This window comes from Enterococcus sp. AZ101 (assembly GCF_050499005.1).
In the GTDB taxonomy this organism is placed as follows: Bacteria; Bacillota; Bacilli; order Lactobacillales; family Enterococcaceae; genus Enterococcus_L; species Enterococcus_L ureilyticus.
Genome location: NZ_JBMHEZ010000002.1, coordinates 749,728 through 807,398, shown reverse-complemented (window position 1 = coordinate 807,398; position 57,671 = coordinate 749,728). Strand labels below are relative to the sequence as shown.

Sequence of the window (57,671 nt, the reverse complement as noted above, 5' to 3'; positions counted from 1 at the left end):
TTCAATCTATTTATTTTATATATTTCTTTCATGTAACTCTTTACTATAATATAATCATGTGTACACTAATTTAGCAGATTACTCATTAAAAATAGTAGCTTAAATAGCGCACAGATGATAAATTATCGAGTAAATTACCCGTTAAAATAAGTTCCCCTCCCCACTGTCATATTCTGTGATGGAGATACATCAGAAAGAGTGTTATTATTCAAGACAAAATGATTTATTACAATCAATTTAGATAATGGCGTTATATTCCTTATTTAGTTATAAGAAATATTTCTCTTCTATCCATTTTTTAATTGGAGTATAATCACCCATGGATACAACACTTCGTATTAATAAGTCTTTAAACTTAGGAAAATAGTCTAACCCACTTAAATTTTCCAGTGGAGTTCTATCTGTTACACCGTTTTCTCCTACCGAGTTACCTAAACTTTCAGTCACGGATTGATCAAAAAAGCGAATCATTACTAACAAAATTCATTTTATAACGTACCAACTTTTTATGTCGATTCTCCTTATCATCAGGTTCAGATACCATGCCGGTCGCTTGAAAAAAATGTATTTATACCACTTAACAGCACCTATAATCAATCTTCCAAGCCTGCCAATTTGATCTAATTTCATTAAATGGTTTCTACAAAAAAATAGATAAAGTAGAAACTTAACCTGTTCCTACTTCATCTATTTAAACTTATTTTTCAACTGGCACCATGCTTAGATTTTGCATGTACTGATCCATTAAAATATACCCTTCTAAACGCCGTAGTAAATCAACGGAACAACGAACTTTCTTACCGAATAGAGAACGGCTATAAGCAATTTCTCGCATTTCCTGTAAAAATTCATCTAAAGACGAAACTAATCCACCACAACTTAAACGTCCACAAATCATGACATCTTCTTTGCGTTGTCTTAGAACTTGCCCCCACGAATAATTTAAATATTCTGCTTGATTGATTTGTGCAAGTAAGTCTGAGCGTAAAATACTTTTCTTCTGAGCGGCATTTTTCTTTGTTCCTAAACGCATTCGCTTGTTCATAAAACACAAGTAAATTTCATCTTCTAAATTCTCCATTTCACTTTTGGAAAAATTGGGAATTTTTGCTGGTGCTATTAGCCCTTTACTTGCTTTTAGTTGTTTCGAAAAACGCGGCCAATTACTTGGTGTTGCTTTTTGCGTCTTTTTCTTTTTAAAAACGAGCAAACTAAGATCTAACGGTTGATTTTTCACAACGTTTGCCGCAGAGGTCTTTGCTTCCGCTGATTGGATTACTTGTTCTTTTTCTAACTGTTCACGTTTCAACTTGATTGAATGACGTCCTTTTTTCATAGGAGAAGCTTGTTTGGTCTGTTTCTCATTTTCTGGTTCTTTGATTGGAAAAACTGTAGGATCTTCTTCGGCTTGGAAATCTTCTTGAACTGGTTTTTTCGCCAATTCGTTCTCCAACTTTTTTTCCGGTTCTTCTCCTACTACTTCCTTTGGCTCACCTGTTGTTTCTGTCACTGGTGTAATTGTAACAGATGTTTCATGAGTGTCTTTATCAACCAATTGCGCAGCTACATCTATCACTTCATCGACATCGGCTGTCACAACTTTAGCATCTTCCGTTTTACTTTCTTCAATTACTAACGGTTGTGCCCGTTTAAGATGGATCGTTTGAATACTTCGAGAGATGATGGGATCACTTTTACTTGCATGCAATTCGATTTTCCCCTGATTGATTGTATCAGTTAAATCAGTGATCATTTTGCGTAGACGGAAAATCTCATTTGAAGTCTCAAGCATTTGCTTCATCATACCTTGCACTTCTCCAGAATTTATCCCAGTTTCTCCTTTATAAATCAGAGAACGTTCTTGTTTTTCTAAGCTAATCTCTTCGAACCATTTTTTCAAGTTCATACGAAGTTCTCTTCGTGTTGGTTCAAAACTTCCCATATGCAAGGTATAGTACATCATTTCAGTTTCAACATACATATAGATTTTTTTAACGACTAACTCTTCAAATTCTTCTGTTTCGTCCCAGCTATCGCAAATTGCGTCAAAAAAAGCTTCACCTTCGGCTAAATTTTGATAGTCTTTCGCTAGGTTTAACTTTCGAACTAAATAAAATGAGTAGGGCGTATCTACATTATCGGCATAAATTTCACGACCTAAATAATCTGGATCAACTTCTTTACAAAGATAGGTTGTTTTTTCTTCTTTTTCTGTTTGACGTTGTCGCTTACTAATCGTTCTCACTTCCTCATATTTTTTCCTTTATAAATCGTATCATTTTTTTAGAAAAAAGAACAGACTTCCCTTCTATTATACCGATAAAAAGGGAAAAATGTTCTCATTTTTTTCTAAAAATGCGTAATTAAAAGAAAAACAGGATATTTAAATTCGAATTTAAACACCTTAATATAATTTTAGCAAATGATTTATTTAGCGATTTTAGTCTTTTTTCTCGTAAAACGAATTGATTATTTGTCGCACTAAAAAAAGAGAGAAGAAACTCCTATCGAGTCTTTTCTCTCTTTAAACTAGTTGATTTGAGCTTTCTTTTTATCACGACGAGCTAAAGCTGGCAGGATCATTCCTAATAAAATCAACACAACAGGTGTTATCACATTAGACGCTAATTGAAAGAACCACGCTTTAGGATCAGCCGCAAAATCAATTTTTGGTACCATACCTAAAATACAAGCAAACGCTGTAAATAAGAAACACCATAACCCAAAACCAAAGGCAATTTTCGGATTTTTAATAAACTTATATTCTGATGTGTAGTTTTTATATGCCTTATTCAACATCATATAAGCAAAGAATACCCATAAATAACGCATTGGCATCACAACAGAGTTTAAGTTCGTTAACCATTTGACTAACTCTTTAATATTATCAATCCCAAACATCGGCAAGACGATAATGATACTAACTAAAATACCCGTCAGTAAATATCCGTTTACCAATGTCCCTTTTTTGCTTCTCTTACGTAAAGAAGCTGGTACGAAGTCAGGATCTGCATCTGCTAAAAGAATTTGTAAAGGTGCATCGATTGAGAATGCTAAAGCAGAAATTTGACCAATACCATTGGTAATGGCGTAAATGATCATCAATAAATTCCCCACACCATAATATTCTCCCAATAATTGAAACGCTGTATAAGCACCGTTAGCCATTAAATCTTCTGGGATATTATTACTTGCAAACAACATGCCCATCGCAAACGAACCTAAAACAGCGGACACTCCAACCATGGCAGCTAGAAAAATCATTCCTTTAGGAAATTCTTTCGCTGGATTTCTCATGGAATTGACATAAGGTGAAATTTTTTCAGCTCCGCCAACCGCAAATACCAGCATGGAAACCGTGGTAAAATAACTAAAATCGAATTTTGGAATATACGTGCTGATCTTGTTCATATGAGGTGTTGCAAATTCAACAGTAGAATTCATCATTGGTGCTCCGACTGCTAGCAAAATAAACAGCATAGACATGACGAAAATCGCGGTTCCCGCCATCCCGCCAATTACTTTTAGTGTCATCAACCCTTTTGTCGATAGGAGTAAGAACACTAGAAAAATAGCTAATGAAATCAAGGTAATCCCCACAACAGAAAAATTATTGACAATATTACCATTTCCTTGGATCGCCCAACCAAATGCAATCAGAACTAATTGAGGTTTCTGTGCCAAATAGGGGATATGCACCACCCAATACGTCCACGCAGCATAATAGGCTAATCGTTTTGTACTTGTATTTTGAACCCAAGAACTAACTCCGCCGCTGCTATCTTTAAACGTTGAGCCCAGTTGACCTACGATCAATGCATAGGGAATAAAATATAAGACCAAAATCAAGACCCAAGATGTCACAACAGAAATCCCTTGTTGTGCATAGTTATTCACGACATTCCCTAAGCCCCAAACCATGTTGAAAGCGATCAGACCAACAGTGAACCATCTTAATTGCTTTTGTTCCATTAAACCACTCCTTATCATAATTAAGTATAAAATTTCTTTCTAATCATAATCATTTTTAAGGGTTTAAACAAGCATTCACATGTATAAATATCGATTTTATCAGTAATTTATTAGATAAAAAAAGAAACTTTCTATTTTCTCTAATAAAAAAATTTACACTCTTCAAAAAAAAAGAACTAAAACCTTGATTACACAAAGTTTCAGCCATTTTTTCACGATCTAATGAATAACCATATTCTCATTTAACATGAGAATATGGTTATTCAACGGGATAAACAATTAATTTAACGAAACATCTCTTTTCTTGAACAGCTGCTGCATTGCTAAATAAATAAGTACACTATACACGCAAATTCCGCCAGCCATCTGCCAAAAATTCAAGTATGCCGGAGAATTGATTTCCGATCCCATTTTTTCCATAATTGTGTTCTTGATACTGAGCATATTGAAGGGATTCCATCTCAGCCACTGGTATTTTGCCATCACAACATTTAAAAAAGAATTGATGATGCTACTGCCAAATAGAACACCTAACCCCACACCTACTGCTAAACTTTGAGAACGAATCGCCGCTGATATAAATAAAGTAATTGTAACATACAAAAGAATAAGCAAGAGATTTGCCCCTGCATAAGCACCTGCAACAGTCAACGCATTCCAACCATGATATCCCTTAACAACAGTAAAAGGAGACTGACTATTTAACAACAGGTTAGCGGATACTAAACTGGTCATATACAAAATCACAGTTCCGATCAGCGCATAAATCAAACAGACAACAAATTTTGAAAAAAGAATTTGACTTCTCGTGAAAGGACGGATTAGTAAAAATTTAATCGTTCCCCGACTAAATTCTTCCGCAACGATTGATGCGGCAACAACAACAATAAATAAATTCAGAAATGACGTCATTTCAGTCAAACTTGCAAATAAATCGTTGGCTTTCATCATCACTTCGCCACTTTCAGATTTCGCCGTTGTTCTCACTAAGAATGTGAGCGCAAACGTCATAGCAACTAATAGCAGCCACATGATCCAGGCTGATTTTTTTTTGATCAATTTTGTCCATTCATTTTTTATCAAGATGCTCATGTCATAATCCTCCATCTTCTGTCCAGCGTAAAAAGTTCTCTTCTAGAGAATCTACATGGACTTTTAACTCTTTGATGCCAATACCAGCGTCAACTAATTGTTTGACAAGCGTTGTTCTAGTATCTTCGTTCAATTCGATTTTAAGATAGCTACCTGCTACAGTTACATTATAATGGTCTGCTAGTAAGATCGTCTGTGCTTGCTCTTGTTTATCTGTCTCCAATAAGACAATGAGCTTACTTTCTTCTTCTGGATTGTCCATTGGCCCCACGTATGTGATTTCACCTTTTTGTACAATTACTAAATTATCGCATAATAACTCCATATCACTTAATTGATGACTTGAAATCAGAACGCCTACACCATGGTTTTTCAGATTTTGAATCATCTCACGAAACTCACGCATTCCCTTTGGGTCCAATCCATTCATCGGCTCATCCAAAAGCAGCAAATCCGGCTGATGTAATATAGCTTGTGCTACACCTAATCTTTGACGCATTCCTAAAGAATAGGTTTTCACTTTTTGATCTATATTGTTTTCCAAATGAACACTCCGAATCACCTGATTTAACTTGTCATCTGTGATTGTTTTTGGCGCCATCCTCGCATATTGTTTTAAATTCTCCATCCCTGTCATGTAATTATAAAACTCTGGATTTTCAACAATTGCCCCAACATGTGTCATCGCTTCTTTAAAGTTCGTTGATAAAACTTGACTATCAATCCTAATTGACCCTTCATCATGACTCATCAATCCGACCAACATACGAATAATAGTGGTTTTACCAGCGCCGTTAGGTCCTAACAAGCCAGTGACTTTTCCACGTTCAACTGTAAATGAAGCATCATTGATAATCATTTTTTTCCCTACGCGTTTTGAAATATTTTTCACTTCTAATACTTGTTGTTTTTCCATCATTTACCTTCTTTCCGCTTCAATATATTTTTTTAAGATAAAAATACTAAGCACAATACATATACCGACGAACACAAAATCAAACACTAAATCATCAAGATACAACGGAATATATCCTAACGTGATTTTAAACTGATGGCTCTTGATAAAGGCTAACTTCCTATAGCCGCTCAATAGTTGCTCACTAACCGTCATCTCTCCCCCTATCAACAGGACAAAGAGAACATACTTCGATCCTTTTTGTAATTTGTTTGGCGCATTCATACTGATCCCACTACTTAATAAATAAACCAGCTGAATATAAACCGATGCAGATAAGAAAAAATAACTAACAATTAAAAGGTGTTTCCAATACTCTTGAAAATGCGACATTTGTACTTGGTGATCTAAAAGAAACACCAAGCCAACTAAGCAGCAATAATAGCTAAACAGAAAAATCGTACTTGTAAGCCAGCTAAATAGGATATTACTGAAATAAAATTTGGTTTCACTAATGGGCAGTAAACGATACTGACTATTTTTCCAACTCTTGATTTGCCTATACATTTCCCAAATAAACTGTGCAAAAAAGAAGAAAAAAACGGCCACTAAAACAACTTGAGAGATGCCTTGTATATGGATTTGCTTGATTCCTAGTTTGTAAATCATATACCCACTTAAAAATAAGAAACCAGCCATACTAAAAAACCAAAATTGACGACTTTCTTTACTATATTCCTTCCACAACTGATACATTTAGCGATCACCTGCTTCCATATATCGATCGATCACCCAAATACTAAGGTTAAAGTAAATACACGCTGAAATCAGCTGAACAATCACTTTAGAATAGACATTATCTTTTAATCCGAAGTAATGCAACATGTTTCCTTCTAATAGATCAAACCCAAAACTTAAAAGCCACTCGAATAAAATCCAAAACACAATAAATAGGACAATTTCCAAAATCCACCGATATCTTTTTTGAACAAAATACTTAGCTGTTGATGATAGATAAACGAGAAATTGAACAATTAAAAACAACACGAAAATATCAATAGCAGCAACGATTATACCACTCCACGTGATCCCAATTTGAAACGGGATGTTTATAATTGTATAGTTCATAATCACACTTACCAAAAACGTTCCTATAAAAAAAACAATTCCGACGATCCCACTAAATAATAAATTGCAACGATACAACTTCCTGGTACTAATAGGTAGTAACCGAAAATCCGATGTTCGAAAAAACTGATAGATACGGTTTGATTCCAACACAAAAAATAGAATAAAATAAAGGATAATTGAAAATAGAAAGAGTGCGAAACTTAAATCAACGGACTGCTGTCTACCACTATAAACATTGGCCAAACCCATTAAAAAACTAATGAATAAAGACACTCCGTAAGCTAAGAACAGTGTCTTTGAATAAAATAATCGAAATAAATGGGTCATATTTCGTACACCTCACGATATAATGCTTCTAAATCCTTATGTTTGACTTCTTTCATCGTTTCTAAGGATTCATGAAGAATGATTTTGCCATCGCGCAAAAACAGGACTTCATCAATAATATTTTCGATTTCTCTTAACTGATGCGTGGTAATAATGATCGAACTGTCTTCTTCAAACCACTGCAATAAAGATTGAATAATTTTTTCTCTTGATAACAGATCAACACCACTTAACGGTTCATCCAGTAAATATAACTTTGCTCTTCTTGCTAAGGTCATACTTAAAGCAAACTTTTCCGCATTCCCTTTTGACAAATTGCCGATTTTTTCTGATTCACTTAGGTTCATAAAGCGCAATAATTCATAGGCTCTTCGCTTATCAAAGTCTGTATAAAAACGATCATAAAATGAAATAATTTCTTCTAACCGCTGATTAGGTTGATAATTATTTTTATCTTCTAAATAAGCCACAAAAGATTTTGTTTTTGTTCCAACAACACAGCCATCAATCAAAATCTGACCTTTCCAATTCAATGCTAAACCTGCTAGTAATCGCATGATTGTGGTTTTTCCAGAACCATTTTCACCAATCAAGGCGATAATTTTCCCTGATTGAATAGAAAAATCCAATGCATTAAAAATTTGCTTCATTCCTTTACGATAACTTAATTGCTCTACTTTCACTAAATCATTCATAAATCGTTCTCCCTTTCGACATACTCCTGTAGTAGATCTTTCGCTTGTTCTTGTGTCCAACCAAATTTTTTCATCTCAGCAAAAAAAGTTTCAATCACTTGTCCTACTGCCTGATCTTGTAAATGGCTGATTTTTTCAGTATCTTTTGTTACAAAACGCCCCAATCCGCGTTTAGAAAATAAAATACCCTCACGCTCTAATTCTTGTAAAGCTCGCTGGACAGTATTTGGATTTGTTGCTAATGCAACAGCTAGTTCTCTGACAGCTTTCACTTTTGCTCCAGGCTCTAATTTTCCTGAAATAATTTGCTGCGTGATAAAGTCCATTATCTGTAAATAAATCGGTCGGTCTGTAAGAAAATCCATGACTTTACCTCCAATTCCCTTCACTCTCCACTAGTGTTCTAGTTAGATAGTACACCAATACTTAAAAAAAAACAATCTTTTTTTTGATACGTAGAAAAAGATTGAGTAAAACCAACTGCTCTAATATTTATCTAAAGAACGCTATAACTTTTCTGATCCACAAAAAAAGGCACTAGACATTGCTTTAAAGCTCTTGTCCAATACCTTTTTCTCTTAGAGTAAACTCAAATTCATAGAACAGTCTAAATTTTGTCAAATTTGCTATTCTTCTAATGTTTTTTGTTTTTCCTCCCTAACTGCATGAAGGTCTGATTTTATATCTTTTCTTTTTTGAATCACGACGAAAACAAAACCAATCAGAAAAGGTAAGACAAAACTCCCAAAACGATACAAAAGTAAAGATGAGACTGCATCAACCGTTCCAACTAAAGGTTTGAATAACAAGAGATAGACAAATTCAAATGGTCCAATACCAGCAGGCGTTGGAAATACGCCCGATAAAATAACTGCAAAACTGGTAAAAGAGACGACTAATAGAAAATCGATCGTTGGATGATTCTCAACTAATACGACATAAGGAATCACATACCAAAAAATAAGCTTTGCAACATTCCAGCTAAAAATCCGAAGCATAGCAGAACGATCTTTCGTAATTGTCTGAACTGTTTCTCTCAAAGAGTAGATTTGCAGATTGCATTTGTCTACCCAATCGCGTAGTTTTTTTCGTTTAAAGTATTTGTTTGTCCATTTGATTAGAAAAACTTGGAGATTAATGCTGCTTGAAAGAACAAGCAATGAAAAAATGATGACAAAGGTCAAGACGACACCTATTAAAATAAAAGGGATCATTTTAGGTGCACGCTCATAAAATAAGGAAAACTGGAAAATCAAGCCAAGGACTGATAAGAAAATCACAGCAACCTTATACATAATCATATGCAAAGCGGTCACACCAACGCCTTGAGAAACAGCCAAGCCTTTTTTCTTATAGAAATAAATTTCTGAAAGAAGCGTTCCTGTTCCAAAGGAGATCACACGATAAAATGCAACATAACAAGATGTAAAAAAGCCATCTTTTGTTGTAAAATCCTTCTGAAAATAAGACGCGATTTCTTTGATCGAGCGGCCTTCGACAATTTGGTAGATGACGCCTAATAAAATGACTAAACCGACAACGATCCAGCTTGTTTTCATTAATTGAGCAAATATATCACTGAGGGAATTATCCATCACATAAATGATCACGCCGATCATAATCGCCAACAAGCCAATATTCAAGAAAATTTTTGCTTTAGAATTACTTTTCATGGTTTCTCCCCACTAAAAATGTATTCGCGGTTCTCTTTTATAACTAAAATAAATAATTGCAATAGTCACAAGTGTACCAAAAATAAAGATAAAATAAAAGCGAAATTTTCTCGTTTTATGATGAAAGAGCTGTTGCGCCAGCAAGCCACCAATTCCTCCTCCAATCAGTCCTATAAAAAGAAGATCGAATTCAGGTATACGCCATTTTTTTTGTTTCGCTCTTTGTTTATCAAAATACATTGCAAAAAATTCAAATCCATTTACGATGACTAAATAGATCCATGGTAAATGCTTCAACAACCCACTCATCCTTTTTCCTCCTGAATTAAACTCCTTATAGGATACCTTGAAAGAGTATGCAATGTAAAGTTAATTCAACAAAAAATCAATTGTTTTTAGAAGCTGGCACAAACACAGTCAACCCCTGTTTAATCATTTTCATCTGAATAGGTAAATTCTCACTAGGATCTCCATCTACACGTGTACCGACTTTCTTTTCAGAAATGCTTTTAATTGATATCTCTGATGCAGTTATATACTTTAACCCAGGAATTTCATAGATTTTACCTAAAATGATTTTTGGTAAATAAAAAGCCAACTTAAAAAAATTCAATTTGGGTAAAATTGTTAAATGAAACAAACCATCATCAGGCGATGCAGAAGCATCAAAATTTGTGTACCCTCCAACTGAATTGGTCATCGTGACGGTAACCAACTGCGTTTTCCCCTGCCACTGTTCGTTTTCCGTTTTGATATCTAAACGATAACGCTTCTTTTTGGCCAATAATTTAAAAAAATTCTTTACAAAAATAAGTTTGCCATATTTTTGTTTCTCTTTCTGACTGATGCGGGCAGCAGTATCAGCTAAAAGTCCGATTGTCATTGTACTAATAATGACTTTTTGGTTGATCATACCATAGTCGATTTTTCTAGTTGCCCCCTCTAAAATAACAGCAGCCGCCTCTTCAAATTTTACTGGTATTCCTAAAACCCTAGCCATATTATTCACTGTGCCACCAGGTAGTAACCCAACTTTTAGATGGGGTAATTCGTCTTTAAAATCTGCCACATTGTGATTGATTGTCCCATCGCCGCCGATGAATACCAATGTATCAATATTTTCAGACTTCGCTTTTTCAACTGTTTTGCGACTGTCACAATCCGGCCCCACTTGTTCTAATAGAAAATGAGTCTCCGCATGTCCATGATTTTTCGCATAATCGACAAACTGATTCGCTAATTCTTTCCCTTTATCTTTACCAGATGTTTCATTAAAAAGAATCATTACATTTTCCATCTAAGTTCCTCCTTATATAAATGGTAACAATGTTTCACTTTGTATTTCTCAACATCATTTTATTCACTATGCTGTATTTCAAAGCAAAAGTGAACTGGACTCGTTCAACCTCGACAGAAAAACAGGAAGTAAGTCACTACCTGTAACTTTACTCCCTCTTTTCAATTTTTACTATTATTATCACTAGTTACACTTTTTACTTAGCATTAGATTCTGCAATTTTAACGATGACATCCGTCGCTTTTTCCATCGCTTGTAATGAAACAAACTCAAAACGCCCATGCATATTTTCACCACCAGCAAAAACATTCGGTGTTGGAATCCCTAAATACGAAATCTTTGAGCCATCTGTTCCACCACGAACAGGTTCGATCAACGGTTCAATATTGAGTTCGATCATAGCATTTTTAGCTAATTCAATAATACTCATATCTTTTTCAATTACTTCGCCCATATTGTAATATTGATCAAAAAGATCGATTTGAACACGTTCTTGACCGAATGGTTGGTTGATGATCTCTTGAATTTTAAGAATCAAGGCTTTGCGTGCTTCAAATTTTTCACGATCATGATCACGAATAATGTATGTCATTTGTGCTTCTTCCGGAGTACCGCTCATTTGCGCTAAATGAAAGAATCCTTCATAGCCATCTGTTTTTTCTGGCACTTCATTTTGCGGTAATTGGTTATGGAAATCAATCGCTAATTGTAAGGCATTGATCATCGTATCTTTTGCCGTTCCAGGATGGACATTTTTTCCTTGAATCGTTACTTCTGCTTGCGCTGCGTTGAAGGTTTCATATTGTAATTCGCCCACTGGACCGCCATCCATCGTATAAGCAAAATCAACGTTAAATTGTTCTACGTCGAATTTATCCGCCCCAACACCAATTTCTTCGTCAGGACCAAATGCGACACGTATCGTCCCATGTTTGATAGATGGATTGTTGATCAAAATTTCCATTGCAGTCATGATTTCAGCGATCCCTGATTTATCATCAGCTCCTAAGAGCGTTGTACCATCTGTTGTAATCAAGGTTTGATTCGTATAATTTTTTAGATTAGGAAAGTCGGTAGTATTTAATGTAAATTTCCCTTCGCTATCTAGTTTGATCGTTGATTCACCGTCATAATTTTCAATAATTTGCGGATTGACATTAACAGCATTGAAATCAGCCGTATCCATATGAGCGATAAATCCGATTGAACGAACTTCTTTGTCTACATTACTGGGTAAAGTAGCGATCACAAAACCATTTTTTTCATTATATAAAACATCGCTCATCCCGATCTCTTCCAATTCTTTTTTCAACGTTTGTGCAAAAGCGACTTGCGTTTGCGTTGACGGGGTTGTTTGACTTTTTGGATTAGAACGTGTTTCTGTTTTTACATAGCGTAAAAAACGCGGTAATAAATTCTCATACATGAGTAGATTCCTTCTTTCCACATTATCTAAATTTAAACGGATTCGTATTGACCTCTGATTCGATAAAGGTTACATCCCAATTATAATCTTTTTTCCACTGATTGAATAGTTCGACCAACTTTGGTTTACATAATTGTTCGATATAATGTCCAGGATCGATCACAGATAAGCCTTCTGTCAACATATCATGTCCCGTATGATAATAGACATCGCCTGTGATATAAACATCTGCTTGTTTTTTGATGGCATCGCGGAAAAATTTTTCACCACTGCCCCCGCAAATTGCAACACGCTGAATCATTTTTGTCTCGTCTTTTGCTACAATTCGTAATCCCTCTAAGTCAAAAACTTCTTTGATCGTAGAGACAAACTCCTTTAATGGAACTGCCTTTTTTAATTGTCCCACTCGTCCTAAACCGTACTCTTTGGTAATATTTTCTATTTGATACACATCATAAGCTGGTTCTTCATAAGGATGTGCGGCTAACATGGCTTTGATGACCTGTGTTTCGATTGTTTCTGGAAAGATCACTTCAATTTTTGCTTCTTGTACAGCCTCTTCTTGACCGATCGTACCAAGTGTTGGATTAGCGCCCATAACCGGTGTAAATCTGCCTGTTCCGATCAATGAATAGCTTGTATTTGTATAATCCCCTTGAAGACCTGCCCCTGCTTGCCCTAACACTTTGCGCATCTTCGCTGCATCGTCTATAGGAACAAAAACAGCTAATTTTTTATAGCCAACAGTATGGGTTTTAGTTAAATAGGTCGTATCTTCAATCCCTAAAAGTTCACAAAACCAATCATTTAATCCATTGTCAATAATATCCATATTGGTATGTGCTGCAAAAACAGCGATATCATGCTTTAGTAAATCCGCATACATTTTCGTTTGTAAATCATCTGTATCTAAGCGTCTCACTGGTCTAAAGATAGGTGGGTGTTTTGCAATGATCAAGTCAACTTGCTTTTCGATAGCTTCTGCAACGACTTCTGGACGAACATCCAATGTTACTAAAACTCGATTTAGTTTTTTATTCAATGTACCGATGTGTAACCCTACAGGATCTCCTGCTTCAGCGAGCCACTGGGGACAATACGCTTCAAACCGTTCAATAAATACATTTCCATCAAGACTCATTTGATAAAACCTCCTTGATCTCAGTGATTTCTTTTTCTATTTGTTGGATTCTAGCTTGCTGATCACCAGAAGCTTTGGCTAGTTGCGCTAAAATAGTTTCACGTTGTTTTACTTCACCTTGCCATTTTCTTTGAAAAATAGAAGACCGTTTTTTTAGTAAAATGGGCCCGAAAAGGCGCTCTTTTTCAGAATAAGCAACTCTCACTTCTTGTCTACAAGCTACGATGATTTCATAGATTTTATTATTTTCTTCCAGAATATCTTCATCGATGATTGTATAGCCATGGACTGTCAACCAATCACGTAATGGCTTCTCCCCAATATTTGGTTGTAAAACTAGGCGCTCATTGCCTTGCAGCCGTTGATTCTTCCAACCTGCTTCTAAAATGTCACGAATCAACACACCACCCATGCCGCAAATCGTGACAGCCGTGATTTTATCTGTCTCTTCAACAGCATCTATACCATCTGCTAAGCGAACAGTGATTTGATCATTCAGACCATTTTTTTTCACTTGTTTTTTGGCTGCTTCAAAAGGACCCTTAACAACTTCCCCAGCTACCGCAAAATTAATTTTTTTTTGTAAAACTAATGCAACAGGTAAATACGCATGATCCGATCCAATATCTGCTAAACGGCTTTGTTCAGGGACTAATTCCCCCACGCGTGCCAAACGTTTTGATAATTGATTTTCATTCATTCGTCAATTTCCTCCGTCGCTATTATACCATTGTAAAATGAGGTTGAAAACTTTGAAAGCAGGTATTTTCGCTTTTATCAAAAGATGGAACGCTACTGTACTAAAATAGCTCCTACTCTGCTAGCCTCTCTTTATCAATAAGAAAAACTTATTCTTCCTTTTTTCCTTGTCTTTCCTGCATTTCTTTTCTTAATTGTTTATGCGCTTTTTTTGATCCACGTTCTAAGTCTCTGATTTTTTTGCGATCATGAAAGTCTTCAAACAACGTTTCCAAATCATAATTTGGCGGATAAAGATCTTTGGCACTTTGCTCTAGTTTTAGCTGACGTTTATGGACTCTGATTTTTTCATCTTCTATAAAAATGACTATCTCATCGCTCATCTCAATTGTTTCGTAGACTAAAGCACTTTTCTTTTTATCTGTCCAACATACGCGATCACCTTTTTCATATGTGGGAAATTTCGTTCGCTCTTTTGGTCTTCTGATTTTGTGATGGAACGGCTCTTTTTTTGTTGAATAATTGCGGTCATGTAAATAATTTTGTGCTTGTTTGACCACTTGTTTGTCTAAATTCATTTTATTCGCGATCCAAAAGGCATTACTTTCTCCTATTTGGCCTAAAATCAGTTGATATTTTGGTGTTAAATTTTCCGAATCGAATGCCATTGCAGCTGTTAGAAAGTCTTCATGTTGCTCGGAAAAGCGTTTGATTTCTCCATAATGAGTGGTTGTAATAATGATACTCCCTTTTTTATAGAAAGCTTCCATAATTGCGATTGCTAAGGCAGCTCCTTCATTTGGCTCTGTTCCACTCCCAATTTCGTCTAATAAAATCAAGCTATTTTGCTTTGCTTTCGCCAAGATTACAGAAATATTGTGCATATGGCCTGAGAATGTACTAAGTGCATTTTCAATACTCTGCTGATCCCCAATATCGACAAAAATTTGATCAAAAATCGCAATATTCGTTCCTGGTTCTGCAATAATTTGGACACCAATCATCGTTTGCAATGAGATCAAACCAATCGTTTTCAATACAACTGTTTTTCCGCCAGCGTTAGGTCCAGTAATTGTTAAACCGCGGTATTCTTTCCCTAGCGAAACATTCAGAGGGACTGCTGCTTCACCTAATAAAGTGTGTTTTACATTGACAAATTCGATAATTCCGTCTTGATTGACAGTAGGTTCGATACCATTTATTTCTCGACTGTATTTGGCTCTTGCAAAAATCATATCATATTGCGCAACGACTTCTAGATTTGACTGGATCGACGACATTTTTTCTGCAATCAACCCTGTGAGTCCAAATAAAATTTGATAGACTTCTGTTGCTTCCTCCATTTTCAACTGATACAATTTGTCGTTTAGCTTGGCTACTGATAAAGGTTCAATAAAGACTGTTGTACCTTTTGCTGAAGTATCTACCACATTCCCTGATATTTGGTTTTTATAACTTGCTTTGATTGGTACTGTGTACCGTTCATTTTTCCTTACAATCATTGCTTCTTGAATTTTTGGTTTATTTTGACTATTTCGAAGAAAGGCATGTAACTTTGACTCAATTTCCTTTTCACACTCCTGAATCGCTCTACGAATTTTACGCAGCGTACGACTCGCATCATTTTCCACTTGATTATTGCGGATAACCTGATAAATTTGATTTTCTATATCCGAAAATAACTGCAACGAACCGCTATATCTAGCTAAAAGCGGCGCAATAAATTGATTTTTTTGCATAAACGCTTGAATTAATCGACTGCTTCTAAGAAAGTCAGCGTAATTGACTAACTCGTTTGGCTCTAATATAAATCCTTTTTCGACTTGATTCGTCAAGTGTTCAATATTATTTAACCCCATAAATGGAACATGTAAATTCGCCATAAGCAACGCTTTCGCTTCAGCTGTTTCCTGCAGACGCTTTTTTACAACCTCTATGCGAGTGCTAGGTTGTAGCGCGCAGATTCGTTTTTTGCCATAGTAACTGATGGCATAAGTGATTAGCTTTTCTTTGATTTGATTAAATTGTGTTTTTGTATAAGTTTCTTGATTCACGTGTATCTCTCCTTCTTTAATTGATAGATACCCATCTTTTTGAATAAGACAAAGATTTTACTTGTTCACTGCATTGCTTTTATTAATTTAAAAAAATAAAAAAAGAGACGAAGTGTGCCCTTCATCCCTCAATAATCAATCAATAAAAGATAGCTATATTACAGTCTATCAAGCATTTTTTATGAGTTAAGATAGGTATCAACTTAGGTATACTAAAGAAGCCATCTAAAAATGGTTGTTTCTTCAGTTATTCATTTCCTTAAGTTAGATACTTACACTCACAAAAACACCTCATAATTTTCTTTGACTATTCATTTCTCGCTAAAAGTATACCTTGGTTTTACAGACTCGTCAATCATAAACTTCCATTATGCAATCATAAGTTAGGATAGTTGAAGTAACTTTCGATAGACCTCTAAGTATAATTGACCAGACTTTTCCCAACTGAAATCTTTTCTCATTGCAGCATTCATCAGTTGCTGCCAGGTTTCTTGATCGTGCTGATATAAATCGATTGCAAGATTAGTACTAGACAGCAAGTCCTCAAAACGAACAGCAGAAAAACCAAAACCTGTTCCTTCCTTCGTGATTGGGTTGAAAGGAATCACCGTATCTTTTAAACCGCCAACCTCATGTACAATAGGAAGTGTGCCGTAGCGCATGGCAATCATTTGTGAAAGGCCACAAGGTTCTGTTAAAGACGGCATCATAAATAAATCAGAGCCGGCGTAAATCAATTGGGCCAAGGCTACATCAAAAGTGATGACCGCTTTGAACTTATCTGGATAACGTTTTGAAAACGCTGTAAGAGAATGTTCAATTTCAGCGTCACCTGTTCCTAGAATAACGAACTGGATCTCTTTGTCTAGCAATTTCGTTAAACTATCTACGACTAATTGAAACCCTTTTTGATTAGTCAATCGACTGACGATTCCAATCAACGGCACATTTTCATGCGCAGAAAGTCCCAGTTTTTTTTGCAAAACTTGTTTGTTGGCCTTTTTTCCAGCTAAATCTTCTATTGAAAATTTAGCTGGAATCGTTTGATCGGACTTTGGATCATTCAGTTCATAATCAATTCCATTCAAAATGCCACTTAGCTTTGCTTGTTCTAAACGTAAAACTTCATCTAAGCCAAACCCGTACTCAGGCGTTTTTATTTCTTCTGCGTATGAGGGGCTGACTGTATTCACGCGATCAGCATAAAGTATCCCAGCTTTCAAATAATTGAGCGACTCATTAAATTCATTTTTATAAAGAACAGGATCCATTCCAAAATAATCAGATAACAACTCTCGACTGTACGCTCCTTGAAATTCAATATTATGGATGGTTAAAATGCTTTTGATTGGCTGATAAGTTTTAACGGATTGATATTTTTCCTTCAATAAAAAAGGGATCATCGCTGTATGAAAATCATTTACATGAATAATATCTGGGATGCTTTCCAGTTTGTTTAACATTTCAATGATCGCCAAAGAAAAAAAGGCAAAGCGCTCTCCATCATCCTCATAACCATATAACGTCTCACGATCAAAATAATAAGCATTTTCGATAAAGTAATAGGTGATATCATTCATGATCAAACGCTTCACGCTACATACTTGATGGCGCCAACCAACCTCAACATAAAAATCGGCAAATGTTTCACATCGTGCTTTAAATGTTTCAGGCATTTTAGTAAAATAGGGCAAAACAACCGCAAGTTTTGCCCCTTTTTTAGCCAGTTCTTTCGGTAAAGCAAACGCTACATCCCCTAATCCGCCTGTTTTAAAAAAAGGCGCACACTCAGCCGATGTAAATAGGATATTCATAACTCCAGTCCTCCAATAACGTCATTTTCAACCACTTGATTTTTGGGGATTACCACAGGATTTTGTGCGCTTCCAATAATTCTAACACCTGGTTTTACTGTCACATATTTATCCAATATGGCATAGCTGATCTCTGCATCTTCTTCGATCTGAGCATTTGACATAATGATCGCTTGTTTGATTTTAGCGCCCTTTTTAATGATTGCTCTTCTTGAAATGAGACTGCTTTCTAAGCTGCCTTCAATAATACACCCTGTGGCACACTGACTATTGGTTACTTTGGAAGCTTCTGAATAATAGGTTGGTACTTCATTTTTACGTTTCGTATATATTTTTTGTCCTTTGTACATCAAGTCGTTGAATTTTTTTTCAGTCAACATATCTAGGTTCGCCTGATAATAGGAAGGAACATCCTGAATATTACTTAAATAGCCTGTATATTCATACGCTGACGCTTGAATAGGAACTACTTTTTCTGCCAAAAGTCCATGAAGAGTGGTCGTTCCATCCTGTTTTTGTTCGATTCTCAGTTGGTCCATCAGCCATTTAGTTTGGACAATGTAGGTATTCATCGACAGATTTAAACGCTCCTCTTTTTCAAACGTTTGTGCAAAAGTTTTTACCTGTGCAACATTTCCCGCAGAATCGACATCAAGAATTTGATCCTCTGCGAATAGTTTTGTAGGGTCCATTTTTTTATATACAACGGTCATTTTATTTTTGTGTGCGCGATGATAGGTCAAGACCGCCCGAAGATCGATCGAACTCAGCATATTACTTCCCATAAAAACAGTATATTCTGCTTCTGATTTTGCTAGATAGTCAATCACTGAAGCATAATAAGGCAAGCCTTGCGCTTTTTGTTTTAATAAATCCTGATAAAAATAAACAAAATAACTATTTTGCAGTGAATCGAGATTCCACTCTTTCCCACCACCGATATGATCAAATACAGACCGTGTCTCACCTTCATTGAATATCATAAAAATCGAGTTGATATTTGCATTTGCAATGCTAGAAAGAGGAAAGTCGATCAGTCGATATTTACAATCAAAAGGCAGTGTGTCTAAAGGACGATTTTCAGTTAATGGCGATAATCCTTCAAACGTTGAGACATTCCCTAAAATAGTACACATTTTTTTAGTCTTCATCACTTTGCACTCCAATCACTTCAGAATAACCGATCACTTCAATTTCATTTTCATTGTAAACAACTGAATTATCACCAATAATTGCGTTCTCACCAATGATTGCATTCTTGATTTGGACATTTTTACCAATAACTGCTCCTGGCATGATCACGCTGTTTTCAATAGTTGATCCGCTCTTTACTTTTACGCCAGTTGAAAGAATACTATCTGTGATCGTTCCTGAAATAAAACAGCCATCAACAATCAACGAAGTTTTGACTGAAGCTGTTTTAGTAATAAAATGTGGTGGTGAGATATTATTTTTAGAGTAGATACGCCAGTTTTTATCCCTCATATTCAACGCATTCTCTAAACCAATAAATTCCATATTCGCTTCCCACAAAGAATCGATCGTTCCAACATCTTTCCAATACCCGTCAAAATGATAGGCGTACACATTTTCGTCAGCTTCTAAATACGAAGGAATCACATGTTTTCCAAAATCCAGCATTTGTCCATCTTTAGAATAGCTATCTAGCAATACATTGCGTAACCGGCCCCAGTTAAAGATATAAATCCCCATAGAAGCCAAATTACTTTTCGGTTCCGCAGGTTTTTCATCAAATTCAATGATTCGCTGATTGTCATCTGTGTTCATGATGCCAAAACGTGACGCTTCTTTCAAAGGAACCTCAATCACTGCTACCGTTAATGAAGCGTTATTGGCAATGTGTTCTTCCAGCATTGCTTCATAATTCATTTTGTAAATATGATCCCCAGATAAAATCAAGACATATTGAGGGTCCATCTGGTCAATAAACGCAATATTTTGATAAATAGCATGGGCCGTACCTTCAAACCATTTCTCACCGTCCGAACTTGAAAACGGTTGTAAAATCGTCACACCAGAATCAATGCCGTCCAACCCCCAGCTAGAACCATTCCCAATATGATTATTTAACGCTAAGGGCTGATATTGAGTCACGATACCGACATTTTTGATGCCTGAATTGACACAGTTACTTAAGGTAAAATCAATAATACGATATCTACCGCCAAAAGGCACAGCTGGTTTGGCTATATTCTTGGTTAACTTTCCTAGACGAGTTCCTTGTCCTCCTGCTAAAATCATTCCAAGCATTTCTGTTTTCATTTTGTTTCGGGTGACGTTGCACCCTGCCCCCTTTCAAAAGTGATTTTCTGTGTACAGGTCAAACAGCCTCTTTGTTTTGATTTTTCTTTGAAAAAATCCATTATGCTTTTAACTTCTCCTGTCGATCTTTTGAGGTTTTAGGATGATTGCCCCCAATGAAGGGACGATTGTTTGGATTTGATAAGAAAATTTTTTAAACGATTGCTTCGTTGTGTAACTTGTTTGATTTCCTTTAGTCCATGTACCGCCATATTCTTTTAACTCTGTGTTAAGTACTTCTTCATATGTGCCAGAAAACGGGACACCAATCGCGAAATTTTGTCTTTCAACTGGAGCAAAATTTAACACAATAATCAAAAAACCAGTGTCCTTTTTTCCTTGACGAATAAAACTTAGAATTGTCTCTTCACTATTATCAGCATCAATGATTTCAATAGATTGCGGCAGATGATCCAATTCCCATAAGGCTTTTTCTTTTTTATAAAACAGATTCAGCTGTTTGGTGAACTGCTGCATACTAGCATTCATTTCATCCGCAAGATCTGTCCATTCTAAACGTTGATCATATCTCCATTCCAAAAACTGCCCCCATTCACTACCCATGAATAATAATTTTTTCCCGGGATACGTCATCAGGTAGACATATAAATTACGTAGTTGAGCAAATTGTTTATACCGATCCCCCCACATTTTATGCATCAAGCTTCTTTTCCCATGAACCACTTCATCATGAGAGAATGGTAAAATATACTGTTCATTCATCATGTACATAAATGAAAAGGTAAGGAGTTGAAAATTAGATTTACGGAAGGCAGCATCCATTTCATAAAAACGCAAGGTATCATTCATCCATCCTAAATTCCATTTGTAATCAAAACCTAAAGCACCACTTTCCAGCATTCCAGTGATTTTCGTTTCCGCTGAGCTTTCTTCGGCGATCATCATCACATTGGGATGGATCGATTTGACTACAGCATTTAATTTTTGTAAAAAATAGAAACCAGCCCAGTTACGATTGTTCCCGTCAGCATTCAAGTTAGTAGAACCCTCATCATAGTCTAAATACAACATATTCGAAACAGCATCTACTCGAATCCCGTCAATATGAAATAGCTCGATCCAATATAGTGCACTAGAAATCAGAAAGCTCTGGACTTGTGGCTTTCCTAAATCGAAATTAAGTGCGCCCCAACGAATGTTTTCCGCCTGAGTCGGATCGGTGTATTCAAATTGAGGAGTTCCGTCAAAATAAGCCAAGCTATCATCGTTAACACAAAAATGCCCTGGCACCCAATCAACCAAAACACCAAGATTATTTAAATGACACGCCTCCACGAACTCTTGAAACTCACTTATCGTTCCATAATGTGCACATAGTGCGAAGTACCCGGTCAACTGATAGCCCCAAGATTCGCCTAAAGGATGCTCCATCAACGGCATAAACTCAATATGAGTAAAGCCCATTTCTTTAACATAAGGAATCAAGATTTCTTTTAATTGTCCAAACGTATACGGTGTTCCATCTGTTTCACGTTGCCAAGAACTTGCATGTACTTCATAGATAGCCAAGGGTTGGTCAAAATGTGTTCCTTGACTGTTTTGACTTTGCCAAACCTCATCATGCCATTGCTTCTCAGGTAATCTCTGGATCACTGCTGCATTATTCGGACGTTTTTCGAAAGCGATAGCAAATGGATCTATTTTATATACTTCTCGCCCATCTGCCTGCTTCACTAAATATTTATAAAAATCACCCTCGTTTGGCTTTATAGTAAAAATTTCCCAGACACCGACCTGTACTACTTTCTTCAATAATAATGAGCGATCCCAGCCGTTAAAATCGCCAACTAACCAGACATTCTGAGCATTGGGCGCCCAAACTCTAAAAATACACCCTTTTTGCTTGTCTTGCTCTGTTTGATGACAGCCAAAGAAATTTTGACTATAAAAATTTTCACCTGTTTCAAATAATTCGATTGAACTTTTTTTATCAGACATCGGCAGCCCTCGCTTTTTCAAACTGTGAATCGAGTTAACGTTCATTCGCTCAACATTATCTTGTAGCCAAAAACGATTTATTAAATAATTCTGAGTGTCACTATCTTAAATCTAACAACAAAATAAAAAAAAAGAAAGAAATAGACCTCTGGAACATCAAAATAAATAGAACCCCAAGTAAAACTAAATTTAGTTTTACTTGGGGTTCTAACTTTTTTTTAGTAGCTAATAAGACTAGGCAAAACTAGCTGTATGCTCACTATTTATTCTATGATTGAGACAACCAATTTGCGACTTCCGTTAAGGCATCGTTGATCCCATCTGGATTTTTCCCACCTGCTTGAGCCATATCCGGACGACCGCCGCCACCGCCGCCAATTTTTGGTGCAATTGTTTTGATTAAATCACCAGCTTTTAGCCCTTTTTCATTGGCTCCTTTAGATATAGCTGCTAACAAGCTTACTTTATCCTCTTGTGCTGTTGCTAAAACCAATACGTCAGAAAGTTCTTTTTGCTTCCATTGATCCGCTAATTGACGTAATTGATTCATATCTTTAACATTTACTTTTGCAGCAATATATGTCGTGCCATTGATTTCTTTGATATCTTTGAAAATGTCTCCTGCTTGTTGGTTCGCTAATTTTCCAGCAAGTTGTTCATTTTCTTTTTGTAGATCACGTAATTGTTGTTGTAATTGTTCTGTTTTTGAGACAACTTCTTTTAATTGAGGTGATTTAACGATCCCTGCAATGGCTTTTAATTGTTTTTCTTCTTCATTCATTAACTCATACGCTTCTTTACTTGTAACAGCTTCGATACGACGAACGCCTGCACCGATTCCTGATTCAGAAACGATTTTGAAAATACCGATATCTTCTGTGTTTGTGACATGTGTCCCTCCACAAAGCTCGATTGAATAGCCACCTATATTGACAACACGGACTTCTTTCCCGTATTTTTCACCAAATAAAGCCATAGCACCCATATTTTTCGCTGTGTCGATATCTGTTTCGACTGTTTCAACAGGAATTGCCTCCCAAATTTTTTCGTTCACGATTGCTTCCATTTGAACTAACTCTTCAGCTGTCACTTGACCAAAATGAGTGAAGTCAAAACGTAAATGTCCTGGAGCAACTAATGAACCAGCTTGATTGGCATGATCCCCTAAAATATCTTTCAAGGCACGATGCAATAGGTGTGTTGCTGTATGATTTTTCAAAATACGATTACGCATTTTTTCATCAACGTGTAGTTCATACGTTGCACCTTCAGTTAATTTTCCTGTTACTTGAACCGTGTGTAAAAATTGGCCATTTGGTGCTTTTAAGACATTTTCTACGTGAGCTACAATGGTGCCGTTTTGATCTTTGATTGTTCCGTGATCGGCAACTTGTCCTCCCATTTCCGCATAGAAAGGCGTTTCAGCAAAGATCAGTTGAGCTGTCCCTTCTGAAAGCTCGCTAATAATTTCTTCCTCTTTTAAAATAATTAAAAGTTTGCTTGTCGCTTCTAAATGACTATACCCGACAAATTTACTCTCAACTTTAATATCCGTTAGAACAGCCGATTGAACACCCATTGATGTTGCTTTACTTCTAGCAGAACGAGCCCGTGCTCTTTGAGCTTCCATTTCTTTTTCAAATCCAGCATGATCTACTTTCAAGCCTGAATCTTCTGCAACTTCTTCTGTTAATTCCACAGGGAAACCATACGTATCGTACAATTTGAAGATATCTTTTCCATTTAACGTATCTTCACTAGTCGCTTTTACTTTTTCAATTAACTCATTTAAAATATCTAATCCTTCATTGATTGTTTCATGGAAACGTTCTTCTTCTGTGCGCACTACTTTTTCGATGAATTCTTTTTGTTGTAGTACTTCTGGATAATAACTTACCATTACTTCGCCAACTACCGGAACTAGTTTGTACAAGAAAGCTTCGTTAACTCCTAATTTTTTACCATGCATAACCGCACGACGTAATAAACGACGCAAGACATAGCCACGACCTTCATTTGATGGTAACGCTCCATCACCGATTGCAAACGATAAGGCACGGATATGGTCAGCAATGACTTTAAATGAAATATCCGTTTGCGGTGATTGGCCATAGGTTACTTGTCCGCTTAATTTTTCTACTGCGTGTATGATCGGCATAAATAAATCTGTTTCAAAGTTCGTCGGTGCATTTTGAACAATGGAAACCATGCGCTCTAAGCCCATGCCCGTATCAATATTTTTATGCGGTAACGGCTCGTAAGTATCATCTGCTTGGTGGTTAAACTCAGAAAATACTAAGTTCCAAATTTCTAAATAACGTTCATTTTCACCACCAGGATAATTTTCTGGATCATCTTCTGCAACATCGTTAAACGACTCCCCACGATCATAGAAAATTTCTGAATCTGGACCACAAGGCCCCGCACCGATATCCCAAAAATTATCTTCAATATCAATGATATGATCCATTGATAACCCAACTTCTTCATGCCAAATCCGTTTTGCTTCCGTATCTTTTGGGTAAACTGTGACATATAATTTTTCAGGATCAAAGGCCATCCATTCAGGAGACGTTAAAAATTCCCATGCCCAATGGATCGCTTCTGTTTTAAAATAATCACCGATCGAGAAGTTCCCTAACATTTCAAACATGGTATGGTGACGCGCTGTTTTCCCAACGTTTTCAATATCATTGGTCCGAATCGATTTTTGCGCATTCGTGATTCTTGGATTTTCTGGAACGACTGAGCCATCAAAATATTTCTTCAACGTTGCAACACCTGAATTGATCCATAATAAGGTTGGATCATTGACAGGCACTAAAGACGCACTTGGCTCCACAGAATGTCCTTTTGATTTGAAAAAGTCTAAATACATTTGACGAACTTGACTACTTGATAATTGTTTCATTGTTCGATTCCTACTTTCTAAAATAAGTGATTGGTATTTTATAAAACAAAACATTATTCTACTTTAATTTAATTCAAACTGTTCTAAAATTTGATCAGCCGCTTGCTGGGCCGTCAGCTTTGTAACATCTAGTCGATAATAATATTTTTCATCAATTTCACCTGGAAACGAGTTCAATCGATGCTGTTCATTAGCTAATAAAAGTTCTTTTTCCGAATGAGCGACATTCTGCTTTGAAGCTTTTTTACTCAAACGATATTCTGTTTTGTTTCTGTACACTCGTTCTTCTAGTTCAGCTTCTAGTTCGATAAAATAAATGTCGATTCCTTTATCAGAAAAAATTGCCTTATATTGATTAAATTCTTCAATGTCCTCTTTTAAATCAAACCCCAAAACAAAAGTAAAGACTAAACCATTTCCAATTGACTCTTTTGCAATCTTACTAAAGATGGCTTCACGAAATTCTCTTGAAAGACTGAAAGTCGCAGGAGTCCAGCCAAATAAGGGTTGAAGCAACTCCAAAGTCATATGATTATGAAGTAATGGAAGCCTTAATTTATCTGCAATAATTTCTCCAATAGTCATTTTCCCAACAGCCTGAGGACCAAAAATGAAAAATACTTTCAAAGAACTACTCCTTTCTCTAGATAATGATTTCATGCTCCAGCCGTCTCTTTTTATACTGTTCTGCCAAACTAGTATAAAACGCGCAAAAACATCATTGCAGTCAAGGACGAATGCTCGCGGTACCACCTTGATTGCAATGATGTTTATCATTACCTCTTAATCTCCATAACGCAGAGTCTCGTTGATATTTCTATCAAAACTTATGTAAAGGGAGCAATTACATTTCCGTGCTATTCTTCTTTCAGCACTGAAGAACTTTCTGTAAACACTAAAAAACGAATCATATCCTTTAGATTCCCTACAAATTATAAGGAAAGAACAAAAAAAAGTCAATGCTTTCTATTTTAATTTTCAATTAGAATCGCTTTTCGATACAAATAGTCGGTTGGGCCTAATTTTTGTTCAGGTAAAATAACATGATCTGAAGTAAAATAAGTCGATAACGGCAGCATCTCTTCAATCAAGCTACTCTGATTCGATCCTTTTTGAGTCAACTTTATAGCGGTCGGATTAGACGTCAATTCATAACGATCCCTTTGCGTATCGATCACTAAACCGAACATATTCGCACCATCCATTTTACTTTTAATATGGCGGCCGGATTCATTTTCTTGAATGAGCAATTCATTGCCCCAACGGAATAAGCGTCTGGTTCCCGCACCTACAGCAAATTCCCATTGATCTTCTGATAATAAACCAAATCCCTCTCGTTTAAGCGATAATTTTAATTCCGCATGAGTACAATCTGAATGGCTATAAACAAAATAATAATCAGACTCAGGTAAAAATTCTAAATAAAATTTGTCTTTCTCCAAAAGTGTTTTTGGAAATGACCAACTAAGACTTTCAGCAGCTGATAGCCTTGGAAATAATTTTTCGCAAATCTGCTTTTCATGGGGGAAAAATTGTTCTATTTCTCCTTCAAACGTTCCTGTGACGGTATCAAAAATCCCCAAAAATTCTGTTCCTGCCGGTAATGCGTATTTTTGAACAAACATAGCAGGAATTTTAACTTTTCTTAAATCGGTCGTATGCTCATTTATGTAATCAGAAATCCCTTCTAAGGAAGTTAAATCATAGCTCATTTCTGCTTCATTCCACTCAGCGGCAGAATCAATTGCTTCGTTCGTCAATGTTGTTTTAAATGTATTCTTTGCTAAATGCTCTACATCAAACCCTAACAATTCATGTGCTCTTAAGCCTTCTGCCCCTAAATTCCAGCCAAGGATCGCTTCGTTATTGCCTGGAATGAAAACAAATAGTTCACCGTTTAATTCCAATTCAAAGGTGCGGCATTTAATGCCATATAGTTCAAAATTTACTAATTCAATTGTATTAACTTCTATTGTTGGCGGAACAAAATACATCAATAGTTGGTGTAAAAGTATTTCTTTTTCAGCATCTTTTAAGTTCTTCCAATTTGCCCACTCAATTTGTTCAAATAGGTCCAAGTTAAACCCTCCTCGTATTTTAAAAGCAGAGCTAGCAAGTATTGCTAGATGACATCAAATCTATCTGTTATGATTAAGTATACCATTGAATGAATCTTTCACTAAGAAAATTATCTGGAGGGCTTATATGCACACTCACTTTGGCTGTGAACGCTGGCATCAGGCGGCAGCATTTGCTTTGCGTTATGATGTTTTTGTTTTAGAACAAGGCATTTCATTACAAGATGAATTTGATGAACTAGATACACCAGAGCGAAATTATTTTGTTGTTTATGACCACTCACTAGCAGTCGCAACCATTCGTTATCAGAAAAAAGATGGGGACACAATTCAACCAGACCGTTTTTGTGTAAGAAAAGAGCATCGCAACAAGGGAATTGGTCGAACATTACTTCGACTATTAGAAGATAAAGCTACGAAAGAAGGCTTTATATTCAGTATTTTATCTGCAGAAAAAACCGCTGTATCTTTTTACCAATCGTTGAACTACGAAGTAAACTCTGATGAGTACATAGAAGACGGCCTTGTTTGTGTAGAAATGATCAAAAAAATCAGCAGCTAAGATGACTTGCTCATCTTGCTGCTGATTTTTATTTATAACTATTTTTTTTAGACTTTTTCGCTGTTCTAGTTTGTTGACGGCGTTCAACTTTACGCTTTTGCTTATTGCTAGCTGAAATTGCCCATTCAATTTTCTTTTTATACCCTGGTTTGATTTTTTTCTTTTTCTTTTTGACCAAACCAATCAATGTTGGGTCTTCTAAGGCATCTTTAGACTTTTCACGTTTTGTTCGACGATTACGATCATACGTATCAATAATCTCGCCATTTTTGATTTCTTTTGGTTGGAACTTGATACCCAAGTCCTCAACCTCAGAAATTGCTTCTTCATCAGCTGGTGAATACAACGTAATGGCGGTTCCGTCTAATCCGTTACGCCCAGTTCTACCTACTCGATGAATAAAGAAATCCAAATCACTTGGAACTTCTGCATTGATCACGTGAGAAACACCTTCAATGTCAATTCCACGCGCAGCTAAATCCGTCGCAACGACATATTGAAATTCTAGATCTTGAACTTGGCGCATCACACGTTTACGTTCTCTAGGAGAAATATCCCCATGAATTTTTGCGACTTTCAAGCCTTGATCTTTTAAGTAATCAGTAATTTCATCCACACGTTGTTTCGTATTCGCAAATATAATCACTAAATACGGATGACCAATCGTTAATAATTGATAAATCAAACGATTTTTATCTTTTCCTTTTGTAGAAATCAGCCAATTATCAATCGTTTCGGAAATGATATTTTTAGGTTTAATATGCTCGATAACAGGGTTTTCCATATATTTTTTTAAGAAGGGTTTTAACTTTTCAGGAATCGTTGCGGAGAAAACCAGCATTTGTAATTTGTCTGGTAAACGCCCAGCAATCTGATCGACCTCTTCTAAAAAGCCCATATCTAACGTCATGTCCGCTTCATCGACAACGAAAGCAAATGCCGTATGTGCTTTTAACGCTTGTTCATTCATCAAATCTAAAATACGTCCAGGCGTTCCAATCACCACATGGGGTTGTTGTTTTTTCAGCTTCGCAACTTGTCGTTGTTTGTCCGTTCCACCCACAAAATTTGTCACACGCATTTCTGGTTGACTGAATTTAGCGATTTGAATTGCTTCTTGATAAATTTGATTCGCTAACTCTCGGCTAGGGGCCGTGATTAGAATTTGTACTTCATCCAATTGAGGATTTACTTTATTCATCAATGGTAATAAAAAGGTGTGGGTCTTACCGCTTCCGGTTTGTGATTGACCAATCACACTCTTACCTTTTTTAATGACAGGGATCAATTTTTCTTGTACTTCTGTTGGTTGCTCAAACCCTTTATCTGCTAGTGCTTCCATGATAAAATCGTTGAACTGAAATTGTTTAAATGAACTCATTTACCTCACCTCTTTCAAACTTGTTGTGTAAGTCCTCATGCATTATACCACAAAAAGGGTAAATTCTTATTGATTTTCTGTATTTTCCTCTCTTTTTATTGTACTGACCGTATAAGTATGACTTGCTTTTTCATAGAACAAACGACGTTTTCTTCTGACCAATACGTAAATAATATTAACGATAAACAGCAATAATAAAAATGAACAAAATAGAAATAACATAAAACTTACCAGCTGCAACATCCGATTACTAGAATTGAGCAAATCAGCTGAACTAGTCATGTAAGAACTGATCAAACCATACACAACATACAAATAACCATAACGGATAAATAAAGCTCTAAAACGAATTTTTTCATGTCCTTCCTCTACTACTTGAATTCGGACAACCTTTTTACCAAGTGTTTCTCCATTGGTAAGCTTTGGTAATACCATAAAGACTAAAAAGACCATAATAAAGAACCAAAGACGTTGTTCTAATGCAGGATATCCTATAAACCATTGTCTGTATTCTGGGATTAAATTGAGCATAAGCAGCCCGATCGCTTGCACGATCGAAATCACAAACCAATCAATCAAAAAAGCCACAAAACGCCGAAATAGACTAACAGACTGCCCTTTTTCATAGGCGGCTTCATCCAACTCGTCTCTTGTTGGAAATAAAAAGGTCAACATCGGTGTGATCGCATAACCAACCATCCCACCAAATGTATTATTGATCAAATCATTTACATCCGCTAACCGATAAGGTCTAGGATAAATAAAATACAACCCACTCAACTGCGTTAACTCAAAAAACAACGACAAGAGAAAACTGGCCAGCACTACTTTTTTGAATGATAACTTGTAATAATAACGTAAATAGACCCCAAATGGCACGAGCAACAAGACATTGAACACAGGCTCTAACACAACACTTTGTCTAAGTGCTGGGATAAACGTACTTGGATCATGGCTATTCAATACCGTATCTTGTAAAAAGCGACTGACAAAATAAAATGGCCGCAATTCTAAAACTTGGCTCGTATATTGCGCTACCTCAGCTCGAGGCGGCAATGGTAAAATAACCAAAAAATACGCACAGAGTAAATAGAAAATAAATGAATATAAAATAAGCGCCCGTCTAAATAAAAAAGTACCGTATTTCCGATATTCACGAATAACAAGAATAAATGAAATGGCAAAAGCTAAAAATGGAAATACAATCAAGGCTGTTTTGATTGGTGCAGCATAAGCTGACATAAAACACTCCCCCTTCTACTTTAGTTTAGTAAAAAATAAGCACTTTGTCATTTAAGATAGCCACTCCTTTAGCAAAAAATATATTTTGCAAATCAGAAAAATTGCAGTATGATTGAATTGTAGCGCTTCAACAACCAAATTCCCTAATAATCACGCAGCAACTTTTAAATACGGAGGTTTTATTATGTTAAATCCATACTTTGCTTTTGGCGTTCCCATTTTTCTACTCTTTTTATATATCGTATTTGCGCTTATTCGAAGAAAAAGCAGTCTTCATTATATCGGTTTCGTCCTTTTATTGATTGCTACATTTATGATGACTTTTAGTTTTCAAGTATTACAGGGGCTATGGACTTTGGAAGAGAGTCATGCTACTGCACAACTAGAAAAATTAGGCTATGCGCCAGAAATACTATGGATTCCACTTATTTTAGGTGCAGTGTTGGCAATTCTCAACCTTTGGAGAGGGGTAAAGAGAGTGAAGTCTTTTCGGGAAGAATCCAATTAAAGAATAGATAGAGAGTATGTGGCTGGAATGAAGATATATCTTCATTTCAGCATTTTTTATTATAAACCTTCACTGTCTGTTATAGTAACCCCTTGCTATAATTAAGACTATTACTAAGCAACGGAGGTAAATTTATGGATATCTGGGAACCCTTGTATGAAAAAGCGAAAAAAATATTATCCCACAGAAGTCACACCATTTATTTATACGCACCATGTAGTCAGTGCTTTAGAAAGTGAAAACGGTGAAATTTACACTGGTTTTTGTATTGAAAGTTGCAGTGGCGTGCTGGATTTATGTGCTGAGCGGATCGCCGTATTGAATATGTTTATAAATAGTGATCAAACTGTTATAAAACGTATCATCACCTTTCGCAGTGAAGCACCTGAAGGACTGGGTGGAATGCCCTGTGGCGCTTGTAGAGAATTATTGCTACAGTTTTCTCCGAAGAATAAAGAGACAGAAATCATGGTTGATTATCAGAAACGAGAAACGATTACGCTTGAAGAACTCGTTCCAAATTGGTGGGGTTGGATGAGGTATGAATAGATAACTGTTTAGACCATTATTGAAAATAGTCGATTCCAAATAGAAAAAATAATCTAATCTGGTTACTGTCTTAAACGGCTCTGTCGAAAAGGATAGATTAGCGCATATCCTCTTTACGAATTTATTCTAGCATAGAAATGAATCAGTTTATGGTTAGATTTTCTCTATTTTTTATTATCCTACAGTATTAAGGACAGATAGTAAATTACCCATTATTTGTAATTTGGTATCCTTTTTCATAAATTGAGGCACATTACTTTTCTGTATCAAACAATACACGGATCAATTCATCTAACTTCCTAGGCTTATCATTACTGCCGTAAATCGACTTCGTCTTCCCTTCTTTGTATGTAACCGTTAACGACCATTGCTCGCCATCCATGATATTCTTATTATCATATCTATCTTTCCAATGAAGAATATTTGCTTTATTCATTTCTTTCATCAACGTTTCAACATCGTTGATATCATAAACGTCAAACTCCTTCTCTGGAATCTCACTCATTTCTCTTGGCGCTCCTCCTTTAGTATAATCATCATTTATAAATATTTTTTTAGTCCGTTCCTCTGTATTGACTGTAATTGCCTTCAATATAATCCCAAAGCCCGAAGTTGTATACGAAATTTCTTTGATTTCCTCTCTTTTAGTACAGCCTGATAGTAAGATAACTCCTACAATCATGAATATATATCTACATTTTTTCATTCTATCACCCTTTCTGATCATTTTTTGGGGAATTTTTTGTCTCGCTACAATTGTTCTAAACTAAATTTTTCATCATTGAACGTGATATATGTTGGATTCTCATTTGGCAGAAAAATGATTCTTTCATCGATTTTTTCCGCTTTTAAGACAACATTTTCATCTTCATCCAAAAAAGAATTTAGCCTAAATTTATACTGAATATCATATCGTTTAAAGCAGTATAAAAATAACTGTTCACCTTCCAAAGCAACTTCTAATTCTTTATGAATCGAATGTGTAGAATCGTAGTAGTGATAGCTATTCGTTAGTTTTAATAAAATTTCTTTTGAAATACTTACTTTTTTTAAGGGTGTTATTAAAAAAGGATGGCCTAATAGATGTGCCACAGCTCTTTTAGTAATATTCGTGACTGGGATAATTTCTTGATTAGAAAGAAAAACGACTACTATCTCTTCTTCACGACAAATTTTGATACTTGTAGCAAAACCATCTAAGTCCCCTTGATGTTGTATAACTTCCTTTTGTTCAATGGTCGTCACGTCCCAGCCACATGCATAGCTTGCTTTATAAGCAGTCTCATAAATTTGATAGAGCGCTTCTGGGATTAACCGTTTGTCAATAATAGCTCTTCCCCATTTCGACAGGTCATTGGTTGTGGAATACATACCTGCCGCTCCTGTTGGAAACGACATATCTGTTTTTGCAGCTTGAATGTCCTCAACCCAAAATCCATAACTGTCAACCAGATTAGGCACAACATCAACATTATTCATACAACCTGTATCCTTCAACTCTAAAGGAATTAAAATATATTTTTTAAGTGCCTCATCATAACTTAATTTTGTTACGCTCTCAATAATTTTTGTGATAATTAAATACCCTGTTGAAGAATACTCATAAGCAGTACCAGGAGTAAAATTCAACTCATCTTGATAAATTTCTTCAATAACATTACTTATATCTTGTGGTATCCTCATGTTTTTATCCCAATAATCAGACTTACTTGCAAAATCTGGAATTCCAGAGGAACAAGTTAGGCAATGATATAGTGTAACCGATTTATACTTTTCCAAAAGAGGAAGATATTTCTTTACTGAGTCATAGATATTTAATAAACCTTTATCATGTAAACAAAACACTAGCATTGCGGTAAAAGCTTTTGTTAAAGAAGCAATCTTAAAGCGTTTTCTATCATCATGAGGTACATTCATTTCTATATTTGCTGATCCATAGCTGCTATTATGTATAATGTTACCCTTATGCCAAATTAATAGATTTCCTTGTAAATAATTGTTTTTTTCATAATAGTCAATAAATGCATGAAAGTGTTCATGGCTCAATTTTGTCCCCTCCATTTCGTTCTTTTTTGATAGGTTGTTTCAAAAAAATCTTTATCATTTAAAGAAATTTAATATGTTTAGAAAAAAAGAAACCTTATGAGAGGCTCCTGTCTCTTTATCTTTATAACGCTTTGGCAGTAATTTTTAAAGGGAGATTCTTTTTGCTTCTTTCGTTTATCTACTAGCACTTCAAGGTTTTGTTCAGACATAAAATAAAAAAGAATGTTAGTAAATTATCTTCACTTCATTCAACAAAACGTCTGACGAACATACTACCATCTAAAAAAAGTGCCAGAAATATAATTCCGACACTTTATAAAAATGAGCAACTTGCATTAACTTCGCGTATCTTTTAATTCTTTTTCACAAACTCAGATTTTAACTTCATCGGACCAAACCCATCGACTTTACAATCGATATTATGTCCATCTGCCGCATCAACCACTAAACGAATGCCTTTAACCTTGGTTCCTTGTTTGATCGCACCACTTGCCCCTTTGACTTTTAAGTCTTTGATAACTGTCACGTTATCACCATCCGCTAACACATTGCCATTTGAATCTTTGATGACAGCCGTTGTGTCCTCTGTAGCATCTGTTGGTGACCATTCGTGTCCGCACTCAGGACAAATCATCATGCCGCGATCCTCGTAAGTGTATGTTGAGCCACATTCAGGGCAACTTGGTAAATTTTCCATTTAGCTTAAACTCTCCTTCATTATCGTTCTCTTTTAAAGTGTTATCACTTCATTTTATCCTACTTCTAAACGAAAGAAAAGAATTATTATATTTACAAATAGTAAGGTAAGTCAGCGCTATTTACTTTCTTTCCCTTGTTCTACATAAGAAAGATCATTTACGCTATCGATTGTGTATTTCCCATCTTTATACGTTACTTTTGAGACACTCGCATTTTTCAATCCGCCATCTGGTAGGTCTGCATTTGCATCTAATTCACCTAACAAGGTAATAATACTCATTCCGTGAGACACGACCAAGACATTATTTGCACCTTCTTTTTCAGCATCCTTCACAATATCATCTAATCCAGCTGTTAAACGAGCGACGATTGTTTTACTATCTTCTGCTGGCCAGTTGACGCCTTCTTCAACATTTTTCTTATCTAAGTCAGATAATACATCAGCAAATTCAATGATTCCTTTATAGAAACCAACTTCTTTCATCCATTCATTATATTCTTCATAGGTCTTGCCTTGTTCTTTTGCTACTGCTGTCAGCATCTCTTCATTCATCAGGCCTTCATAGGTGCCAAAATTATACTCTCTTAAACGTTTGTCTTTTGTCATTTCCTTTGTTAACTTTTCTTGTCCATTATTTTTCAAGACTAATTCAGCCGTTTCAATTGCTCTGCCACTGTCACTCGTCACTACTTTATCAAATTTAACATCCGACAGCCCTTTACCTAATTGTTCAGCTACTTCAACGCCAGCTGGTGTCAGCGGTGCATCGATCCATCCTTGAGAACGGTCGACAGTATTCAACATCGTTTTACCATGACGAGCAAGGTAGATCACTACTTCTGAATTATCCTTTTCTTTTGTGTCAGCTTTCTTTTCTTCATTGGCGGCATTATTGCTGCACCCAATTAAAGACATCGATAACATTGCTACACCAACAACTATCTTTTTCAATTTCATAACACTTTCTCCTCCACACTATTCCTTATTTTTAGTTAAATAATATTGGGATCATTTGATTAACAGAAAAAAGAAAAAACCTAACTATACCAAATAAAACTAGTTGGTATAATCAGGTTTAGCTTGTCTAAGACAATCACTATCCACTATTTAACTGATTTTAGTATAACGGATGTCATTCTAAATGTAAATGCTTTCAGTTGTTATTTTTTATATTCTTTGCATAACAGTTGAATTTCATTGTAGATTTCATCGACTTCTGTTTGATTTTTAGCATTAGCACCACTAGCCAGAGGATGTCCGCCCCCATGATGTTTTTTTGCTAACTCATTGATCACTGGTCCTTTTGAACGTAAACGAACACGATAATACCCTTCTGGTTGCTCTACAAAAATCCCCCATGCTAAAACCTCGTCGATCACTCCAGGTAAAGAAACGATCGCAGCTGTTTCTGAATCTACGATGCCATATTCAGTAAGTAAAGATTGCGGCAACATCACCATAGCAGCGCCATGCTCATCTACTTCAATATTTTGATATACATATCCAGCTAATTTGGCAACACTCATTGGGATTTGTTCTAATTCACGATTCAGTTCAGCTGCGTTAAATTCATATGTCATCAGTTTGGCTGCTATCTCTAAAGTATGAGGCGTGGTTGACGGGTATAAAAATCTACCCGTGTCACCAATAATTCCAGCATACAGCAAACGAGCTGCATTATTATTCATGCTCAATTCCTCTTGATAAAGATGATAAAAATCAGCTATGATTTCACTACAGCTACTTGCTTTTGGATTGACCCAGACTAAATCTCCATAGGGATCATCGTTAGGATGATGATCAATTTTAATCAATTCAGCACCTAATTGGTAACGATTATCACTGATTCTAGGTGAATTCGCAGTATCCGTGACAATAACTAACGCATTTTGATACATTTCATCCGATACATCATCCATCTCTGCTAAAAACTCTAACCCTTCAACAGGTCCTCCAGCTTGATATACTTGCTTGTCAGGAAAACTTGCTCTCAAAATTTCTGCCAGTCCAACTTGTGATCCAATTGCATCTGGATCTGGTCGTTGATGGCGATGAATGATGATTGTTTGGTAGGCTTTGATTTTTTCTAAAATGTCTTTTACGACGTCCATGTTATTTCCTCCTAAGTCCGTTCCATTACTTGGCAAACGACGATTGCTTTGGCAACCAACGCATTTTCCAAATAAATTTCAATATCTAGTTTGGCCGAGCGACGACCGATTTCTAAAACTCTTGGCCGGATATCTAATTCACTTTCCAATTGAATCAAACGCAAGTAATGCAAACTCATTTGCTCAATCAGTACATTTCTTCTTTGATTGGTGATCATCGTACGTTGGGTCACATTGGCGATAATCTCACTTAATACACCAAAAGAAATGGTTCCTACGCTATTGACCATTTGCGGCGTAACCGAAAACTTAAATTGTGAGCCATCTGCTTTACCATTCTCTTCTATTGGCATCACTTCACCTGAGATTTGGTCAGAAATTGTATCTGCAATCTGTGGCTGACGTTGAACCAGTTGCATTGCCTTCATTACATCTTGTCTAGATACAAAACCAACTAAAGATAAATCATCTTCGACCACCGGCATCACTTCTAAACCATCCCAAATCATTTGATGGCTGACGCTAGCCACACTCATCATTTTTTTGACAACAATTGGATCTTTTGTCATCACTTTATCCATCGTTAAGGTTTCACTTTTCCCTAAAACATCTTTGGCCGTGACGATCCCAACTAAACGCAAGTTCTTATTCACTACTGGAAAACGTGAATGATGCGTCTTTTCAGAAAGTTTTTGGTAATCAGTAATTGTATTCGTTGAAAATAGATAATTGGTTTTTTCCAAGGTCGTATAAATATCGCTAACCAACATGATATCCTTTTTGATCAATTGATCACTCAATGCCCGATTGATCATGGTTGCGACCGTAAATGTATCGTATGTTGTTCTTAAAACCGGCATTTCCAGTTCATCAGCTAAATCAGCTATTTCGCTTTCTGTTTCAAAACCACCCGTGATTAAGACTGCTGCACCATTTTCTAGTGCTAATTTTTGTACGCCTTGACGATTCCCTACAATCATTAATGAACCTGGTGTTATGTAACGCGTCATCGCTTTTTCAGTCATCGCACCAATCACAAACTTATTGAGAACTTTATCTAATCCAGCTGAGCCACCCAATATGTCACCTTCAATAATACGAACGACTTCCCCAAAGGTTAGTTTTTCAATATGTTTTTTTAATTTGCGCTCGATTCGAATTGTTCCAACGCGCTGAATCGTTGACACTAAGCCGATATTTTCAGCATCTTTAATTGCCCGATACGCTGTTCCTTCACTCACACCAAGATTTTTTGCAATGCTTCGAACTGAGATACGGTCCCCAATCGGTAATCCTTCAATGTATTTTAATATTTGATCATGTTTCGTAGCCATAATATCCTCCTTGTTTTAAAAGCGTAATGGGCTCTGTAGGAAAAATCGATTGTCATGCTTTCTATTTTCAACATATAGACTTTTTCTTTTTTTCTAAGACTTTTAGAGTATCGTCTCTAACCCGAGCAACTAGATATTTAAAAAACGTAATGCGTTTCTGTAGCGCCATTCTGTTTTAATTCATTGAAAATCATTACTAAGACAGCTTTAGCATTCTTGTTGATTGACTTCACTTAAAAAGTATAACAAAAAATTAGTTATTTTAGTACAGTTATTCTTCTTCTATTGTAACAGAAGTTAAAAATAAACGAAGCAACTTTTTCTTATAGGAAATGATCTTTTTTTAAATTGGATTAAGCCAGTGCTATATTCCAAATATAAAGATAGTATTTCCGACTAGTTTTTTCTCATTTTACTGACATTTTTTTAAAAAAAGGAGTATGATAATAGCGGATTATTTACATTTTTTTAAGGAGATGAGTGGATGGAAACCGTGAATAGTTTTCAAGAAAATGCTAAAGTACAAAAAAATCGCTGGTGGATTTTAGTCTCGGTCGCTATGTTTACGTTTATGTCTACCTTAGATGCCAGCATTGTTAATATAGCTTTACCGACAATTTCAAAGGACATGAATGTTCCGATGAATCAATCCGAATGGATCGTTTCGATTTATTTGATGGTCGTCTGTTCCTGTTTATTGCTTTTTGGAAAAATCGGAGATAGTTTGGGGAAAATCAAAGTGTATCGAATCGGTACAATCATTTTTACGATTGGTTCATTACTATGCGGCTTCAATAAATCATTGAGTTTTTTATTGTTTGCACGTATCGTTCAAGGGATTGGTTCAAGTATGACGATGGCCACAAATTCTGGTATTATTACCGAAGTCTTTCCTTTTAAAGAACGAGGGCGAGCGTTAGGCTCAATTGGTGCTTTTGTCTCTTTAGGTTCCATTGCCGGACCTGGCATCGGCGGCTTGATTCTTTCACAATTTTCTTGGCCTTATATTTTTTGGATCAACGTTCCTATTGGCATCCTCACTATTTTGATAGGTGAGAAATTCTTGCCAAAAGATATTACCAAAAGTGGAAAAAAAGTGGACTTACTTGGTTTTAGCTTATTCGCTATCTTTATTATGACGTTCTTTGGTAGTATTTTTATCGGTCAAGAGATCGGCTTTAACGCGACTTTATCTATACTATTATTTGGTTTTGCACTACTTTCTTTTATCATTTTTATCTTAGTGGAAAAACGTGTCAGTATGCCATTGATCACTTTTTCAATTTTTAAAAACAACGTTTTTACGATGAGTTTGCTCACCGCAGTGTTGATTTTTTCATCTAACTTTTTTGTCAATGTTGTGATCCCTTTTTATTTACAAAACGCTCGGGGATTACCGGCGAGCAAAGCGGGCTTATTGATGATGGTCTTTCCTTTGTTGATGGTTGTCGGGTCACCAGTCAGTGGATTTTTAACAGATAAAATTGGGACTAAGCTGTTAACTTTTTCTGGACTGATTTTATTATCGATTACATCTTTGATGTATATGTTTTTAAACCAAGGAACCCCTCTTTGGTACTATATTTTAGCAACTGGTATTATGGGACTAGGCAATGCACTGTTTCAATCTCCTAACAATACAACTGTCATGAGCAGTGTTTCCAAGGAAAATTTAGGAGTTGCAGGGAGTATGAACTCTTTTGCTCGGAATTTAGGAATGGTGTTAGGGATTGCTTTGGCTACGACAATTTTATATAACGCGATGAGTGTTTTTTACGGACAACGTGTGACCACCTATATAAGCGAGCGTCCCGACATCTTTATTGCAGGGATGAGAATCACATTCTTTGGTTCCTTTATTTTATGCTTAACAGCTTTAGCGCTGACGTTATTCCGCGCATTAAAAGCTGAAAAAAATAATACTTAATAAAAAATGAAACTGAGTACAGAATCTACTGGCTCAGTTTCATTTTTTACTTAGCTAAAAAAACAGCTTACTTTCGTGAACCGACCCCAAAAAGTTAGACCAAAAATCTAATTTTTTGGAGGTCGGTATTTTTATGTCTAAATATAGCTTTGAACTTAAACTAAAAATTGTTCAAGAATATCTGGTAGGGAAAGGAGGAATACAAGCTTTAGCAAATAAGCATGGGGTTAAAGCGGCGGAACAAGTCCATAGGTGGATCAATGCTTATCAAGAATTTGGTGAAGAAGGTCTTTACGAAAACGTCAAAATCAGAATTATTCTGTTCAATTCAAGCTAAATGCGATAGAGTTATATCAAACAAGTGAGCTCTCCTATCGTGAAGTTGCCAATATTCTTGAAATGAATAATCCAACTCTTATTGCCAACTGGATGCGAAAATTCCGAAAAGAAGGAATCGATGGGCTCTCAAAAGAGAAAGGGCGTCTATCTACCGTGCAAAAAAAAGAAGAACAGACAAAGAAGCATTTAATGAAAGAAACGCTAGAAGAACAGAATCGCATCAAAGAATTAGAAAAGCAGGTTCGTACTCTTCAAATTGAAAATGCCTTTTTAAAAGAACTGAGGAAGCTGCGAAAACAGGAAGCTCAACAACGACGAGTGAATCAATCGCGCGAATCATCGCAAGCCTCCGAGGACAGTTCAAATTAGTTGAGCTTCTTGAAGCATTGAATTTTTCTAAATCAACCTTTATGTATTGGCAAAAACGATTTGACCGAAAAAATCCAAATCAGGAAATTGAAACAGAGATGCTTCATATTCGTCAAAAGCATAAAGATTACGGCTGTTTACGAATGACGAACGAACTAAGGAGCCGAGGATTCCACGTGAATAAAAAGAAAGTTCAACGCTTAATTCGAAAGCTAAGGATTGAAGTCCGCTCTTATACACGGAAATCCCGTCGCTATAGCTCGTATCGTGGAAAAGTTGGAACGATTGCCAAGAACCGAATCCAACGTCGCTTTTACACGAGTGTTTGTCATCAAAAAATAACGACAGATACAACAGAATTAAAGTATTTTGATTGTGATCCCAAAGGAATCATTCGTCAAAGAAAGTTATACTTAGATCCTTTTATGGATATGTATAATAGTGAAATTCTTTCTTATCGTATCTCAGAAAAACCAAATGCACTGGCAATAATGGAAGGATTAGAAGAAGCAATCAGACTGACGAATGATTGTCCTTATCGTCGCACCTTTCACTCAGATCAAGGTTGGGCGTATCAAATGAAAGCTTACAGCTATAAACTGAAGAAACAGAACATTTTTCAAAGTATGTCTCGAAAAGGCAATTGTCTAGATAACTCAATCATGGAGAACTTCTTTAGTCTTTTAAAACAAGAAATTTATCACGGGAAAACCTATTCTGGTTTTGAAGAACTAAAAATGGCAATTGATAACTATATCTATTATTACAACAACGAACGAATGAAAAAGAAACTGAACTGGAAAAGTCCTGTACAGTTTCGAATAGCCGAAAGTAAAGCAGCTTAATAACGAATAAAAAACGGAGTAGATTTCTCTACTCCGAAAAAAGTCTAACTTTTTGGGGTCACTACATCGCTTACTCATCTTCTTTGCCACTTTTGATATTCTTGATAAATTCTTCAAATAACTCCGTACCAATGCCCATTTTTTTATAATTCTCAAGAATCGATTTTAGTTCCATTAGTAGATACCCTACGTATAAAACATAAATCAGTCCAACACCTGCTCCTCCTGGAATCAATGGCGCCAAGGGAATAAAAAACATCAATAGTACCATACTAGCTACTTTTCGTAAGATACCGTTGATTCCTACTTTGCTTAAAAAGTTAATTTTGGGATTGATTTTAGCCGCTAAGCTACCACTTAAAAAATCAATGATCATTGCAATACAAATCAATGTCAAAACGTAAATGGCTTTGTGATCTGCATCTACTAAAAATCGATCGAGATACTCAAACATCTTCATAATTACCACCTTTTCACTATTTTTTACCTGATGTTGCGTTGTAACTTCCTCCGATAGTTTCTTCTAACTGTCTCTTTTCATTTTCGATTGAACACTATTTCAACTAACGGTACAACTTTAGTTTAGCCGATAATTTATTCGTAAAACTTGCGTTCTTCTCCCATAAAAATGTCACTTTTCTATCAATAGTTGTCCACTTTCATAAGACTCCCCAAATCGAATCAAGGCTTTGTCCAATTCTCGATAAAACTTACTTTCGCTCATATGATGCTTCATATAGATCGCAATATTTGTTGTAAAATTCCGATCCATATATTTGTCATATAAAAGTTGCCGATCATAAGAATCTAGTTGATTCATAGCATTTATGATCTTCATTAATTCTGTTTCAGCTAAATACTTTCGATCCATCATCTGTTCTGTTTTATGGGAGAACTCTACTTCACTGCCGTTCATTTCAAAGGTATAGGCAGCCGTTACTTTAGGTGAATGTTTTTCACCAGCGATTCTGACTAAAGAACGATATGTTTTTAATAGGTCATGAACCGTTTTTCTAGTTTTTTTTCGATCAATCTCGGGAAATAATAGCATTATTTTATCCTCTCCTTTTCTCTCAATAGTCAACTACTTACAAATTTTCAAAAGTTCCTTCTTAGCTATACGAATGCTTTGTTTCTAATGAATTATTTCGTTTTTTTCTTTTCTTGAAAAATTGTCTTAGCAAGTAATTCCGCCTTTTTAGCAGCTTGTTGATCTCCCAACTCCGCTAGATTCAAATAATAAGTAAGCAGTTTGCTTTTTTGTTTGCGTTTCATCCCTTTTTCCTACCTCCCTTAAAAAAATGTGCAGCGATTCTATTTCCTTATTTAGTAAATTAGCTAATACATGAGAAAACAATTGACCAGAATTAGCATTTACGCTATTATATAAGTATAGTTAAATAAGCGCTCTTCTACGTTTGTCACTTTCTTCTTTCTGAAAAGGACTACTAAAAAGGCTTCGCTAACTATTCACTGATAAATTAGCTTATAAGAACATTTTAATAGCTTAAAAGCTAATTGTCAACTAAAAATAGCTTAAAAGCTAATATCTTTTTCATTTGAGCTTATGAAAGGTTGAAAAACATGAGTTTAACTTACAGAATAAAAGAACTTGCAGACAAGAAAAAGGTTACTTTTGCAGAAATCGAACGAAATACTGGGATTTCAAATGGACAGATTCGTCGTTGGGACACTTCATCTCCTAAAATAGAAAATATCCAAAAAGTAGCTGATTACTTTGATGTCTCTACAGATTATTTATTAGGAAGATCTGAGGTTCCTTCTATTAAAGAACCCCCTCAAGAAGAAAATCTTTCTTCACAAATCATGTTTCGGATGAACACTGATGGTTTATCTGAAAATGAAGTGGATGAATTGAAAGATGAAGTCGATCGTTTTCTTCGTTTTAGAAGATCTGAGATCGAACGAGAACGGGAATTAAAACAAGACGACAAGGCGTGATTGGATGACAGAGCAAATTGATGAATATCTTAGTTTTTCAGATAAAATAAACGATTATATCTCAGCGATAATGGTCGCACATAATATCGGTTATGAAAATTATGACTGTTCATATCTTTGGGATTTCGTAAAATCTAAGGGCGTTTCAATGCGTAGTTTTCCATTCGATGGTGTAGCAAGAGATCGTATTTCCGGTATGATTGTTAAAGACTCCTTAGAGACAACGATTGGTTATAATCAAAACATGAGTGAGAAAAGAAAGAACTTTACTATCAGTCATGAAATCACTCACTATTTATTCCATATGACTGATAATGAGACGATTTTTACTGACACAGCTCGCAGTTTACATTATTCCTATAATGAAGTGCTTCATGAATTTCAAGCCAATATTGGGGCTTCTGCGATTCTTGTGCCGGATGTTGTTTTCTTTCGTTTTTTAAAAGAAGGTTGGAACTTATCTCAACTTTCCAATCGTTTCGGCATATCAGAAAGCGCTCTGTATGTTCGTTTGATCCATACAATGCAGGCAAATTTTGGTGTGTCTTATGTTGCTGCTAAAACAAATGCAGATGCTATTCGGTATAAGTTTAGCGGTAAAGGCCAACATGCTGCTATTGAACTTGGAACTAATTTAGAAGCACGGTTATTTAGGACAAATCGTTTTATTGAGGCATTGTGATCTATTATGAGTTTTATTGAATAAAAAGAGCTTGGGACAAGAGTGTTAAATCCCGAGAAATAAGCTGAAATTCACAAAAATTTGAAGAGCAATTTTCGTGAATTCCTACTTATTTCTCGGGATTGCTTCTGCTCCCACTGTTTATACAGATTGTTTGTTGGATTATTTTGTGTGCTTTTTTTTCAGATGAAAGTAAAGCAGAGGAATCGCCTATCCAAACTATTAGTAGAACTTCCACAGAACAACAGGAATTAATGAATGCGATTCCAAAGTACTATAAGCATGAGGAACTATCAGGTTTGCAAAGAGGACTCTATGGCAATTTATATGGTAACGTACAAATGCAGAGCTTCGGTTGGTATAGAGTGATGTATAGAACTTATATCCAAGGCAAAAATGGACAGGCTGGTTACAAAATGTCCAAACAATTGGTAAAGCATTAAGAATGAAAGCAATTGATACTGCGCTGATCACCTTAATATAATTAAAATGATTTTTAATTGTTAGAAACGTTTCAAAACGACAAACTAACACTTTAAGTTGGAACACTCCATAGATTTCGTAATAATTAGGAGCTGTTCCAACTTATTTACCTATCCAAAAATAAAAATATTAACTAGATTCTAATCTCTATTTTATTAAACCTACGTTAATCTCAGGTTGATTCGTTAAAAATATATTATCACCCTATATAAGACAATATAGTTGCTATAAGAATTCCCTTCTTCTATAAAAGATAAATTCCCCCACTATTAAACACACAAAAGCCATCCTATCAATTCATAATATCTAAACGTAAAAACACACTACGACCGTCGTCTGTAGTTGAAATGAAGGTTGTTATTTACTCTTGGTAGTTATTTCCTTGCTCTTTATAACGATGTAAAATGCCGTCAAATTAAGATTTTAACATTACTATTTACTTCAACTAACATCCAATTAACCGCAGAGTGCGGAAAATTCTGTGGTTATTTTTATAATCAATAGGTTAAGTCGCTCATTCTGCTAGAATGTATAATTTAAGTGCAACACTAAAAATGGAAGGTGAAAAAGCCTGCTATGATGGTGTTGACGAATTATATCTACTAGGAGGTATTCAGTTGTGACTTCATACACACACCTTACTATACGCGAGCGGGAAATGATTTTTCTTTATCATGGTTTTGGATTTACTATTCGTAGAATTGGGCGCTTGATCAAAAGAAGTCCGTCAACTGTTATGAGGGAACTTAAAAGGAATACTACAAAGTTTAGAACATATTCTCCTTCTCTAGCACAAAAATCGTATCATAAGAACAAGCAGAAATGCGGGAGAAAGAGAATTTTGGATCAGTCACCTTACAAAGAAATCATTCGTAAACTACTTTTTGAAGAGCAATGGTCTCCAGAACAGATAGCGAATAGAATTAACTTAGAGAATAATGAATCTATTATCAGCTATCCTACTATTTATCGCTCTATTTACAAGGGTCTATTTGATCAGGTTTTTCCAGAAGGAAGCCCTGGAGCTCGAAAAATACTGCGACGAAAAGGAAGAAAATCAGTGAATAAAAGAATCGGTGATCGTCGTGGAAGATTTACTGATGTGAAAACGATACATGAACGCCCAATAAAAGCCGAAAATCGAGAAGAACTGGGACACTGGGAAGCGGATACTGTATTGGGCCACCGAGGAAAATCCTGTCTTGTAACATTAGTTGATCGAAAATCTCGGTTTTTACTAACTGGGAGAATTCCTAAAAATGATTCAATTTGTTTACGGGATATGATTGTAAAATTATTGTCTCCTCTAAATAAAAAGCAACGCAAAACTATTACGCCAGATAGGGGACCAGAATTTGCAAAGTACAAGTATTTCAGTAGATTGTGCGGTATTGATTGTTATTTTGTAGATCCTTGGTCTCCATGGCAACGTGGAACAAATGAAAATACAAATGGATTGATACGTGAATACTTACCAAAGCGTACAGATATGACACCTATCTCAGAAGAATATATTGAGACTGTCGCTAATAAGTTAAATAATCGACCTAGAAAATGCTTAAATTGGAAAACACCTTATGAGATATTTTATAATAAGTCATTATTTTTAACTAAGCGAGATTACTAAATGATTTCTAAATTTTTCCCAACATAAATCAATAGGATTTTTTTACCTTCTATGTTTATGAATTATTAATTTGAATTTCTTTACTTGGCCGCAAGCACCATAGTGTGTACAGAAGAGGAACTAGCCCATATATAATAAGTAAGTTAGACCACGAGCTAACAGAGGACAAATCTGATGTAGGTGTCCAAGGGACCAGATTATTCATAGAATGAAATAGAATAGCATAAAATATTGTACCTGTTCTCATTGATAGCACAGAAAAAACCATGCCTAGGAAGAAAGTATAAATTACTTGTTGATTTACAGCCTCCAGAGAAGGAGCTATTGGCATCAGTAAGTTTAAATAGTGTGTCGTACAAAATAGAAATGAAGTACAAAAGGCAATTATTAGGGGTTTCCACTTTGAATTAGGGAAAGAGTTATTAAATCCTATAGTACCAAACCCCCTATCCCTTATTTCCTCGAATAGGCCTGCACCTAACGCACTAGCAAAAGAGACGATGATAAGGTAGATTGGTTGTCTAAAAATATCAGCAATTCCACCAATAAAATCAATTCCATAAAGAATAAAAGGAATCACGAAAATAAAGATAGTCTTCTTACGCTTTTTGATTACTGGAGAGAAATTTATTTCAATACCAAATAAATTTTTAGCCAATCTAACAATAAAGATAGAAATTACAGTTACGATTAAGAAATAAATAAATTCATAGTAAGGTTTACTTTGTAAATTTGGTAGAGTATACAAGAGACTTAACGTAACTGTTTTATAGAGTAAAAAAGTTCCCCACATTACTACAATAGTTCTAAAAAAATTTTTCCAATTCATAATTAAATCTCCTAATTAAGTAATTTTTTTATTATGTTTTATTTTCCTTCTAGTATTTTATCATAATCAGATTTAAAAAATGTGAGACTTAGGACTGAATTCTTGAGGAAATTCTAGCCTACAAATCAAATGTTGCACTTAATTTGATAATTCTAGTGGACAAACAGAACAATTGTTCGTATAATATTCTTGAGCAAAAGGCATGGTGATGAAAATGAGATATGTAAAAACAGTACATTTAAAGGAGCATCTACGACCAGCACAATACTTTTACTCGTTACAACTTGTGCCATTTCACAAAGTGTCCTCTAAGCGCCTATACATAGAGGGAACGATTTATAATCTATGGTCATTTCCTAAGATAAAGAAAAAAGACTATTTAGCAGCATTCCCGCTTGAAAAGATCGACCACTTTCTTGTTTTAGAATATACCGATCCCTATCAATATTTGACTTTATCGAGTAAAAAAAACTATAAACTGACTGATTTCAAAATGGAAACAAGGCGTGTGGAATATATATTTGATCAGTGGAATTACGATGAACGGAAGTGACATGATGAATTTAATTGATGAATATGAGGCTAGACTACCAACTTACAAGGAGTTCCAAAATTATATATGGGGTTGTGGCCAACGTTTAATTAACAATGTTGGATTAGATAAATTTGTTTTTTATTTAAACGCTGAGGAGGACAAATATTATGCAGAAAAATAGTTATGTAGGTGTAATTGACAAGATTAGAGTTATAAAGTCATTCCCTAGTATGCTAGTGCGTTTCACACTACACACTCCTTCTGCTGACATAAATTGCTTAGTCAGCAAAAAAGAACTAGCTAACCTTATTCTTTTTCTTGAGGACGGAAAGTTTGAACTTGCTACCTTTGGTCATTACAACGATCGCAAGCAATTTGTGATCAAGAAATTTACTGTTAAAAATCCTGACAGCTTTGTTCGTGAGTTTGTTTTAAAACCTATGACAAGCATAGCTTGATCCCTACTTTCCTTAGTGATATTCGTCCTTACTTTCATCCTTATCCATTCCTTTCCATTAAGTTACTTTTTATATCTTTTGTCATATATTTACGATATAATTTTGTTATAAATTATAAAGGTTGTTAAATTATGTTAAAAAAGAAATTTGTTGGTATTCTTGTTGTTCTTAGTACTTTAGTTGTTTTACTTGCTGGCACAACGGTTGCATTGGCGACTGGCGCTATTGACATCAAGGATTTAATCGGTTCAAGCTCGCGACAAGTAGATGACAAAGCTAGTTTGGAAGTCATCTCTTCAGCCAACCTAAAAGACCGTATATTCGACCCTAAATCAGCTATTACCAATGTGACTGATCCTAATGGAAATTCTGTAGAACCTGCTGTTTTTGATATGACATTTCAGATAAAGTCTTCTTATATGCGGATGATTCAGAGTGGATTGATGTGCCATCAGAAGAAATACTTGATACTGATGGAAATATTAGCGTAACAAATTTTTACAATAACGAAATGCACAGACTTGTTAAAATTACTTACAGATATAGTTATAAACTGCCAGTTTCGAGATTTGGAACTAGTGAAAATGTAATTGAAAAAACGTCAATTTTTTATTCAGCATGGATTTAATTCCCTTAAGAGCCTTTAATCGGGCTCTTTTTTATTTTCAACCACCTGCAGTTTTTCGGCTGTTTGGATGAGGTCAAGGTAAAGAGCACCTTTGCATTTATAGTCTCTCGTTGATAAAGGTCCTTCTTGGTTGTAATTCACAACTGCATCTCAATCCTCATCTACACTTTCAATCATTTAAAACGACCACTTTATGCTATAATTAATGCATAAAGGAGTTGTTATATTTTGTTAAATAGATCTTTATACATTTCCATATTTCTTGTTAACCTTCTATTTTGCACAGTCTCTTTATATTCAGGAATCTCTATCTTTAATTTGACGCTAGTAATAGGAGCGTTGACTTGGCTTTCAATTTTCTATACTTTGTTAAAGTATAATCAGTTTTTCTTTCTTGCTATTTTATTTATATTTTTAATAATATTTTCGGTTCCCTTATTTTTGTTATTCTTCATGATGTACATTTTCAACGGTATCCCAGACTCTTCTCGTCTAATTGAAACCACTCTTATATCAGTTACAGGTATGAGTTATTGCGTTTTAAATCCATTACTGTCCCTAATTATCATTAGTCGCAGTCATGCAAATGAGCTTTTAAAGGAAGCCGAGTAACTGTATTCACTCCACCTCATTTAGTAATTCTAACTGGTGATTTAGCCGATTATGAAGTTGTGTATTTTTTTTATTTGATATACTTTTTTACGGAGGTGAAAGTATGATTAAATGTAAACCCGCTTTTGTTATTGGTATTCTATTTACTGTTAATTCAATTTACCGATTTCTAAATGGTTCATTAACTAGTCCAACAGACCCATTTGCATACAATATTGGTACCGTTCTTAGCGCAATCCTATTCCCAATGTTATTCTTCATCATTGCATTTTTACAAAAAAAGAAATAATAATTTCTGGCTATCTTCAGATAGCTTTATACATATTTTCAGTCTTGATTAGCCACGCTCTATACTTAATCCATATAGTCCGGTTAATGCTCGATATGCTTTCGACAGAATCATCACTACAATAAATGATTAAAATAAAAAGACTTTAATAAGAAATATCACTACCCATGATTTGATGTACACTCATGCTCCTTTTTTACTTGCTGAAGGAGCATATCCAAAATATGTATCGGAACGATTAGGCAACAAGAAAATTACCACAACATTAGATGCGTATTCTCTCCTATTGAAAAACAAAGAAACTGAAACAAGTGATATGTTCGGTGAAATCCTTGATAGGCTTTAATTTTTTTATCCTTTACTTTGGAAAATTTGTGGGAAAGTAATTTTTGGCAAATAAATAAACAAGTATAAAATAACTACTAAACATAAACAAAAGTCGTTAAAATTAGCTTTTAATAACACAAAAAAACCACCACGACCGTCGTCTGTGGTGGAAATGAAGGTTGTTATTTACTCTTGGTAGGAGTAAGTATGAAAAACCAATTCGGGATAATTGGCATGAGGACATATTAGCATCTCTATTTAAAATGAAAATGAACGCCCATTTTGTATTTCATAAAAAAATCATGAGGAATTACTCATAGAGTAACTTTTTGCGTTTTCATTTAGTTCTTATTCTTTCAAATCTTATTAGTTCCAACATTTTTATGCCTGTGCTACACTTTTATTAGTAGCAATGAAATGTATTCAATCATTATCTTGCTCCTTGAAATTCAGTTTTTAAATTATAGATAGCTGTCCAAATCAATCCTTTAGAACGTAAATAAGCTTTCAATGAAACAACCAACGTTTTCATGCTAACTTTCTAAAGGATCCACCGATTTGTTCCGCTTTAAAATTTAGGAGGAATGTATTATGCTAGATCAAGAAAAAGACAATTTATCTGTTCTATTCTCTGACGAAGTTCAAGGTCCCTTTGTAACATTTATTCTAAATACTCATGTCGCGCATCAAGATGTCGAAAAAGATTCTCTAGCCCTTAAAAATTTTGCCAAAGCAGCGAAAGTTCGTTTTGAAAAAAAATATACAGAGCTAACTTGGGCACCTTTTCAAGAGAAAATCGATGCCTTGCTGGCAGACTCTTCATTTTGGCGAAATGCTACTAAAAGTGTATCCATCATTATTAGCGAGAAGGACATTTTTATTCACCGATTAAGTGTCCCTGTAGACAATCAATACTATGTTGATGATCGACCTTATCTCCTAGGTATCATTAAAAATAATCAATTTAATTATCGTTATTACTTAATGGCTTTGAACCGAGATTCTATGCAACTTTATCTCGTTGAGAAGGATCGTGTGACTGCTGTAGCTTTACCAGAAGATGCACCAACCGATTTAGTCAGCACATTAGGTGACGAGCTAACGGGCGGTAGTATGAATTATTCTATTCAAGGTGGAGCTGGCTACAATGGTTCCTCTAAAGAAGGCGTCGCTTATCACGGTGTTAATACGAAAGATGAAGAAGTCAAAATCGACTGGACAAATTATTACCAAGCAATCGATAACTATTTGAAAGATACATTTGTAAACTCTGATAATCTGCCAATCCGGTTATATGCGCTGTCAGAAAATCAAACCTTGTTCAAAAAAATTGCTAAAAATCCTTATTTAGTGACTGATGCTTCTATCACACTATCTCCTGCACAGGTTTCTTTTCAAGAGATAGAAAAAGGAGCATTGAAGATCAATCAAGAATTAGAAGCGCTCGAAACAGCTAGTTACAATCACTTATTAGACAAAAAATTTGTCGATCAACTTGTTGATATCGTACCTGCATCAGATGAAGGTAAAATCTCACACTTCTTTATTTCAACGGCTAATCTTGTTAATGAAACAACAGAGATGTCCACAGAAGAGTTTGATCGTCGCAAAGTCTTGAACAAAATTACCGATAATGTTCTTAAAACTGGCGGGAACGTTTTTGTATTAGATCAAAAAGTGGCTCCTGATGAAAAATCGTTATTAGCCGTGCTACGTTATTAAACGAATAACATCTAGCTAGAGTAGAATAATGGACAAGAGCCACTCGACAAATTTGTCGAGTGGCTCTTTAATTAAGTTGATTAAATATTTTGTTAGCTATAAAACCATGTAAAACTATCTATTAGTAAGGATAACCTTATTCTCATCTAAACAATCTGAACCCTTCCTACTTTCAAATCTATGCAGCTCCACGGCTGCGCCTTCGGAATAGATTTCTACAATATAAATCTATCATTACTTTCATATTTAACGCTCAATACTCCTATACTATAACAGAAATAAGTTTTTTTTGACAATTAATCTCTATTTCTTAACAAATTTTTAGTTTAAAGAGAGATATTACTAGTCAAGTAGCGTTAAATATGGTATATTAAGAGTGTAGTTTTTGTTCGGTAATATATGTGTAGCTGTTTCAAATAAACATCTTCCACATTTTCACCTTTCAAGTAATTGCAAAATATGTGTTTATCACAAGGAGGATTTTTATTATGGAAACAGGTACAGTAAAATGGTTTAACTCAGACAAAGGTTTTGGATTTATCACTGCAGAAAATGGTAACGATGTATTCGTACATTTCTCAGCTATCCAAGGCGACGGATTCAAAACTTTAGAAGAAGGTCAAGCAGTGACTTTCGACGTTGAAGAAGGCCAACGTGGTCCTCAAGCTACTAACGTTAACAAAGCATAATCAACTTAACATTAGTAAATTCAAAACCTGACGAAGATTCGTCAGGTTTTTTTATTGTCAAAAAAACAAGTTCAAACATGGCTTATTTTGAACTTGTTTTTCATTTACTTCATGATCAATCGCACTAACTCTGTGCCAAATCCTGAGCAACTCAATAACGTTGCTCCTATCATTTGATCTGCAAAATCCTTTGTTACCGTCTTGTTTATCAAGGCTTCTTCTATGCTATTTGTAATCAACTGACTCACTTCATTCCAGCCTAAATAGTCAAACATCAATACACCTGATAATAATAAGGAGGATGGATTCAACTGATTTAATCCTGCAAATTCTGGTGCCGTTCCATGAGTTGCTTCAAAGATGCCATGACCTGTTTCCAAATTTAAATTTGCTCCAGGTGCGATACCAATCCCACCAACTTGAGCCGCTAATGCATCAGAAATATAATCTCCATTTAAATTCAAGGTCGCGATGACATCATATTTCTCGGGATGAAGTAAAATTTCTTGTAAAAAGATATCAGCGATTCGGTCTTTAATAATTAGTTTCCCTGCTTTTTCTGCCTCGCTTAATTGTTGATCAGCCGCAGCTTTTCCAAATTTATTTTTGATTTCTCCATATTTTTCCCATGTAAAAATCTTGTCTCCAAATTCTCTCTCAGCTAGAGCATATCCCCATTTTTTAAAGCCACCTTCTGTAAACTTCATGATATTCCCTTTATGAACGAGTGTGACTGATTTACGTTTGTGTGTTAAAGCATGCTCGATCGCTCCACGAACTAAGCGCTCGGTTCCTTCTTTAGAAACTGGCTTGATGCCGATTGCAGAAGTTTCAGGAAAACGAATTTTATTTACACCGAATTCTTGCTTTAAATAATGGATCAGCTTGATTGCTTGCGGGCTTTCCGATGAAAATTCAATTCCTGCATAAATATCTTCTGTGTTTTCTCTAAAAATCATCATGTCCGTTGCTTCTGGGTGTTTTAATGGCGACGGGACCCCTTCAAAATAGCGCACTGGTCGATAACAAATGTATAGATCCAGCTCTTGTCTTAACGTAACGTTCAATGAACGAAATCCTTCTCCGATCGGAGTTGTAAGCGGTCCTTTGATGGCGATCAGATGGGTCTTGATCGTATCCAACGTTTCGTCGGGAAGCCAACTCCCCGTTTCATTAAATGCTTTTTCTCCGGCTAAAACTTCTTGCCAAACCACTTTACGTTTCCCTTGATATACTTTTTGCACAGCAGCTTCAAATACCTCTTTAGCAGCTTGCCAAATTTCTGGTCCAATCCCATCACCTTCAATAAAAGGAATGATTGGAAAATTTGAAACGACTAATTTTCCATTTTCAAAAACAACTTTTTCTCCATTTGTCATGCTTCCATTCCTCCTGAATGTATGGTCTGTATGTCACTATATTTTAACTGCTTTGGTCCAATATAATGGGAACGAGGTCTGATCAAACAATCCTCTTTTTTCTGCTCATTGACATGACCTAGCCAACCAGAAACCCTACTCATCGCAAAAATCAATGTAAATAAATCACTATCAATATCCAAACAATGATAAACTGTAGCAGAATAAAAATCGACATTTGGAATCAAGCCTTTTGTTTCTTTCAAATAGCGTTCCACTTGGCAAGATAAAAAATACCACTGCTCTTTTTTGGTGATAGTCGTTAGCTCTTTGGCCAGTTTTTTCAGATGTTTTTTCCTCGGATCTTCTGTTTTATAAACGCGATGTCCAAATCCCATGACCTTTTCCTTACGATCAAGCTTTTGGTTTAAATAATCCGCTACATTTAGATTATCTGAATTGATTTCTTCTAACATATCAAAGACTTTTTCATTCGCTCCACCATGAAGTGGCCCTTTTAAAGAACCTATTGCACCTGTAATGCAAGAGTAAACATCTGATAATGTAGACGCACAAACTCTAGCAGTAAATGTACTTGCATTTAAATCATGATCTGCATGCAATACCAGTGCTTGATTCATCGCGTCTACTTGTACCTGATCCGCTTCATTTCCTGTCAGCATATAAAGAAAATTTTCTGCAATCGATAAGTCACTTCGAGGGGCAATTGGATCTAGGCCTTTTCTTAGTCGTGCATAGGCCGCAACGATTGTCGGCATTTTTGCTTGCAATGCGATGCTTTGATGATAGATCGATCGTTCATCTGTTGATTCAGCATTTGGATCAAATACACCTAAAAGAGAAATCGTCGAACGCAAAACACTCATTGGATGAAGATTTTGACGCGTTTGGATTTTCAAACAAGTGATGATCGTATCAGAAATTTGCATTTCTAGCGCTAGATCTTGTTTAAATTTCTTTAGTTCTAGCGAATTTGGAATTCTCAAATACCATAAAAGATAGATCACTTCTTCAAATTGAACATTTTCAGCAACTAAATCATCAATATTGAATCCCGCAAACAATAGTTGATTTTCTACAATTGAACTGATTTTTGTTTCAGAAACAACAACACCATCTAAACCTTTATGAATCTCCATCCAAATTCCTCCTCGTATATAGGGAACAACGTTCCGTTATGCTGCACCTTGTACTTTTCAACATCAGTTCATTTTATTCACTGTGTTTCAAAACAAAAGCGTAGTGGGTTCGTTTAGCTTTGACAGAAAAATAGGAAAAATAATTGTGACGCTTTTTGTCACTCTCACTTTTTATCTTTTTTCTGAAAAGCTGACCCGCACAGCTTGAGAGACGTAAAATAACAACCTTCGTATCGTATTGTCGCATCTCCTATTTTTCTTAGACTAAACTAGCTTTGAAGCTTTTTACGAATCACCATTGGCAAGATGCCGCCATGCTGATAATAAGTGATATCAACAGCTGAATCAAAACGCAGAATAGTTTCAAATATGATTTTCTCTCCATCTGGTTTAGTCGCAGTGACCGTTACATCATCTAAAATTCCTTTTGTTTCATCGATAGCGATGTCAAATAGTTCAGTTCCTGTTAAACCCAAACTATCCGCATCTTCTCCATGTTTAAATTGCAATGGTAAAACACCCATCATGACTAAATTAGAACGATGGATACGTTCATAACTTTTTGCGATGACTGCCTCAACACCTAAAAGCTGAACTCCTTTAGCAGCCCAATCTCTAGATGATCCCATTCCATAATCATCGCCGGCTAAAATAACTAGCTTCGTTCCCTGTTTTTGATACTTCATCGCAGCATCATAAATGGCCATTTTTTCTTGTGTTGGGCCAAAAATGGTATAGCCACCTTCAATTTCCGGCACTAATTGATTCCGAATTCGAATATTCGCTAACGTCCCTCTCATCATTACTTCATGGTGTCCACGTCTAGCACCATAAGAGTTAAATTCACGGACTTCAACACCTCGATCAATTAAATACTGACCTGCCGGACTATTTTTTTGAATACTTCCAGCAGGTGAGATATGGTCTGTTGTCACCGAATCACCAAATTTCGCTAGTACAGCTAATTTTTCTAATGGTTTTCTAGACTCTCTTTCTTTGGTCATTCCTGTGAAGTATGGTGGATTAGCAATATAAGTAGAGCTTTCTTCCCAACCATACAACGCTTCAGCATTCGTTTCAATATGGTTCCATTCCTCATTGTCACTAAAAACTCTTGCATATTCCTGTTTATATAGCTCTGGTGTCACACATGTATCGATCAATTCCTTAATTTCATCTCTAGAAGGCCATAGATCATTAAAATAAACAGGTATTCCGTTTTCTCCAAGACCGATAGGCTCCTTCATTACATCGATGTCGACAGTTCCTGCTAATGCATATAAAACCACTAATGGCGGAGAAGCCAGATAATTGGCTTTAACAAGCGGATGAATCCGACCTTCAAAATTTCGATTGCCACTTAAAACACCCGCTGTTAGAAGGTCATTATCTTTAATCACTGCTTCAACTTCTGATTTTAGTGCGCCAGAATTACCGATGCAGGTCGTACACCCATACCCAACTAAGTGAAACCCTAGCTGCTCTAGGTATGGTAATAAACCAGCCTTCTCAAGATAGGCTGTCACAACCTTTGAACCGGGCGCTAAAGAAGTTTTTACATAATTAGGTACTTGTAAGCCAAGCTCTGCAGCTTTTTTGGCTACCAAGCCTGCGCTTAACATCACGTATGGATTAGACGTATTTGTACAGGAAGTGATTGCTGCAATTGCTACTGCTCCTGGTTTTAATTGATGGTGAACACCGTCTAGCTCTAACGCAACACTTTGCGCCCGCTGTGCCTTAGATAATCCATATCCTTGCAGTCCCGCTGGAGCTTTTACAACTTCTTCAAAGGCGGTTTTCATTTCTGTTAAAGGCACTAGATCCTGTGGTCTTTTTGGTCCAGCCAGATTGGCTTGTATTTTACTTAAGTCGATTTCAATAACTTTTGTATAAGCTGGTTCTATATCATTGATTGGATCATAGAACAATTGGTTCTCTTTTAAATAGCGTTCGGTAACGGCTACTGCTTCTTTTTCTCTTCCTGTTAATCGCAAATAACGAATCGTTTCATCATCTACAGGGAAAAAGCCACACGTTGCACCATATTCTGGAGCCATATTTGCCACAGTTGCCCGATCAGCTAAACTTAAACTTACCAAACCTGAGCCAAAGAATTCTACAAATTTCCCAACAACTTTTTGTTCTCTCAACACTTGTGTCACCTTTAATGCCAAATCTGTTGCCGTTGCCCCAAAAGATAATTCATTGACAAAACGGACACCCACGACCTCTGGGATAGGAAAATAAGACGGTTCCCCAAGCATACTCGCTTCTGCTTCGATTCCACCAACACCCCAGCCTAAAACGCCTAATGCATTGACCATAGTAGTATGAGAATCCGTTCCTACTAATGTGTCAGGATACAGTAAAATCGTACCATTTTCTTGATTTTTTTGTGTCACAACGGTTGCTAGATATTCAATATTGACTTGGTGTACAATTCCAGTTGCTGGTGGAACAACACGATAATTATCAAATGCTTTTTGCGCCCAACTAAGAAACTTGTATCGTTCCTGATTTCGTTGAAACTCCATTTTCATATTCAGTTGCAGTGCTTGTTTGATACCTGCTACATCTACCTGTACCGAATGATCCACAACAAGATCCACAGGAACTTCAGGATTTATTTTAGATGGGTCACCGCCAAAATCAGCAATTGTTTTTCGCAAAGAGGCTAAATCAACAACAGCAGGAACACCTGTAAAATCTTGAAGAATCACTCGCGCTGGTTTAAAGGGGACTTCACCTTTAGACTCATGTTTTGAAGACCATTTAGCTAAATTATCAATATGTTCTTGCGTAATCCCCGTACCATTTTTCTGCCGTATGATTGATTCCAATAAGACGCGGATACTAAATGGCAACTTTGAAATAAATGAAGACTGCTCTGTTTCTAGCGAAGCTAATG

Annotated in this window: 50 protein-coding genes and 2 pseudogenes (1 of these 52 running past the window's edge); 15 read left to right on the top strand and 37 right to left on the bottom strand. The window is 35.7% G+C overall.

The window, feature by feature from the left end; all coding sequences use genetic code 11:
- Positions 1-697 precede the first annotated feature (697 nt).
- From IGJ50_RS13120 to IGJ50_RS13015, 22 genes are all read right to left on the bottom strand, one after another.
- Entirely contained in the window at positions 698-2,245 is a 1,548-nt protein-coding gene (locus IGJ50_RS13120; protein ID WP_429950814.1) for a hypothetical protein, read from the bottom strand.
- Between the two features lie 284 nt (positions 2,246-2,529).
- Complete coding sequence (locus IGJ50_RS13115) at positions 2,530-3,972, bottom strand: APC family permease (protein WP_429950812.1); 1,443 nt, start codon at positions 3,970-3,972, stop codon at positions 2,530-2,532.
- Between the two features lie 279 nt (positions 3,973-4,251).
- The gene (locus tag IGJ50_RS13110; RefSeq protein ID WP_429950810.1) at positions 4,252-5,064 is read right to left on the bottom strand and encodes an ABC transporter permease; all 813 of its coding nucleotides are present in this window, start codon (positions 5,062-5,064) and stop codon (positions 4,252-4,254) included.
- A 1-nt stretch (position 5,065) separates the two neighbouring features.
- Positions 5,066-5,980 carry an ABC transporter ATP-binding protein gene (locus tag IGJ50_RS13105; protein ID WP_069638644.1) on the bottom strand — a complete coding sequence of 305 codons (915 nt, stop codon included), beginning with the start codon at positions 5,978-5,980 and terminating at the stop codon, positions 5,066-5,068.
- 3 nt (positions 5,981-5,983) lie between these two features.
- Positions 5,984-6,715 (bottom strand): hypothetical protein, encoded by a 732-nt coding sequence (locus IGJ50_RS13100; RefSeq protein WP_429950808.1) that lies wholly within the window; start codon positions 6,713-6,715, stop codon positions 5,984-5,986.
- Entirely contained in the window at positions 6,716-7,087 is a 372-nt protein-coding gene (locus IGJ50_RS13095) for a hypothetical protein (RefSeq protein ID WP_239574073.1), read from the bottom strand.
- A 326-nt stretch (positions 7,088-7,413) separates the two neighbouring features.
- Positions 7,414-8,112: an ATP-binding cassette domain-containing protein gene (locus tag IGJ50_RS13090; protein WP_069638647.1), complete on the bottom strand. Its 699-nt coding sequence runs from the start codon at positions 8,110-8,112 to the stop codon at positions 7,414-7,416.
- A complete protein-coding gene (locus IGJ50_RS13085) occupies positions 8,109-8,477 on the bottom strand; it encodes a GntR family transcriptional regulator (RefSeq protein WP_429950806.1) in 369 nt (122 codons plus the stop codon). Before IGJ50_RS13085 ends, IGJ50_RS13090 begins: the two co-directional genes overlap by 4 nt.
- 261 nt (positions 8,478-8,738) lie before the next feature.
- A complete protein-coding gene (locus IGJ50_RS13080; protein ID WP_069638649.1) occupies positions 8,739-9,785 on the bottom strand; it encodes a lysylphosphatidylglycerol synthase transmembrane domain-containing protein in 1,047 nt (348 codons plus the stop codon).
- 12 nt (positions 9,786-9,797) lie between these two features.
- Positions 9,798-10,094: a DUF1294 domain-containing protein gene (locus IGJ50_RS13075; protein WP_069638650.1), complete on the bottom strand. Its 297-nt coding sequence runs from the start codon at positions 10,092-10,094 to the stop codon at positions 9,798-9,800.
- Positions 10,095-10,170: 76 nt separating this feature from the next.
- The gene (locus IGJ50_RS13070; protein WP_069638651.1) at positions 10,171-11,082 is read right to left on the bottom strand and encodes a diacylglycerol/lipid kinase family protein; all 912 of its coding nucleotides are present in this window, start codon (positions 11,080-11,082) and stop codon (positions 10,171-10,173) included.
- A gap of 196 nt (positions 11,083-11,278) precedes the next feature.
- Positions 11,279-12,508 (bottom strand): peptidase T, encoded by a 1,230-nt coding sequence (gene pepT / locus IGJ50_RS13065; protein ID WP_429950803.1) that lies wholly within the window; start codon positions 12,506-12,508, stop codon positions 11,279-11,281.
- 22 nt (positions 12,509-12,530) lie between these two features.
- Complete coding sequence (locus tag IGJ50_RS13060; RefSeq protein ID WP_429950800.1) at positions 12,531-13,649, bottom strand: Nif3-like dinuclear metal center hexameric protein; 1,119 nt, start codon at positions 13,647-13,649, stop codon at positions 12,531-12,533.
- A complete protein-coding gene (locus tag IGJ50_RS13055) occupies positions 13,639-14,349 on the bottom strand; it encodes a tRNA (adenine(22)-N(1))-methyltransferase (protein ID WP_429950797.1) in 711 nt (236 codons plus the stop codon). Before IGJ50_RS13055 ends, IGJ50_RS13060 begins: the two co-directional genes overlap by 11 nt.
- Positions 14,350-14,497: 148 nt before the next feature.
- Complete coding sequence (locus tag IGJ50_RS13050; protein WP_429950795.1) at positions 14,498-16,402, bottom strand: endonuclease MutS2; 1,905 nt, start codon at positions 16,400-16,402, stop codon at positions 14,498-14,500.
- A 383-nt stretch (positions 16,403-16,785) separates the two neighbouring features.
- Complete coding sequence (gene glgA, locus IGJ50_RS13045; RefSeq protein ID WP_429950793.1) at positions 16,786-18,216, bottom strand: glycogen synthase GlgA; 1,431 nt, start codon at positions 18,214-18,216, stop codon at positions 16,786-16,788.
- Positions 18,213-19,367 (bottom strand): glucose-1-phosphate adenylyltransferase subunit GlgD, encoded by a 1,155-nt coding sequence (gene glgD / locus IGJ50_RS13040; RefSeq protein WP_429950791.1) that lies wholly within the window; start codon positions 19,365-19,367, stop codon positions 18,213-18,215. Before glgD ends, glgA begins: the two co-directional genes overlap by 4 nt.
- Complete coding sequence (locus IGJ50_RS13035; RefSeq protein WP_069638657.1) at positions 19,357-20,499, bottom strand: glucose-1-phosphate adenylyltransferase; 1,143 nt, start codon at positions 20,497-20,499, stop codon at positions 19,357-19,359. Before IGJ50_RS13035 ends, glgD begins: the two co-directional genes overlap by 11 nt.
- Positions 20,500-20,607: 108 nt before the next feature.
- A complete protein-coding gene (gene glgB, locus IGJ50_RS13030) occupies positions 20,608-22,497 on the bottom strand; it encodes a 1,4-alpha-glucan branching protein GlgB (protein ID WP_429950790.1) in 1,890 nt (629 codons plus the stop codon).
- A gap of 268 nt (positions 22,498-22,765) precedes the next feature.
- On the bottom strand, positions 22,766-25,408 hold the full coding sequence (gene alaS / locus IGJ50_RS13025) for an alanine--tRNA ligase (RefSeq protein WP_429950788.1): 2,643 nt from the start codon (positions 25,406-25,408) through the stop codon (positions 22,766-22,768).
- A gap of 63 nt (positions 25,409-25,471) precedes the next feature.
- Entirely contained in the window at positions 25,472-26,185 is a 714-nt protein-coding gene (locus IGJ50_RS13020) for a shikimate kinase (RefSeq protein WP_204638586.1), read from the bottom strand.
- Between the two features lie 194 nt (positions 26,186-26,379).
- Positions 26,380-27,486: a DUF7278 family profilin-like fold-containing protein gene (locus tag IGJ50_RS13015; RefSeq protein ID WP_069638661.1), complete on the bottom strand. Its 1,107-nt coding sequence runs from the start codon at positions 27,484-27,486 to the stop codon at positions 26,380-26,382.
- 127 nt (positions 27,487-27,613) lie between these two features.
- On the opposite strand from IGJ50_RS13015, the gene IGJ50_RS13010 reads away from it, so the two are divergent.
- Complete coding sequence (locus IGJ50_RS13010) at positions 27,614-28,048, top strand: GNAT family N-acetyltransferase (RefSeq protein ID WP_207120775.1); 435 nt, start codon at positions 27,614-27,616, stop codon at positions 28,046-28,048.
- A gap of 28 nt (positions 28,049-28,076) precedes the next feature.
- Here IGJ50_RS13010 and IGJ50_RS13005 read toward each other — a convergent pair whose 3' ends face one another.
- Positions 28,077-29,429 carry a DEAD/DEAH box helicase gene (locus IGJ50_RS13005; protein WP_069638663.1) on the bottom strand — a complete coding sequence of 451 codons (1,353 nt, stop codon included), beginning with the start codon at positions 29,427-29,429 and terminating at the stop codon, positions 28,077-28,079.
- Between the two features lie 66 nt (positions 29,430-29,495).
- Complete coding sequence (locus tag IGJ50_RS13000) at positions 29,496-30,671, bottom strand: VanZ family protein (RefSeq protein ID WP_429950786.1); 1,176 nt, start codon at positions 30,669-30,671, stop codon at positions 29,496-29,498.
- 184 nt (positions 30,672-30,855) lie between these two features.
- Here IGJ50_RS13000 and IGJ50_RS12995 point away from each other — a divergent pair, with 184 nt between their 5' ends.
- Both IGJ50_RS12995 and IGJ50_RS12990 read left to right on the top strand, forming a co-directional pair.
- Positions 30,856-31,179 carry a hypothetical protein gene (locus IGJ50_RS12995; RefSeq protein ID WP_429950785.1) on the top strand — a complete coding sequence of 108 codons (324 nt, stop codon included), beginning with the start codon at positions 30,856-30,858 and terminating at the stop codon, positions 31,177-31,179.
- Between the two features lie 134 nt (positions 31,180-31,313).
- Positions 31,314-31,728 (top strand): annotated as a pseudogene (locus IGJ50_RS12990) (cytidine deaminase family protein).
- 253 nt (positions 31,729-31,981) lie between these two features.
- Here the strand turns inward: IGJ50_RS12990 and IGJ50_RS12985 are convergent.
- From IGJ50_RS12985 to IGJ50_RS12960, 6 genes are all read right to left on the bottom strand, one after another.
- The gene (locus IGJ50_RS12985) at positions 31,982-32,434 is read right to left on the bottom strand and encodes a hypothetical protein (protein WP_429950784.1); all 453 of its coding nucleotides are present in this window, start codon (positions 32,432-32,434) and stop codon (positions 31,982-31,984) included.
- A 44-nt stretch (positions 32,435-32,478) separates the two neighbouring features.
- Positions 32,479-33,774, bottom strand: a complete 1,296-nt coding sequence (locus IGJ50_RS12980; RefSeq protein WP_429950782.1) for a serine hydrolase domain-containing protein — start codon at positions 33,772-33,774, stop codon at positions 32,479-32,481.
- Positions 33,775-34,126: 352 nt separating this feature from the next.
- Positions 34,127-34,471, bottom strand: coding sequence for a zinc ribbon domain-containing protein YjdM (locus tag IGJ50_RS12975; RefSeq protein WP_207120765.1), 345 nt, complete (start codon positions 34,469-34,471; stop codon positions 34,127-34,129).
- Between the two features lie 117 nt (positions 34,472-34,588).
- Complete coding sequence (locus tag IGJ50_RS12970; RefSeq protein WP_429950780.1) at positions 34,589-35,431, bottom strand: histidine phosphatase family protein; 843 nt, start codon at positions 35,429-35,431, stop codon at positions 34,589-34,591.
- A 203-nt stretch (positions 35,432-35,634) separates the two neighbouring features.
- Positions 35,635-36,585 carry a DHH family phosphoesterase gene (locus IGJ50_RS12965; RefSeq protein ID WP_429950778.1) on the bottom strand — a complete coding sequence of 317 codons (951 nt, stop codon included), beginning with the start codon at positions 36,583-36,585 and terminating at the stop codon, positions 35,635-35,637.
- 11 nt (positions 36,586-36,596) lie between these two features.
- Positions 36,597-37,919: a DRTGG domain-containing protein gene (locus IGJ50_RS12960; protein ID WP_069638678.1), complete on the bottom strand. Its 1,323-nt coding sequence runs from the start codon at positions 37,917-37,919 to the stop codon at positions 36,597-36,599.
- Between the two features lie 484 nt (positions 37,920-38,403).
- Here IGJ50_RS12960 and IGJ50_RS12955 point away from each other — a divergent pair, with 484 nt between their 5' ends.
- Both IGJ50_RS12955 and IGJ50_RS12950 read left to right on the top strand, forming a co-directional pair.
- Positions 38,404-39,846: an MFS transporter gene (locus IGJ50_RS12955; RefSeq protein WP_429950776.1), complete on the top strand. Its 1,443-nt coding sequence runs from the start codon at positions 38,404-38,406 to the stop codon at positions 39,844-39,846.
- 133 nt (positions 39,847-39,979) lie between these two features.
- Positions 39,980-41,399 (top strand): annotated as a pseudogene (locus IGJ50_RS12950) (IS3 family transposase).
- A gap of 70 nt (positions 41,400-41,469) precedes the next feature.
- On the opposite strand, the gene IGJ50_RS12945 reads toward IGJ50_RS12950, so the two are convergent.
- The 3 genes from IGJ50_RS12945 to IGJ50_RS12935 all read right to left on the bottom strand — a co-directional run bounded on the left by IGJ50_RS12945 (position 41,470) and on the right by IGJ50_RS12935 (position 42,674).
- The gene (locus tag IGJ50_RS12945) at positions 41,470-41,853 is read right to left on the bottom strand and encodes a phage holin family protein (RefSeq protein WP_069638830.1); all 384 of its coding nucleotides are present in this window, start codon (positions 41,851-41,853) and stop codon (positions 41,470-41,472) included.
- A gap of 177 nt (positions 41,854-42,030) precedes the next feature.
- Positions 42,031-42,450, bottom strand: coding sequence for an ArpU family phage packaging/lysis transcriptional regulator (locus tag IGJ50_RS12940; protein ID WP_083244269.1), 420 nt, complete (start codon positions 42,448-42,450; stop codon positions 42,031-42,033).
- Between the two features lie 92 nt (positions 42,451-42,542).
- Positions 42,543-42,674, bottom strand: coding sequence for a hypothetical protein (locus IGJ50_RS12935; protein WP_277990878.1), 132 nt, complete (start codon positions 42,672-42,674; stop codon positions 42,543-42,545).
- A 309-nt stretch (positions 42,675-42,983) separates the two neighbouring features.
- Here IGJ50_RS12935 and IGJ50_RS12930 point away from each other — a divergent pair, with 309 nt between their 5' ends.
- From IGJ50_RS12930 to IGJ50_RS12920, 3 genes are all read left to right on the top strand, one after another.
- Complete coding sequence (locus IGJ50_RS12930; RefSeq protein ID WP_069638679.1) at positions 42,984-43,361, top strand: helix-turn-helix domain-containing protein; 378 nt, start codon at positions 42,984-42,986, stop codon at positions 43,359-43,361.
- A gap of 4 nt (positions 43,362-43,365) precedes the next feature.
- A complete protein-coding gene (locus IGJ50_RS12925; protein WP_069638680.1) occupies positions 43,366-44,043 on the top strand; it encodes an ImmA/IrrE family metallo-endopeptidase in 678 nt (225 codons plus the stop codon).
- A 1,102-nt stretch (positions 44,044-45,145) separates the two neighbouring features.
- Positions 45,146-46,153 carry an IS30 family transposase gene (locus IGJ50_RS12920; protein ID WP_207120761.1) on the top strand — a complete coding sequence of 336 codons (1,008 nt, stop codon included), beginning with the start codon at positions 45,146-45,148 and terminating at the stop codon, positions 46,151-46,153.
- 55 nt (positions 46,154-46,208) lie between these two features.
- Here the strand turns inward: IGJ50_RS12920 and IGJ50_RS12915 are convergent, their stop codons facing one another.
- On the bottom strand, positions 46,209-46,982 hold the full coding sequence (locus IGJ50_RS12915; RefSeq protein WP_069638682.1) for a CPBP family intramembrane glutamic endopeptidase: 774 nt from the start codon (positions 46,980-46,982) through the stop codon (positions 46,209-46,211).
- Between the two features lie 202 nt (positions 46,983-47,184).
- Here IGJ50_RS12915 and IGJ50_RS12910 point away from each other — a divergent pair, with 202 nt between their 5' ends.
- The 7 genes from IGJ50_RS12910 (at position 47,185) to IGJ50_RS12880 (ending at position 52,242) form a co-directional block, all read left to right on the top strand.
- Entirely contained in the window at positions 47,185-47,535 is a 351-nt protein-coding gene (locus tag IGJ50_RS12910; protein WP_207120760.1) for a hypothetical protein, read from the top strand.
- Positions 47,522-47,698 (top strand): hypothetical protein, encoded by a 177-nt coding sequence (locus tag IGJ50_RS12905; protein WP_157804616.1) that lies wholly within the window; start codon positions 47,522-47,524, stop codon positions 47,696-47,698. The genes IGJ50_RS12910 and IGJ50_RS12905 overlap by 14 nt, the downstream gene beginning before the upstream one ends.
- Positions 47,685-47,975 (top strand): hypothetical protein, encoded by a 291-nt coding sequence (locus IGJ50_RS12900; RefSeq protein ID WP_069638683.1) that lies wholly within the window; start codon positions 47,685-47,687, stop codon positions 47,973-47,975. Before IGJ50_RS12905 ends, IGJ50_RS12900 begins: the two co-directional genes overlap by 14 nt.
- 131 nt (positions 47,976-48,106) lie before the next feature.
- Positions 48,107-48,466 (top strand): hypothetical protein, encoded by a 360-nt coding sequence (locus tag IGJ50_RS12895; RefSeq protein ID WP_429950773.1) that lies wholly within the window; start codon positions 48,107-48,109, stop codon positions 48,464-48,466.
- An 852-nt stretch (positions 48,467-49,318) separates the two neighbouring features.
- A complete protein-coding gene (locus tag IGJ50_RS12890; RefSeq protein ID WP_429950772.1) occupies positions 49,319-49,504 on the top strand; it encodes a hypothetical protein in 186 nt (61 codons plus the stop codon).
- Between the two features lie 918 nt (positions 49,505-50,422).
- Entirely contained in the window at positions 50,423-51,553 is a 1,131-nt protein-coding gene (locus IGJ50_RS12885) for a hypothetical protein (protein WP_429950770.1), read from the top strand.
- 488 nt (positions 51,554-52,041) lie between these two features.
- The gene (locus IGJ50_RS12880) at positions 52,042-52,242 is read left to right on the top strand and encodes a cold-shock protein (RefSeq protein ID WP_010760878.1); all 201 of its coding nucleotides are present in this window, start codon (positions 52,042-52,044) and stop codon (positions 52,240-52,242) included.
- A 104-nt stretch (positions 52,243-52,346) separates the two neighbouring features.
- Here the strand turns inward: IGJ50_RS12880 and icd are convergent, their stop codons facing one another.
- The 3 genes from icd to acnA all read right to left on the bottom strand — a co-directional run.
- Positions 52,347-53,621, bottom strand: coding sequence for an NADP-dependent isocitrate dehydrogenase (icd, locus tag IGJ50_RS12875; RefSeq protein ID WP_429950768.1), 1,275 nt, complete (start codon positions 53,619-53,621; stop codon positions 52,347-52,349).
- Complete coding sequence (locus tag IGJ50_RS12870) at positions 53,618-54,760, bottom strand: citrate synthase (protein WP_207120753.1); 1,143 nt, start codon at positions 54,758-54,760, stop codon at positions 53,618-53,620. Before IGJ50_RS12870 ends, icd begins: the two co-directional genes overlap by 4 nt.
- 269 nt (positions 54,761-55,029) lie before the next feature.
- Positions 55,030-57,671: the 3' portion of an aconitate hydratase AcnA gene (gene acnA / locus IGJ50_RS12865; protein WP_429950766.1), read on the bottom strand. It continues 67 nt past the right edge of the window; the window shows 2,642 of its 2,709 coding nt (coding positions 68-2,709); its start codon lies beyond the right edge, outside the window; it ends in the stop codon at positions 55,030-55,032.

Excerpts from the sequence above, each read along its gene's own strand:
- IGJ50_RS13055 (WP_429950797.1), bottom strand. The coding sequence starts at position 14,349 with ATGAATGAAAATCAATTATCAAAACGTTTGGCACGCGTGGGGGAATTA.
- IGJ50_RS13005 (WP_069638663.1), bottom strand. The coding sequence starts at position 29,429 with ATGAGTTCATTTAAACAATTTCAGTTCAACGATTTTATCATGGAAGCA.
- IGJ50_RS13115 (WP_429950812.1), bottom strand. The coding sequence starts at position 3,972 with ATGGAACAAAAGCAATTAAGATGGTTCACTGTTGGTCTGATCGCTTTC.
- IGJ50_RS12905 (WP_157804616.1), top strand. The coding sequence starts at position 47,522 with ATGAACGGAAGTGACATGATGAATTTAATTGATGAATATGAGGCTAGA.
- IGJ50_RS13010 (WP_207120775.1), top strand. The coding sequence starts at position 27,614 with ATGCACACTCACTTTGGCTGTGAACGCTGGCATCAGGCGGCAGCATTT.
- IGJ50_RS12895 (WP_429950773.1), top strand. The coding sequence starts at position 48,107 with ATGTTAAAAAAGAAATTTGTTGGTATTCTTGTTGTTCTTAGTACTTTA.
- IGJ50_RS13100 (WP_429950808.1), bottom strand. The coding sequence starts at position 6,715 with ATGTATCAGTTGTGGAAGGAATATAGTAAAGAAAGTCGTCAATTTTGG.
- IGJ50_RS13070 (WP_069638651.1), bottom strand. The coding sequence starts at position 11,082 with ATGGAAAATGTAATGATTCTTTTTAATGAAACATCTGGTAAAGATAAA.
- IGJ50_RS12910 (WP_207120760.1), top strand. The coding sequence starts at position 47,185 with ATGGTGATGAAAATGAGATATGTAAAAACAGTACATTTAAAGGAGCAT.
- IGJ50_RS12945 (WP_069638830.1), bottom strand. The coding sequence starts at position 41,853 with ATGTTTGAGTATCTCGATCGATTTTTAGTAGATGCAGATCACAAAGCC.
- IGJ50_RS12890 (WP_429950772.1), top strand. The coding sequence starts at position 49,319 with ATGATTAAATGTAAACCCGCTTTTGTTATTGGTATTCTATTTACTGTT.
- IGJ50_RS12965 (WP_429950778.1), bottom strand. The coding sequence starts at position 36,585 with ATGGACGTCGTAAAAGACATTTTAGAAAAAATCAAAGCCTACCAAACA.
- IGJ50_RS13020 (WP_204638586.1), bottom strand. The coding sequence starts at position 26,185 with ATGATAAACATCATTGCAATCAAGGTGGTACCGCGAGCATTCGTCCTT.
- IGJ50_RS12975 (WP_207120765.1), bottom strand. The coding sequence starts at position 34,471 with ATGGAAAATTTACCAAGTTGCCCTGAATGTGGCTCAACATACACTTAC.
- IGJ50_RS12935 (WP_277990878.1), bottom strand. The coding sequence starts at position 42,674 with ATGAAACGCAAACAAAAAAGCAAACTGCTTACTTATTATTTGAATCTA.
- IGJ50_RS12880 (WP_010760878.1), top strand. The coding sequence starts at position 52,042 with ATGGAAACAGGTACAGTAAAATGGTTTAACTCAGACAAAGGTTTTGGA.
- IGJ50_RS12985 (WP_429950784.1), bottom strand. The coding sequence starts at position 32,434 with ATGAAAAAATGTAGATATATATTCATGATTGTAGGAGTTATCTTACTA.
- IGJ50_RS13095 (WP_239574073.1), bottom strand. The coding sequence starts at position 7,087 with ATGAACTATACAATTATAAACATCCCGTTTCAAATTGGGATCACGTGG.
- IGJ50_RS12900 (WP_069638683.1), top strand. The coding sequence starts at position 47,685 with ATGCAGAAAAATAGTTATGTAGGTGTAATTGACAAGATTAGAGTTATA.
- IGJ50_RS12970 (WP_429950780.1), bottom strand. The coding sequence starts at position 35,431 with ATGAAATTGAAAAAGATAGTTGTTGGTGTAGCAATGTTATCGATGTCT.
- pepT (WP_429950803.1), bottom strand. The coding sequence starts at position 12,508 with ATGTATGAGAATTTATTACCGCGTTTTTTACGCTATGTAAAAACAGAA.
- IGJ50_RS13090 (WP_069638647.1), bottom strand. The coding sequence starts at position 8,112 with ATGAATGATTTAGTGAAAGTAGAGCAATTAAGTTATCGTAAAGGAATG.
- IGJ50_RS13035 (WP_069638657.1), bottom strand. The coding sequence starts at position 20,499 with ATGAAAACAGAAATGCTTGGAATGATTTTAGCAGGAGGACAAGGAACT.
- IGJ50_RS13080 (WP_069638649.1), bottom strand. The coding sequence starts at position 9,785 with ATGAAAAGTAATTCTAAAGCAAAAATTTTCTTGAATATTGGCTTGTTG.
- IGJ50_RS12885 (WP_429950770.1), top strand. The coding sequence starts at position 50,423 with ATGCTAGATCAAGAAAAAGACAATTTATCTGTTCTATTCTCTGACGAA.
- alaS (WP_429950788.1), bottom strand. The coding sequence starts at position 25,408 with ATGAAACAATTATCAAGTAGTCAAGTTCGTCAAATGTATTTAGACTTT.
- IGJ50_RS13110 (WP_429950810.1), bottom strand. The coding sequence starts at position 5,064 with ATGAGCATCTTGATAAAAAATGAATGGACAAAATTGATCAAAAAAAAA.
- IGJ50_RS13105 (WP_069638644.1), bottom strand. The coding sequence starts at position 5,980 with ATGGAAAAACAACAAGTATTAGAAGTGAAAAATATTTCAAAACGCGTA.
- IGJ50_RS12925 (WP_069638680.1), top strand. The coding sequence starts at position 43,366 with ATGACAGAGCAAATTGATGAATATCTTAGTTTTTCAGATAAAATAAAC.
- IGJ50_RS13075 (WP_069638650.1), bottom strand. The coding sequence starts at position 10,094 with ATGAGTGGGTTGTTGAAGCATTTACCATGGATCTATTTAGTCATCGTA.
- glgA (WP_429950793.1), bottom strand. The coding sequence starts at position 18,216 with ATGAATATCCTATTTACATCGGCTGAGTGTGCGCCTTTTTTTAAAACA.
- IGJ50_RS13000 (WP_429950786.1), bottom strand. The coding sequence starts at position 30,671 with ATGTCAGCTTATGCTGCACCAATCAAAACAGCCTTGATTGTATTTCCA.
- IGJ50_RS12930 (WP_069638679.1), top strand. The coding sequence starts at position 42,984 with ATGAGTTTAACTTACAGAATAAAAGAACTTGCAGACAAGAAAAAGGTT.
- IGJ50_RS12915 (WP_069638682.1), bottom strand. The coding sequence starts at position 46,982 with ATGAATTGGAAAAATTTTTTTAGAACTATTGTAGTAATGTGGGGAACT.
- IGJ50_RS12960 (WP_069638678.1), bottom strand. The coding sequence starts at position 37,919 with ATGGCTACGAAACATGATCAAATATTAAAATACATTGAAGGATTACCG.
- IGJ50_RS12955 (WP_429950776.1), top strand. The coding sequence starts at position 38,404 with ATGGAAACCGTGAATAGTTTTCAAGAAAATGCTAAAGTACAAAAAAAT.
- IGJ50_RS12870 (WP_207120753.1), bottom strand. The coding sequence starts at position 54,760 with ATGGAGATTCATAAAGGTTTAGATGGTGTTGTTGTTTCTGAAACAAAA.
- icd (WP_429950768.1), bottom strand. The coding sequence starts at position 53,621 with ATGACAAATGGAGAAAAAGTTGTTTTTGAAAATGGAAAATTAGTCGTT.
- glgB (WP_429950790.1), bottom strand. The coding sequence starts at position 22,497 with ATGTCTGATAAAAAAAGTTCAATCGAATTATTTGAAACAGGTGAAAAT.
- IGJ50_RS13060 (WP_429950800.1), bottom strand. The coding sequence starts at position 13,649 with ATGAGTCTTGATGGAAATGTATTTATTGAACGGTTTGAAGCGTATTGT.
- glgD (WP_429950791.1), bottom strand. The coding sequence starts at position 19,367 with ATGAAGACTAAAAAAATGTGTACTATTTTAGGGAATGTCTCAACGTTT.
- IGJ50_RS12940 (WP_083244269.1), bottom strand. The coding sequence starts at position 42,450 with ATGCTATTATTTCCCGAGATTGATCGAAAAAAAACTAGAAAAACGGTT.
- IGJ50_RS13085 (WP_429950806.1), bottom strand. The coding sequence starts at position 8,477 with ATGGATTTTCTTACAGACCGACCGATTTATTTACAGATAATGGACTTT.
- IGJ50_RS12995 (WP_429950785.1), top strand. The coding sequence starts at position 30,856 with ATGTTAAATCCATACTTTGCTTTTGGCGTTCCCATTTTTCTACTCTTT.